The following is a 57,671-nucleotide window of genomic DNA, read 5'->3' on the forward strand; positions in this document are numbered from 1 at the left end:
CCCAGACAATGTTGGTCGCCTTCCGCCGCCTGGTGGCCAAGCTGGTGGGGTCCCGCGGCGGCCGGACCCCCGACCCCTGGCGTGGGCGGTCGTCCGGCGCCCGGTCACACCGGGGGAGCCGTGAAGAGCCCGCGGTCCACGTCGTTGTGCAGCTCCTTCAGGATCGGCTCGGTCAGGGCGTTGGCGGTTCCCCACTGGTCGGTCGCCTCCTCGTCCTCGACCGAGTAGTGGTGCGGGTGCCAGGTGTCCTCGTCCAGCTGCTCCATCTCCGTGGTGTATTCGACGCTGTTGCCGTGCGGGTCGAAGAAGTAGGAGAACGCGTTGTCGCCCGCCAGATGGCGGCCCGGGCCCCACGCCAGCCGGGTCCCGTGGCGGAGCAGCCGGCCGGTGCCGCGCATGAACTCGTCGACTCCGCGCAGTTCGAAGGAGACGTGGTGGACCGAGGCGTGCGGTCCGGCGGCGATGCCCAGGCTGTGGTGCTGCGGGCTGATTCGCATGAAGTTCAGGAGATCCCCGGCGTGCGGGTGGACGATGGCGTCCGACAGTGCGAAGCCGAGGTGCTGTTCGTACCACTTCCGGGTCCTGGCGACGTCGGGCGAGTTCACCACGACATGGGAGAGCCGGACCGGCACGGACTCCCTCGCCTCGATCCGGCGGTGGGCGCGCACCGCGACGTCGGCCGACACCTCGACGGTGCGCCCGTCGACGTCGAAGAACCGGAAGCCGTAGCCGCCGCCCGGTGTGTCCAGCGTGTCCGGGCGGCTGATCAGCCGGACACCGCCCGCGAGGAGTCGTTCGGCCAGGGTGTCCACGTCGGCGGCCGTGGCGGAGCCGAAGGCGATGAGGTCGAGGCGCTTCTCCTCGGCCCGCCGCAGCCGGACCACGTACTGCTCGGGGGACCCTTCGGCGGCCAGGAACGAGATGCCGGTGTCCGAGCCGGTCTCGGTCAGGCCCCACACTCCGGCGTAGAAGTCGCGCTGCTTGGTGAGGTCGGGGACGGCGAGGTCGACATGGCGCAGGTGTGTCAACAGGCGCTGTGACATGGGGGGTTCGGGTCCCTTTCGGGTGGCGGAGGACGGTTCGACTCCGTGCCGGCCCGGCCCGGGGCGGTCAGCGGGCCGCTCGGATTCGTTGGGTGAATGAACCTTCAGTCATCCTTGTTCAGGATGTCAACTCCGGCACTGTCGACTCCGGTTCCGGGGCGGGCGAATGCGGGCCCGGCCGGTGCCCCGGCGATCAGCGGCCGTACCCGCTCTGGAACCATCCCTTCGGAAATCGACGAAAGGCGGCCACCGATGGTCACGACATACGGCGCGGAGCACAGCCGGGGCCCGGCCTTCGCGCAGCTCCTGCTGTCCAGCCACGAGCGGCTGACCGGCACCCCCCTGTGCCCCACCGCGTTCCCGGACGCCGGCGAGGCGGCCCGCTGGCTCTACCGGGCCGCGCCCTTCGGGCTGCTCGCGCACGACGCCGGCCCGGATCCGGTCTTCGTCTACGCGAACGCCACCGCCCAGAAGTGCTTCGAGTACCCCTGGGAGGAGTTCGTCCGGCTCCCCTCCCGGCTGTCCGCCGAACCGGACGCCCAGGGCGACCGGGACGCCTTCGTGCACTCGGTGACCACCCGCGGATACGCCTCCGGCTACCGAGGGTTGCGGATAGCCCGGTCCGGCCGGAGGTTCTGGATAGAGGACGTCACCATGTGGAACCTCCTTGACCTGGAAGGAACTTGTCACGGCCAGGCAGCGATCTTCCAGTCATGGACTGAGGCCTGACGACTCATCAGGGCCAACTGGGCCGGAGACGCGCCGGGTTCCGTGAGGGGTTCGACAGTCCGGGCGCCGGTTCTCTATATTGCTTTTTGAAGCAAATAAGGACGCCCGGACCGCGGTCCGGCCTGCCCAGGAACGAGACCATGGCGAAGATCCTTGTCACAGCGAGCCCGGTGCCCGGCCATGTCCTGCCCCTCGCGGCGATCGCGGCCGATCTGACCGAGCGCGGGCACGAGGTGCTCTTCTATACGGGCACCCGGTTCGAGGACCGGGTCCGCAGGACCGGCGCGCGCTTCGTCCCCTACCCGGCCGAGGCGGACGTCGACGGCGCCGACCTCAGCACCGGCTTCCCCGAGCGCGACGAACTCGCCCCCTTCGAGCGCATATCCTTCGACCTCAAGCACTTCGCCGCCGACCCCGCGCCGCTCCACGACCGGCGCCTGCAGGAACTGCTCGCGGAGTTCCCCGCGACCGTGGTGATCAGCGAACTCCTGTCCCTGTGGACGCTCGCGACGGTCCTGCGGTCCCCGCGGGAACAGCGCCCGCTCCTCATGACCATCGGCATCGCGCCGCCCCCCTTCGCCAGCGCCGACACCGCGCCCTTCGGACCAGGGCTGCTGCCGCCCACGAACGACGAGGAGCGCGCTCGCTACGAGGGGATGCGCGCCCAGGTCGGGGCGATGTTCGCCGACGCGCAGCAGTACGTGGAGGACGTCTTCACCTCGATGGGCGTCACGTTCCCCGGGTCGATCTTCGACGCCATGTGCACGGTCCCCGACCTCCTGCTCCAGCTGACCGTCCCCGCCTTCGAGTACCCGCGCAGCGACGCCCCCGAGGGCTTCCGTTTCATCGGCCCGCTCCCGGCCGCCTCCGACAGCGAGTTCGAACGGCCCGAGTGGTGGGCGGAGCTGTCCTCCGGCCGGCCGGTGGTCGTGGTCACCCAGGGCACCGTGGAGAACGGCGACCTGTCCCAGCTCGTCGTCCCCGCACTGCGCGCGCTCGCCGACGCCGACGTCACCGTCGTCGCCGCCACGGCCCGGCCCGACGGTCCCGACCTGGTGCGCAAGGAGATGGACGGCCAGGTCCCCGGCAACGTCCACCTCGCCGGGTTCGTGCCCTTCGAGGAGTTGCTGCCGCTCGCCGACGTCCTCGTCACCAACGCCGGCTACGGCGGTGTCCAGACCGCGCTGCGGCACGGCGTCCCGCTCGTCGTCGGCGGCGAGACGGAGGACAAGCCCGAGGTCGCCGCCCGGGTCGAGTGGTCCGGCACCGGTGTCAACCTGCGCACCGCCCGCCCGGAGGTGTCCGCCGTGCGCGCCGCCGTCGACGAGGTGCTCGGCGACCCCCGGTACCGCAAGCGGGCGGCCGGGATCCAGAGCCAGTACACCGAGTACCGCCCCTTCGACGTCATCGCGGAGCTCGTCGAGCAGGCCTGAGCGCCACGGTCAGGGGCCGGAAGGTTGAGATTCCTTGCTTGAGCACGCTATTCTGCTCAAATGAGCGCAGAAGACCCGCCGCTGACCGCCCAGGAAGAACGCTTCTGGCGCGCCCTGATGCGCGTCATCGTCGCGCTGCCCCGCTCGCTCGACGACGACCTGCTGCGGTCCACAGGGCTCACGCTCACCGAGTACGTCGTCCTGATGAACCTCTCCGAGGCCGAGAACCAGGAACTCCGGATGACGGACCTCGCCTCGGCCACCGCCCTGTCGGCCAGCCGCATCACCCGCGTCGTGGACGCCCTGCAGAGCCGCGGCCAGGTCGTCAAGCGGCGCTACGAGGGAGACGCCCGCGGCAACGTGGCGACCCTCACCCCGGAGGGCATGAAGCGGCTCCAGGCCGCCTACCCCGTGCACCTGGCGAGCGCCCGCAAGCGGGTCATCGACCTGCTCGACGGCCGGTCGGTGCCCGCCATGGTGCGGCAGTTCGAAGCGGTGGTCGAGAAGCTCGACTGAGCTCAGCCGCACCCGCCTCCCCGCTAATATACAAACGTCAAACAGTGGCCCTGTGCGGCTCCGGCCGGACCACGACCCCGGGAGAGGCAATGCGGGAGCGACCTCGGCGGATACGGCCGGCATGACCGCGCGACCGGAGAAGCAGGAGAGCTGGGCCCGGCTGCGCGGCCAGTTGTGGCGGCCGCCGCGCGCACACGGCGCACAGCCCCGGCACCGGGTGGTGGGCCCCCTGGAGCTTTTCTACGACCTCATCGTGGTCGTCCTGGTGGCCCAGGCGGCGCACCACCTGGCAGGGCATCTCACCTGGCACGGCCTCGGTGAATTCGCGGTGGTGTTCGCGCTGGTGTGGATCGCCTGGCTGAACGGCACCCTCCACCACGATCTGCACGGTCACGACGATGCCCGGGGCCGCAGTCTCTTCCTGGCGCAGATCCTCGTCCTCGTCCCGCTGGGGGCGTTCATTCCCGGGGCGGGCGGCGAGAACGGCGGCCGTTTCGCCGTCACCGGGGGCGTCCTGTTCGCCGTGCTGGCCGTGCTCTGGCTGCTGGCCGGACGTGGCAGCCCCGCGGAGTACCGCACACCCAGCCTGCTCTACGTGTCCGGGACGGCGGTCTGCGCGGCCGTCCTCCTCGCGAGCGCCGCGCTGCCGGCCGACACCCGGCTGCTCGTCTGGGGGGCGCTGGACGTCACCTACGTCGTGGGGTTCGCGGCGGTGATCGGCGTGACCCCGCCGGCCCAGGCGTCGTTGCTCGCCCCCACCGACTCGCTCATCGAGCGGTTCGGGCTGCTCATCATCATCGTGCTCGGCGAGACCGTCACGGGCGTCGTGAACGGGCTGGCCGAGAAGCCGACCTCGGCCATGGGCCTCGCGGTCGGGCTCGTCGCGGTGGTGGTCGGATTCGGCGCGTGGTGGACGTACTTCGACTTCGCCGGGCACCGCCGGCCCCGGAGCGCCCGCGCGGTGACCCTGTCGTGGATGCTCACCCATCTGCCGCTGACGGCCGCGGTGACCGCCATGGGCGCCGCGATGGTCGGCCTGGTCGAGCACGCCCACGCCGGCCGGACGCCCGCTGCCACAGCCTGGGTGCTGTGCGCGGGCGTGGCCGTCGTGCTGGTGACGACGATGGTGATCGCGACCGGCCTGGAGGCCTGGCGGGACGAGCGCGCGCTCTACCGGCCGCTCGCCCGCACCTGCGTCGTCGTGGCCCTCGCGGCCCTGGCGCTCGGCGCCGCCCGGCCCGCGCCGCTGTACCTCGGACTCGCGCTCGTCGCCCTCCTCGGCATCCCCTGGGGACTCGCGGTGGCCCGCCGGCTGGGCCGGGACGAGACCGCGGCGCACTGAACGGACGCGCGCGGTCAGGACCGGACCCGAGGAGCACCGGCGGCCTCAACTCCCGTACACGCGCCGGGCGATGAGCTCCGCGATCATGATGGTGGTGGCGTTGGTCACCGTCGAAGGCGTCTCGGGCATGATCGAGGCGTCCACCACCCGCAGCCCGGCCAGCCCCTTGACCGCGCCGGACTCGTCCACGACGGCCCACCGGTTCTCGGGCCCGCCCATCGGCACGGTCGACGTCGGATGCCCGTAGGTGGCGATGCCGCTCTCGATCGCCGCCGCCAGGTCGTCGTCGCCCACGGCCGCGCCCGGCACCAGTTCCGCCGCCAGCGCACCGGCGAGCGGTGCGCTGCCCGCGAGGCGGCGCACCAGCCGCACGGCCTCCAGCATGCGCCGGCGGTCCCGGTCCGTCGCCAGGTAGTTGTCGTCGATGACCGGGGCGTCGTAGGGGTCGCGGCTGGCCAGTCGCACCGAGCCGCGCGACTCCGGCCGGGTGACGGCCGCCGAGACGACCAGCGCGCCACCGGTCGGACTGAAGGAGCCGTCCAGCAGATGCACGCCGACGACGGCGAGGTCCAGTTCACCGGGGAGCGCCTCGCGCGAGGCCAGCCACAGATGGGCGGCGAAGGCGGACGTCATGGTCTGGTGCTCCGGCGCGAGCGCGAACAGCGAGTGGAAGAACGGGTGGTCCTGGAGCCGGCGGCCCACCGGCAGGTCGGCGACCACCTCGATGCCGAGGCCCCGCAGGTCCGCGGCCGGGCCGACGCCGGAGCGCAGCAGGATGGCCGGGCTGCCGTAACTGCCCGCGCTGAGCACCACCTCACCGGCCCGGAAGACGGTGCCCGACGCGCTGACGACCCCCTGCGCGACGCCGTCCTCGACCAGCACCCGGTCGACGGTGATGTCGCTGAGCACCGTCAGATTGGGGCGCTCGCGCACCTGCGGGGTCAGATACACGAGGGCGGTGTTCTGGCGCACTCCGTCGACGATGTTCATCGGGTAGGCGCCGGTGCCGTCCTGCGCGGCGCCGTTGAAGTCGTCGTTGCGCCGGTACCCGAGGCCTGCCGCGCTGTCGACGAACGCCCGCAGCGGGGAGGTGAGTTCCCCGTAGGCCCACTGGCGGATCGGGAACGGCCCGCGGCGGCCGTGGTGGCTGTCGACCCCGGACGGCGTGTTCTCCATGTCCCGGAAGGCGGGCAGCACCTCGTCGTACGACCAGCCCTTGACGCCGTACCGCTCCTGCCAGGCCGCGAAGTCCGTTTCCCGGGCCCGGATCGCCACCCCGGCGTTCACCGCGGAACTGCCGCCCATCGTCCGGCCGCGCGGCGCCGGGATGCTGGGAGCGCGGTCGGTGGCCCGTGCCTGGTAGCCCCAGTCGTGGTCGGGGTCGGCCAGCTGGTGGGGGGTCAGCAGGCCCTCCGGGACGCGGTCGGCGGGGTAGTCGGGGCCCGCCTCGATCAGCAGGACCGTGCGCCCTGGGTTCTCGCTGAGCCGGGCGGCGAGTACGGCGCCCGCGGAACCGCCGCCGACGATGACGACATCGGCCCGGTGCGGTGCGGGGTGTTCGCTCGGGGTGCTCATCTGCTTCTCCCTTGGAAATAGTGCTTCAGCAAGCAATTAAAATGGTCGCGGTCGACGCCATGTTGTGCCCGGTCAGATCTGCATCGCTTCCGGTACGACGCGCTCGCCCAGCAGTCGCAGCGCGGCGTGCTGGTCGGCGCCGCGGACCGGGCCGATGACGTGGTCGATGCCGATGCGGTCCAGCCGTCGCAACTCCGCCAGCAGGGTGGGTACATGCTCGCCGTGCGTGCCGGGGTCGAGGGGGAGCAGGACCGTCTTCTCGATCTCGTCGTAGTCCCGCCCGGCCCGCTCGCAGTGCCGGCGGAGCACGTCGAGCTTGTGCGGCAGGTCCGGGCCGTGGAAGAGGTTGCAGGCGTTCGCGTACTCCGCGACGAGCCGCAGCGTCTTGCGCTCGCCGGAGCCGCCGATCAGGATCGGCGGGTGCGGACGCCGTACCGTGCCGGGGGAGTTGAGGGTGCGTTCGAGGCGGTAGTGGCGGCCCTCGAAGGGCTTCTCGTCGTCGCTCCACATCTGCAGGCAGATCTGCAGCGTCTCCTCCAGCCGCTCGAACCGCTCGGCGACCGGCGGGAACGGCAGCCCGAGCCCGCGTGCCTCGGCGAGGTTGAAGCCGGCGCCGATCCCGATGCCCAGGGCGGCGCGGCCCTCGGAGAGCACGTCGAGCGTGGTGACCATCTTGGCCAGCAGCCCGGGTTCGCGGTATCCGACCGAGGTCACCAGTGCGAGCAGTTCCGCCCGCTCGGTGGCCGCGGCCAGATATCCCAGGGTCGTGTACGCCTCCAGCATCTCCTGCTCGGTGGCGCCCACGATCCCGATCTGGAACAGGTGGTCCATGACGGCGATCCGGCGGAAGCCGAACTCCTCCGCGCTGCGGGCGAGTCGGGCCACATGGCGGGCGATGCCCGCCGCGCCGCCGGGTTGGGTGAAATCCGCGATGGCGATGCCTAGGTCCATGCCGGCCTTCCGAGGTGCGGGCCTGTCGCCATCGAGTATGGCGGGACCAGTATATGCTTTGTCAAGCAAGGAAAATGTGCGATCGCTCAGCCTCCGACGGCCACGAAGGCCGGCGGCGCGACGGCCGCGTGGGACCGGTCGTTCGACTCGGTCGCCTACTGCTCGTCCGGTCACGGGTTCGTTCGGCTACTGCTCCCCGAGCGGCCGGCTCGTCCCGTCGTTGCTCGGTCGGCTGTCGTGCGTCCGGCGGTGGCCCGTCCGTGTCGTCGGCTGTCCCTGGGCTCCCTCGGCGGCGGGCATCGCCTCCAGCGCGCCGCGCAGAGCGGCCCGCGAGGTGATCCCCAACTTGGGGTACACGCGGTACAGATGCGAGCCGACCGTGCGGTGGGACAGGAACAGCCGCTCGCCGATCTGCTTGTTGCTCAGGCCCGTTGCCGCGAGTTCGGCGATCTGCCGTTCCTGCGCGGTCAGCGGCTCGGGTGCCGCGTCGGACCGGGGGGTGACGGAGACACCGGTCGCACGCAGTTCGGCCGCGGCCCGCTGCGCCATCATCACGGCACCGATCCCGTCGAACGTCTCCAGAGCCGCGCCCAGTTGCACCCGGGCCCCGGCCATGTCGTGGGTGCGGCGCAGCCACTGGCCGTACGCGAACCGGATGCGCGCGTAGTCCCAGGGCCAGCGGGAGGCGTCCGGAAGGGCCAGGGCGGCCTCGAACAGCCCGGCGGCCTCGGCGTCGTCGGCGGCCACGGCGGCGGCCCCCGCGGTGATCAGCTCGATCCGGGGCCCGATCCGGGGCAGACCGGCCTCCTGGGCGGCGCGGACATGCGCCCGGGCGTCCTCCAGACGGCCGGTGCGGACCGCCGCCTCCACATAGTCCAGCACCATCCACCGGCCCGGCACGCCGGGGGTGGGGGCGCCGGCCGGGCCGATCCGCGCCGCCTGGGCGAGCGCTTCCTCGTAGTCGCCCTGCCCGATGGCCGCCAGGTTGCGCGCCGACCGTGCGTACCCCTCCGTCACCTCCATGCCGCGAGGAGCCGCCCATGTGCTGGTCTCCTCGCTGCGGCTGCGGGCGAGGTCGGCATTGCCGCGCAGCGCCGCGCCCGAGGCCAGCACGGCCCGCAGCTGCCGCTCCCAGAACTGGTAGCCGTAGGCCGTCGCCAGCTCCAGCCCCTCCTGCGCGAGCCGCTCCGCCTCGTCCCACTGCCCGTGGACGTAGGAGTCCTGGCAGAGCAGCATGAGCGCGGGGACCACCATGCCGATCGCGCCGCCGTCGCGTTCCCGCTCGATCATGCGCGCCAGCAGGCAGCGGTAGTCGGCGAGGGCGTCCATGGCGACGGCGGCGACCCCCAGCGGCACGATCTGCCAGGGCGCCGCGTCGGTGGGCAGCTCGGCGAACGCGTCCGCGAGCCCCTCCCGGATCGCCTCGGACTTGCGGGCGGGGTCGACGTACGCGTCGTAGCAGAGCCGGAAGGGCGTGACCGCCTCCGCCTCCTGCGGGAACCGGGCCATCGCGGTGTCGAGCAGCTTCCACGGCTCGGGTCTGAGGGTGTAGAGGCTGACCAGCAGCAGGGTGTACAGGATCCCGAGACGGTCCCAGTCGTCTTTCGTGGCCTTGCAGGTGACGTCGTCCAGGGCCCGCGCCAGCAGCCGGTAGGCGGCGTCGACGTCGCCGTCGTCATGGGTGAGGAGATGGGCGGTGGCGGCGAAGACCAGCCCGGTCGGGGTGTCCGGGGTCTGGCCCGCGTCGGCCAGCAGCCGGTTCACCTGGTCGAGCTGGCCGGTCATGGTGGCGAGGAAGGCGGCCTCGACCAGGCGGCGGGAGCGGTCGACCGGGTGCGGGCTGAGTTCACCGGCGCGCACCAGCGCCGTGACCGCCGCGGACGCGGCGACCCGCCGCCGCTCGGCGACCAGCGCGCCGACCGGCGGCGGCAGTTCGGCGGGGGCGGCGCCGCCGCGCCGCCAGGCGGTCAGCGCCGCCTCGTCCAGTGCCCGCGCCACCGACTCGTCGGGTCCGGTGGCGGCCTCCGCGAGATGCCAGGCGCGGCGCTCGGGATCCTCGGCCAGGGCGGCGGCCAGCGCCTCGTGCGCGGACCGGCGGTCGCTCGGCGCGGCCAGGTCCACCAGGGCCGTGCCGATCAGCGGGTGGCAGAAGGTGAGACCGCGGCCGGCCGTCGGTGCGTGCACCAGACCGGCCCGCTCGGCCGGGACCAGGTCGTCGAGGTCGGCCGACCCCCGCGCCGCGGCGCGCAGGGTGGTGAGCCCGGCGTCGGCGTCCAGGGCCGCCAGCAGCATGAGGGCGCGGGTCGGTGCGGGCAGCTCCGCGAGCAGTCCGGCGCAGGTGGCCGCCAGCCGCCTGGACAGCGGCAGCCGGTCGGGCAGCGGGTCCTGGCCGCACAGCTGCCGGTCGGTCAGCGCCGCGGGCAACTCCCGGAGCGCGAGCGGGTTGCCGTCCGCCTCGGCCAGCAGCCGCCGGCGCACCGAGGGTGCCAGGCCGGGCGCGTGCGCGTCCAGGACGGCGCCCGATCCTCCCGTGTCCAGCGACTCGACCTTGCGCTCGGGCAGCCCGGACCGCCGGAGGAGATCCTCGGTGCCGGTCCGGGAGGCGGCCAGGAAGACGATGGGGGCGTCCGCGATGCGCCGTACGACGAATCCCACGACGGCCGCGCTGGCCTCGTCGAACCACGCCACGTCGTCGGTGATCATCAGCAGGCCGTGTTCGGCGGTGGTCAGCTCCAGGAGGGCGAGCACCGCCGTCGACACCAGCGGCTCCGGGGCCGGGGTCCGGGTGAGGTCGAAGACCTGGTGCAGGGCGTCCCGGTGGTGCCCGTCGAGCCGGTCCACGTCGTGCCGGACCGGGTACAGCAGCTGGTGCAGCGCCGAGTACGGGATGCGGGTCTCGGACTGCACACCGGCCGCGCGCAGCACCCGCATCCCGAGAGCCGTGGCGCGGGCCGCGGCGGCGTCCAGGAGTGCGGTCTTGCCCACGCCCGGCTCGCCGTGCAGCAGCAGACCGGAGCTGCCCCGGCCGGGACCGGCGAGCAGGGAGTCGATCAGCTCCAGCTCGGCCTTGCGCCCCAGTAGCTGCGCCTCGCCCGATGGTGATCGGGGCGGCTCCTCGGTCCGACGACGCCTCTCGGAGGTGCTCACAGATCTGAATATAGCCTCCCCAAAATGCTTGACGGCGCAAACAGTTGCACAAAGGGCGAGGTGAGCGCTGGGTATGGTGGGCGGATGACCAGTGACCCAAGGCCCGAGGCCGAGGTCGCCGCCGAGTTGATGAAGGCGATGACCCGGCTGCGCGCCCGGCTGCGCACCGAGTCGGCACCCAGCGACCGGCGGTGGAACTGGTCGCAGTTGACCACGCTGGCCCGCATCGCCGAGGAGGGCCCGGTCACGGCCACCGAACTGGCGCAGGCCGAGCACGTACGCCGCCAGTCGATGGCCGAGACGCTCGCCGCCCTGCGCGCCGAGAACCTGATCAGCACCAGCAAGGATCCCGGCGACGCCCGAAAGACCCTCGTCCACGCGACGCCCGAGGGGCACGCGCTGATCGGGACGATCCCGGTGGCCCGCGCTACCTGGCTCGGCGCGGCGATCGAGGCGCACCTGCGGGCGGACGAGCGCGAGACCCTGCTGAAGGCCGCCGCGATCATGAACAGGATCGCGGACAGCGGCAGGTGACGGGCCGGGCCGGGGGCCCGGGGGCGCGGCCGGACGGGACGGCCGCGCCGGGGTGACCACGCGGGGGTGGCCGGGGCTCAGGCCGACTTGGTCAGGCCGGGCAGTTCGTCCGTGTCGATGACGTGGGCCTGGTGCGGGAAGACCTTCTCCGTCAGGACGCGGTGGACCTCGGGGTCGGGGTCGGCGGTCGCGTCCTTGAGGAGGTAGAGCGCGAAGTCGTCGTCGGCCGCCTGCCGAAGGGTCGTCAGGACCACGCCGCCGGTGGACAGTCCGGCCAGGACGAGCGTGTCGATGCCCCGCTCGCGCAGCAGCCCGCGCACGTCGGTGGCGGAGGCGAAGGCGCTGAAGCGGATCTTGCGCACGGTGATGTCCCGCTCCGACACCTCGAACGACTCGTGCAGGTCGGCCTCCGGGCTGCCGTCGGGAAGGTACTTGTGCTCGGCGACGGCGGCGAACGCCTTGTTCAGCGCGGGTACGGCGGCGAAGTCCTCCGGGGCGAAGGCGACGCGGACGTGGACGACCTGGACGTCGTGCGACCGGGCCCAGGACAGGGCCGCGTGCGCCCGGGAGAGCGCCTGGTCCGGGTCGGCCACGGCGGCGAGGACGGCCGGCTGGAAGTCCATCAGGAGCAGGGCGGTGCGGGCGGGGTCGAGATACGGGACGGTGCTGGTCATGACCTGAACTTTCTTGTCTTGCCGGATGGTTCCGGATGGTTGATGCGGTGCCGGATGGCGGGGGAGAGGGGTCAGGGGGCGGGCCGCCGGTCGGCTTGCGCCAGGTGCCGGTCGAGGACCGTCATGACGAGGACGACGACGGCGATGGCGACCAGCGCCCAGGAGATGTGCCGGAGGCCGGTGTCGTCGACGTGGGTGTGGAAGGCGGTGCCGGTGATGGCCGCCGAGGCGATGGAGCCGATGTAGCCGAAGGTGCGCAGCAGCCCCGAGGCGGTGCCGACGCTGTCCGCGGGCGCCTCCTGGTAGAGCACCGTCTGGTTCGCCACGGTGCCGGCCCCCGAGGTGAGGCCGAACACCGCGGTGATCACGACCACCACGGCGACCGGTGTGCCGCCGTCCAGGAACAGCGTGGCGACGGCGCCCACCAGCAGGAGCAGCGCCGAGACGACCAGCGGCGCGCGGACCCGGCTGCGCCGGGAGACGACCCGGGCGGAGACCGCCGACAGGACACCCATCGGGATGAGCGCCAGGCCGGACTGGTAGGCGGTGAGCCCCCGGGACGCCTCCAGCCACTGGGTGAGCCCGTAGAGGATCACGTAAGTGCCCAGCAGTGTGAGGCCGTTGCGCAGATAGGTGCGGGTCAGTGCGAGGTTCGAGGCGAGCAGCCGGACGTTCAGGAAGGGGTTGGCGGCGCGCAGTTCCCAGGCCACCAGAACGGCGGCGATCACGACGGAGACGCCGAGGGCCGGCCACTCGGGGTCGGGCAGCGAGGACAGGAACACCAGGAGTGCGGTGAGCGCCCCGCCGAAGCCGGCGATGCCGGCCAGGTCGATGCGGGAGACGAGCTCGCGCGCCGAGCGCCCGCGCACCCGGTCGGTGTCCTTGGGTATCCAGACCGCGGCCATGACGAAGGCGACGACCGCGACCGGGATGTTGATCCAGAAGGCGGTCTGCCAGCCGAGCCGGCCGATGAGCAGGCCGCCGATGGCGGGGCCGACGGCGACGGTGGCGGCGCCCGCGATCGCGAGGCCCCCGAGGACGTTGCCTGGCGGTTCCCGCCGGCCCGCGTCCCGGGCCCGGCGGCGGATCAGCAGCATCGCGGTCGGGTAGCCGGTGGAGGTGCCGGCGCCGATGAGCACGCGGGCCGCGACCAGCAGTGCCATGTCACGTGCCACCGCACCGAGGATCCCGCCGGCCAGGACCAGGAGGATGCCGGCGAAGAACACCCGCCGGGGACCGAACTCCTCGGCGAGCCGTCCGGCCGCCGGCTGGGCTATCGCACTGGTCAGATAGAGGCTCGATATCAGGATCGCGGTGCCGCCGACGGACGTGTGCATCGCGGCCGCGATCGCCACCAGGGCTGGGGCGATCACCGAGCTGTTGATCGGGTTGAGGACGGCACCCATGTACAGCGGGGTCACGAAGGCCGCCCCGAACGGATTGCCCGGCGGAGCCTTCTCGTGCTGTACGGGGGTGGTGTCGGCGGTGGTTTCCAAGGTGCTGCTCCTCCCTTCCCGCGCTGCTGGGCCTGCGTGGAGCCGGTCGGGCAAATTACGCAGGCTGCCTGACAAACAATAGCAGGCAGCCTGCCTATTCCTGTGCGGGTGATCCCGGGGGGAGAGGGGTCAGCGGTCGCGCCGGGCCCGCCGGGCCTCCACCAGCAGCGGCAGCAGGGACAGTACGACGATCACGCCGACCAGCGGCAGCAGGTAGCGGTCGATGTGGGAGACCGAGGAGCCGAGGGCGTACCCGGCGAGCACGAAGCTCTGCGACCAGAGGACTCCGCCGACGGACTGCCAGAGGGTGAACGGCCGTACCGGCACCCCGAGTGCCCCGGCCGCCGGATGCAGCACCGACCGGAGCATCGGCACGAATCGGCCGATCACCAGCGCCTTGCCGTATCCGTACCGGGCCAGCAGCCGCTCCGCCCTGGCCGTTCCCTCCCGCACCCGGGGCCGCGAGGTACGGGCCAGCAGCGGCCGGCCGCCGTGCCGGCCGATCAGATAGCCGACCTGCCCGCCCGCCACCGCACCGACGGCCGCGCACACCAGCACCTGCCAGAGCTCCAGCCGGGCCGGCCGGTCCGCGGTCGCCGCGCACAGCACACCGGCCGGGAAGAGCAGCGTGTCACCCGGCAGGAAGAAGCCGACGACCAGCAGCCCCGACTCGGCGAAGATCACCGCCAGGACGCCCAGCGCGCCGAAGGCGGCGAGCAGCGAGCCGCTGTCCGTCGGATTGACGGCGATCACCACCCTCGCCTCCCCGCCCTCTCGCCGGCCGTCTCACCCAAGTGTCGCGTGACGGCGGCCGGGGATCCGCCTTCAACACCGCGCGTCCGGGACGACCCGCCACCCGCCGAGGAGGCGGGAGGGGAGGGGCGGCACAGGCCCGGGTCGGCCGCCGCGGCCGGTGACCTGTGGTACGGACCGGTTCGGCGGGGCGCGCCCAACCACGGCCCACGGGACACCGGCACGGCCGGGCCCGGGCCGTCGGCGGCTCATCTGCCCCAGATTCTCCGGTACGCCTCCCGGTAGCCCGGTGGGTCCCAGGCCGTGGCCCCGGCGCTGTTGGCGGCCGTCGAGACATGGGTGGGGGCGACGTAGCCGCTGGCAGGGCGGTCGGAGAAGGCGCGGTTGAACTCGTCGACGATCTGCCAGCCCTGCTGCGTCAGCGGCTCGGGAACGGTGGCGGACTGGTACTGCCGGCTGTTGATGCGCTGGAAGGCGGAGGGGTCGCCGTCCCCGGCACCGATGTTGAAAGGCGGTCCCGCCCCCTTCCGGCCGGCCGCGCGGAAGGCGGGGGCGGCGTCGGCGAAGTACAGGTCGTTGATGGCGGCGGAGTGCGTCCAGGTGTCCGGGAAACGGGAGAGCAGGGAGGCGATCTCGCGCGGGACGCGGCTGCTCGCGTCCGGGATCGGGATGTTCTCGTACGGCAGCGTCCCCACCCCCGGGCAGGTGGCGGGGGAAGCCCCGCTCACCACGGACCTACCCGTAGCGAACGGGACCGAGGCATCGGTGAACAGGACGACCCCGGCCCGGCCGCCGGAGTGCGCGATGATCCACTGCGCGCTGATGCCGGACACGTCCTCGACCCGGGTGGTGACGTTGGTGAAGAGCGGAGGCCGCCTGCTCGGGCCGGGGGCGGCGACCGCGTGCCAGCCGACGAGCGGGATGCCGGCCGCGCCGGCCGCGGCGACCTGCTGCGAGGTCGAGCCGGGGTCGAAGCCGCCGATGACGATGCCCGCGGGCCGCAGCGCCACGGCCTCGCTCATGGCCGCCTGGATGCCGGCGGGGCTGCCGCCGCCGTCGATCACCCGGACCTGCCAGCCGATGACGCGCGCGGCCTCCCGCAGGCCGTCCGCGACGCCCGCGACCCCGGGGTTGGTCATGGTCTGCGCGACGAAGACGACCGTCCTGCCGGACACCGCCGCCGGGCCGGTGGTCGGTCCGTTCCAGGCGGTGTCGGTCCGCTCCGCCCGTGCGACGGAGGCCAGGGCTGCGGCCTGGACCGCGGGGCAACCGCCCGGACCGGTGGTGGAGATCGTGGGGGTGTTCGGCGAACCGCGCTCGCAGCCGGTCAGGGCGCCCGTCACAGCCAGCAGCGCGAGGCAGACGAGCCCGGCCCGGCCGGCCCGGCGGACGGTGGCCTTGCGGGTGCGGCGCACGGGAGCTCCGCGCGGCGGGCCGAGCGTCGGGGCACGGCCGGAGTCGGGGTCCCTGGCACAGGTCATGGTGCGGTGCCCGCGGGGCCGTTCCCGCCCTCGCTCTTCTCGGACGCGGCCGGCGGGGGCGGCGGCACGGGCGGTGCGCCGCGGGTCCCGTCGGCCCCGGTGCGCAGCCGGCGGGCGGAGTAGCCGGCCAGGCCGACGGCGAGCAGCAGCGTGCCGCCGTAGAACAGGGGGACGGTCCAGAACGCGCCGCCGAGCTGTCCGATGCCGGTGAGGCCGACGGCGAGCACGGCGACGGCGACGAGCGTGCCCAGGGCGTTGGGCCGGCCGGGTCTGATCGCGGTGGAGCCGAGGAGGGCGCCGACGAACGCGGGCAGCAGGTAGTCGAGACCGACGCTGGGATTGCCGATCTGCTGCTGAGCCGCCAGCAGCACCCCGGCGAAGCCGACGATCAGCCCCGATGCGGTGAACGCGTGGACGGTGTACCGGCGGACCGGAATGCCGACCAGTTCGGCGGCGCGCGGATTGGCCCCGATGACGTACAGGAACCGGCCGAGCGGCAGCCGCTCCAGCACCACCCAGAGGACGACGGCGAGGCCGAGCACGTAGAAGGCGGGCAGCGGCAGGCCGAGGAGCGTGGCGTCGTAGAGGTCGGTGAACGCGGCCGGCAGTCCGTCCGGGCCCGGGACGATCCTGCCGCCCCCGGTGACCCAGCCGGTCACGGCGTACAGCATGCTGCCGGTCCCGAGGGTGGCGATGAAGGAGTCGATCCGGCCGAACTCCACGACCACACCGTTGAGGACCCCCGCCGCCCCGCCGCCCGCGATCACCGCCAGGCAGGCCCAGGGCCACGGCCATCCGGCGTCGACGACCAGGTACAGCACCATGACGTGGGCCAGACCGAGGCCGTAGCCGAGGGAGAGATCGAAGGAGCCGGTCACGATGGGGACCATGGCGGCGAGCGCGAGGACGGCCGGGATCGACTGGTTGGACAGGATCGAGTCGACGGTGTCCCGGGTGGGGAACGTGCGCGGCAGCAGGAGGGAGAAGACCAGGACGAGCAGCGCGGTGAGGACCAGCAGGCCGTAGGCGCCCGCGAGATGCCAGGCCGGACCCCGCCGCAGCGGCCGGGAACGGGGGGCGGAGGGCGGGGGCGCGGCGGTCATGAGTCCGTGCTGGTTCCGGGCGCCGGCAGCGCCGAGGCCGCCCGGGCGAGCCCGGTGACCGTGAGGTCCGCACCGCCCAGCTCGCAGGCCACCCGGCCGCGGACGAACACCAGGGCGCGCCGGCACACGCCCGCCACCTCCTCGAAGTCGGTCGAGACGAGCAGGACCGCGAGACCGCCGGCCAGCGCCTCGTCCAGCAGCCGGTGGACCGCGGCCTTGGCTCCGACGTCCACGCTGGCGGTCGGCTCCTCCAGGATCAGCAGCCGCAGGTCCGACCGGAACCACCGGCCGATCAGGACCTTCTGCTGGTTGCCGCCGGACAGGGAGGCGAGCGGCGCCTCGCTGTCGCGGGGACGCACCGCGAACCGTTCGATCAGCTCAGCCGCGCGGGCACGTTCGCGGCGGGGACCGGTCCAGCGCAGCGCGGGCAGACCCCCTGCCCGGGGATTGGCCAGCAGGTTCTCGCGCACGGTCAGTCCCATGGCACAGCCCTCCCGCTGTCTGTCCCCGGGCACGAAGCCGACCCCGGCGGCGACGGCGTCGGCGACCGTGCGGGGCCGGTAGGGCCGGCCGTCCAGGAGCACCCGGCCGCCGAGGAAGGGCCGGGCACCGGCCAGCGCGCGGCCCAGCTCCAGGTGCCCGGCGCCCGAGAGGCCGACCAGGCCCAGCGCCTCCCCGGCCCGCAGCTCCAGGGTGACCGGCGCCGTGCCGGCGGTCCGTGCGCCGTCGAGGGCGAGCACGGCCGGGCCGCCCAGGGGCAAGGTCGAGGGGAGAGGACGGGCCGGTTGTTCCGCGCCGACGATGTCGCGGACCAGCCGGGCGGGGCTGTGGCCCGCCAGGGGGCCGTGGCTGACGAGCCGGCCGTCGCGCAGGACGGCGAAGGCGTCGGCCACCTCGTACACCTCGTCCATGCGGTGGGTGACGTAGAGGATGCCGTGCCCCCGGTCCCGCAGGGCGTGCAAGACCCGGAAGAGCCGGGCGCAGTCCGCGGCGGGCAGCCGCGCGGTCGGCTCGTCGAGCACCACCAGTCGCGTCCGGGCCGCCAGGGCGCGGCCGACGGCGACCAGTGAACGCTCGGCGGGGCCGAGCCGGGCGACCGGCGTGTCCGGATCGAGGTGCCCGGCGACCGTCTCCAGGGCCTCGGCGCAGCGCTCCCGGGTCCGCCGCCAGGAGATCAGTCCGGCGCGGCGCGGGTATCCGGTGGTCAGGGCGATGTTCTCGGCGACGGTCATCCAGTCCACGAGCCCGAGGTCCTGGTGGATGAAGGACATGCTGCGGGCGGCGGCATGGCTGCCGAGCGGGTGCCCGGCCACCGTGACCGAGCCCGCGTCGGCATGATGGACCCCCGCGAGCACCTTGATGAGCGTGGACTTTCCGGCACCGTTGGGGCCGAGGAGGGCGAGGACGCTGCCGGCCCGGACGTCGAGGTCGACCCCGTCCAGCGCACGGGTCCCGCCGAACCGCTTGGCGAGCCCGCGGATCCGTACCAGAGGATCGGCTCCGAAGGTTCCGGCCGCGTTCGCGGGGGTGTCGGGAAGGTCGTGCACGGACATCTCCGGGGGTCGGCCTGGCGATTTCGTCCCGACTCTCACCGGCGATACTAGTGGGGCGAATTATCGCATTCCGGATTTGACGCCCGCGATGACACCAACGGGTCAGCCGCGCCCGCGCCTTCAGGCGGCGTCGAGCCCGCACTCGGCCCAGATGACCTTGCCCTGCCGGATGTAGCGGGTGCCCCAGCTCTGCGCCAGCTGGGCCACCAGGAACAGGCCGCGGCCGCCCTCGTCGGTGCTGGCCGCCCGGCGCAGGTGCGGGGCGGTGTTGCTGCGGTCGGAGACCTCGCAGATCAGGGTGCGGCCGTGCAGCAGCCGTACCCGGACCGGACCGGAGCCGTGCCGGATGGCGTTGGTGACCAGCTCGCTCAGCATCAGCTCGGCGGCGAAGGCGGCCTCCTCGATTCCCCAGTCGGCCAGCTGGCGGAGCGCCGCGGAGCGGACCTCGCTGACGAGGGAGGGGTCGGCGGGCAGGTCCCAGGTGGCGATCCGGTCGGGGGCCAGGGCGTGGGTACGGGCGACGAGCAGGGCGATGTCGTCATGGGGGTGGACCGGCGCCACGGTGTCCAGGACCGTCTCGCAGATCTCCTCGGGGGTGCGCCCCGGGTGGGCGAGGGCGCCCCGCAGCCGGTCGAGCACCACGTCGACATCGCGGTTGCGGCCCTCGATCAGCCCGTCGGTGTAGAGGACCAGCCGGCTGTCCTCGGGGAGGTCGACGTCTACGGCTTCGAAGGGCAGGCCGCCCAGGCCCAGCGGGGGCCCGGCGGGCAGGTCGGGGAAGGAGACCGTGCCGTCGGGGTGGACGAGCGCGGGGGGCGGGTGCCCGGCGCGGGCCATGGTGCACTGCTGTGTGGTCGGGTCGTAGACGGCGTACAGGCAGGTCGCGCCGAAGACGTCCGCCTCGCCCGCGGCGGGAGCCTCCCGGTCCAGGCGGCCCACCAGGTTGTCGAGGTGGGTGAGGACCTCGTCCGGGGAGAAGTCGAGTTCGGCGAAGCTGCGGGCGGCGGTGCGAAGCCGCCCCATGGTGGCGGCGGAGAGCATGCCGTGGCCCACGACGTCACCGACCAGGAGGCCGACCCGGGTACCCGAGAGGGGGATGACGTCGTACCAGTCCCCGCCCACGTCGGACTCCGCCGGCAGGTAGCGGTGGGCCACTTCGACGGCGTCCTGGTCGGGCAGGCCCTGTGGGAGCAGGCTGCGCTGGAGGGTCAGGACCATGGTGCGCTCGCGCGTGTAGCGCCGGGCGTTGTCGATGGACAGGGCGGCGCGGCCGGCGAGTTCCTGGACGAGCGAGCAGTCGTCGTCGTCGAAGGGCGCGGGGTGCTGCCCCCGGTAGAACGCGGCCACGCCGAGGACGACGCCGCGGGCCACGAGGGGGACGGCGATCAGCGAGCGGACGTGGGCGAGCATCGCCTCGGCGCGCTGCGGGTCGTGGGCGATCCAGCCCATGGCGATCCGCAGGTCCGGTTCCAGCACCGCCTGCCCGCTGGTCAGGCAGCGCAGGTGCGGAGTGGCCTGGCCGTAGTCGGTACGTTTGCCGACCGGGTCGAACGGACAGCCCTCGCGGATGCCGTGGACCACCGTGCGGTACAGGTCGGAGAAGGGGTCGGCGGCCTCCTCGCCCCGCAGGACGGCCTCGGGCAGGTCGATCGTGACGTAGTCGGCCAGCCGCGGCACCGCGGTCTCGGCGAGTTCCTCGGCGGTACGGCGCACGTCCAGGGTGGTCCCGATGCGGGTGCTGGCGTCGGTCAGCAGCTCCAGGCGGCGGCGCGCGGCGAGGGCGTACCGCCCCACGTGCGGCTCTCCCACCAGCACAAGTCCACGCGTCTGGGGACCCGTGCGGGACGGCGAGTCCAGGCGGCCGCCTGCCCCGGGGCCGACGCCCGTTGTGAGGCCGGCTCCGGCTTCGTGCGCCGTGCCGTTGCCCCCGTCCGGCGCGCCGGACGGACCGCCCGCCGACGCGCCGGCGCCTCGCGTCTCGGCTCGGAGGGGTACCAGGCCGGGCGGCGCGGTGACGGGCACGACCACGGCCGGCGGGGCGGCGGGGACGAGGGCGAGGGGCTGGGGCTCCTCGGCAGGCCACCGGATGAGAAGGGGCTCGTGCGGTGCCGGGCCGGGCAGGAGGGCCTCGGTGACGAAGCCCTCCACTCCGGTGGCGGTCGTCATCGGGCGGCTGACCAGCGTGACCCGCCGGCCGTCGGACAGGGCCACGCGGACCGCGGCCCGCTGGGCGCAGGAGATCAGCTCGACGGCCCTCTCCATGAGGACCGCCCGGTCGCAGGGGCGCATCCCGAGGGCCAGTTCACCGACCCCGACGCTGTGGTGCGGTCCGGCCGCGGTCTCGGCGCCGGTGTCCAGGTACGTCCGCAGCAGGGCCCGCTCACGCTCGGAACTCTGTCCGAGCAGCCGCCGCTCGATGGCGCGGGCCGCCCGGCGTATCACGGTGGCCAGCGCCGGGTCCTCGGCGCCGCGCGGGTAACCGAGGCACAGGACGCCCTCGATACGGCCGCTGATCGGGTCGCGGACCGGAAGCGCCCGGCAGGCGTTGCCCTGCGCGCGCTCGGCGAAGTGCTCGGCGCCGTAGACCTGGACGAGCTGCCGCTCCGCCAGCGCGAGCCCGATTCCGTTGGTGCCCGCGTACTGCTCGGCGAACACGAACCCGGGGACGCGCTGGAACGCCGGGAGGCTCCTGGCCAGGGAGGTCTCTCCGAAGCGGCGCAGCAGGACGGTCCCGTCCCCGTCCGCCAGGGAGATGTTCATCTTGCTGCCGGCGAACCAGGTCTGGAGCCGGTCGAGCACCGGCACGGCTGCCCGGATGATCCGGGCATCGTGCTCGAAGTCGTCCCGGAAGGGAAGTCCGGGCTGGTCGGGGGAGAGCCCCAGGGCGCGGCAGCGCTGCCACGAGTTGGAGATGGGGACGCGTACGCCGACTTCGATCGCCTCGCCCTGGAGGAAACGCTCACGCGAGCGGGCGGGCCCGCCGCCGTCGATCGCACGGCCCGTCGCTGTCGCTTTCCCGCCGCCCCGAACCACGCTTCGCCTCATTCGCGCCTGCAGAGTCCGTTTTTTAAAACGATACGATATACGGGAGATTACGGACATTTCATACCCAGGGTTGCGGGCCCTTAAGTCATAGAATCGCGACCGGGTTGACCGGCGAGCCCGTTCCGCCCGGGATGTTCAGCGGTGCCACGACGAGCAGGAACTCGCGCCGCCCCGCCCGGGCCGTCGCGGCCGACAGGGCCTCCAGGTCGAGGTTGTCGAGGAGCGGTACCCCCATCGCGGCCACGACCAGGGCATGGACGGGCGAGTGCACGCCGTCCACGGGGGAGGGCCGTACGTCACTGTCGCCGTCACCGCCGAGCAGCGCGATGCCGCGCTCGGCCAGCAGCGGTACGGCGTCCACGTGGAAGCCCGCGCAGGCCGTGTCGGGGTCCCAGGCGCCGAGGTCCGCGCGGCGGCGGGTCTGCCCGGAGCGCAGGAGCACCGCGTCGCCCTCGCCGATCCGCACGCCGAGTGCCTGCTCAGCGGCGATGACGTCCGTCGCGTGCACCGCCCGCCCCGGCTCCAGCCAGTCGACCCCGAGCACGGCCGGGAGGTCGAGGAGAACTCCCCGGGTGACGAGGGGGCCGAGCGCCGACACCGCTCCGAAGCGGGCCCCCGCCGCGCCGACGACGTCCTTCGCCGTCCGGCCGTCGTAGAGCTGCCCCCGGTAGGAGACATGGCACAGGGCGTCGAGGTGGGTGACGGACTTGCCGTGGTAGTCGGCGCCGATGAAGTCCTTGTGGGTGGCGGGCTCCGGGCGCTCCACGTCACCGAGATCGGTCATGTGGTGCAGGGCGGGCCTGGGGTTGCCGGGGCCGGGTGCGGTGTTCCAGGGCAGCCCCAGCGGCACGACCCGACCGGACCGCACGGCCTCCGTGGCCCGTCGCACATGGTCCGCGGTCACCCGGTTCCAGGCGCCGCGGTCGGCCGGGGTCCAGCGGTCCCAGGTGCGGACCGCCGCGAAGAGCGCGTCGAACTCGCGTCGGGAGACGGCGGGTCCGTTCCCGGCACCGGCCGGCCCGGGATCCGGGCTGCCCGCGGGCCTCGTACTCATCCGCACTCACCGTTCCCAGCGTCGGCACCCGGCCCCGGCGGCACCTCGCGGACCCGCCGGCCGGATTCCCAGCCTGGCACGACCCGCGCCGGCCCGCCGGGTGCGCGCCGCCCGCCGTGCGCACCGCCCGGGCGCACGGCGGGCAGGGCCGCAGGGCGGACCGTAGATTGAGGATGAAGCCGTTGAGGCGGGAAGGAGCGTCAGCGGTGGCATCGCGGGTTGATCACACGGCGCTGTTCGCCGCGACGCCGAGCCCGTATCTGGTCCTCGGTCCGGACCTGGTCATCGTCGATGTGAACCGGGCCTATCTGGCGGCCACCGGACGCACCCGGGAGGATCTGCTCGGGCGGCACATCTTCGTCGCGTTCCCGGACAACCCCGCCGACCCGGACGCCGACGGGGTCAAGAATCTCGGTGCCTCCCTGCACCGGGTCCTCGCCACCGGCCGGTCCGACACGATGGCGCTGCAGAAGTACGACATCCCCGTCATGGGGCGGCCCGGAATCTTCGAGGAGCGCTGGTGGTCCCCGGTGAACACGCCCGTGCTCGGCGCGGCCGGGCAGGTGGACTACATCATCCACCGGGTGGAGGACGTCACCGCGTTCGTGAAGGAGTACCGGGCCACCCACCCCGACGGCGTCCGCGCGACGGAGCGCCCGGAGCAGATGCAGGCCCTGGAGGCGGAGCTGTACGCACGGGCGCGGGAGCTGCAGCGGCTGAACGAGGAGCTGCGGCAGGCCCACACCCGCGAACGCGAGGTCGCCGTCATCCTCCAGGAGGCCATGCTGCACGTCCCCGACCTGGCCCGCCACCGCGACATCGCGGTGCGCTACCTGCCCGCCACCGGCTCCCTCAACGTCTGCGGCGACTGGTACGACGTCGTCGACATCGCGCCCGACCGGTTCGCCGTCGCGGTCGGCGACGTCATCGGCCACGGCCTCGAGGCGGCGGCCGTCATGGGCATGCTCCGCAGTGCCCTGTCCGCCGCCATCCGGGCCCTGGAGCGCCCGGCCCAGGCCCTGGAGGTCCTCGGCCTGTACGCCAGGTCCGTCGAGGGGGCGCTCGGCACCACCGCCGTCAAGGCGGTCGTCGACATGCGCAGCCGTCTGATCACCTACAGCAGCGCGGGCCACCCGCCGCCGATGCTCATCCACCCCGACGGCAGCTGCGAGCTGCTGGACCAGGCCACCGACCCGCCGCTGGGCGCCCGCCCGCAGCACGTCCCCCGCCCGCAGGCGAGCCTGCCGTACAAGCCCGGTGACACCCTCGTCCTGTACACCGACGGGCTCATCGAGCGGCGGGACCAGGACATCGACGTGGGCCTCGGCCAACTGGCCGATGTCCTCGGCGAGTTCAGACACCTGGGCACCGAGGAGCTGGCCGACACCGTACTGGCCCGACTGGGCGTCGCCAGCGGCGGCCGGGACGACATCGCGCTCATCGTCGTACGACTCTGAACCTGCGTAGGGGCGGCGCGGACTCCGAACCCCTAGCGGGCGGCGCGTACCCCGTCCAGGGCGATGCCGAGGACGCGGTTGCGCTGGGCGTCGTCGTCGAAGGCCGTGGCCGTGATGCCGGAGACCATGCGGAGCAGGTCGCCGATCTCCATGTCGGTGCGGACCACGCCCGCCTTCTGGGCCCGCTCCAGCAGCGGGCCGCCGGCCGCGTACATCGAGTCACGGCAGGCCTGGAAGATCTCCGACTCGTCGTTCAGGGCCTCGCGCACCGCGCGCTTGGTGACCATGTAGCCGGTGAAGCGGTCCAGCCAGGACGTCAGCGCCTCCCACGGCTCCAGCACGGCCAGGTCCACGGCGGCCCGGCACAGGGCGTTGACCTCGTCCGCGTAGACGCTCTCGAAGAGGTCGCGGCGGGTGGGGAAGTTCCGGTACAGGGTGCCGATCCCGACCCCCGCGCGGCGGGCGACGTCCTCCAGGGAGACGTCCGCGCCCCGCTCCGCGAACGCCTCGCGGGCGGCCGTGATCAGCGCGTCGTAGTTGCGGGCCGCGTCCTTACGGTGCGGTCTCCGGGACGCGACGATCTCACTGACGGGGAACGGGCTGTCCGTCACTGCTGCCTCCCGCGTGACAAGGGTGAACCGGAGGGATTCCTCGACTTCGATTGAAGCGGAGGGTTGCCTCCAGTAGAGTGGAGGGGTACCTCCACTTTAGCAGTGCGGAGCGGTACCGCCATGGCCGGACGCGGCCCGGTGTCCCCTTCCCGCACGCTCACCGACTTTTCCCTCGCCGTTCCGTCCCTTTCCCTCCGTTCCGATTTCGGAGAGGCCCTTCATGCCCCGGAAGTCCACCCGCCTCACCTTCGCGGTCCTCGCGACCGGCGCCGGCGTGTTCTCCATGCTCCAGTCGCTGGTCGCACCGGCCCTGCCGACCGTCCAGCACGCCCTGCACACCTCCCAGTCCACCGCGACCTGGGTGATGACGGCCTATCTGCTGTCCGCCTCGGTCTTCACTCCCATACTCGGCCGGGTCGGCGACCTGATCGGCAAGAAGCGCACCCTCGTCGCCGTCCTGCTGGCGGTCCTGGCCGGCTGCCTCGTCGCCGCGCTCGCGCCGAACATCGGCGTCCTGATCATCGCCCGGGTCGTCCAGGGCATCGGCGGCGCCCTGTTCCCGCTCTCCTTCGGCATCATCCGCGACGAGTTCACCCCGGCCGAGGTCAGCGGCAGCATCAGCAACCTGTCCGCGGTGATCGCGGCCGGCGGCGGCGTCGGCATCGTGGCTGCCGGACCGATCGTCTCGGCGCTGGACTACCGCTGGCTGTTCTGGATCCCGGTCGCAGTGGTCGCGGCGACCGTCCTGATCGCCGCCCGCTACGTTCCCGAGTCGCCCAAGCGGGCCGAGGGCAGCGTCAGTTGGCTCGGTGCCGGGCTGCTCTCCGCCTGGCTGGTGGCGCTGCTGCTGCCGCTGAGCCAGGCCGGGCAGTGGGGCTGGGGCTCGGCCAAGGTGCTCGGCCTGTTCGGCACGGCCGTCGTCCTGTTCGCCGTCTGGCTGCTCACCGAGTCCCGCTCCGCCACCCCGCTCATCGACCTGCGCGTGATGCGGCTGCCCGCCGTCTGGACCACCAACACGGCCGCCCTCCTGTTCGGCGCCGGCATGTACGCGATCTGGTCCTTCCTGCCCGGCTTCGTCCAGACCCCCGCCTCGGCCGGCTACGGCTTCGGCGCCACCGTCACCGAGTCCGGCCTGCTCATGCTGCCGATGCTCATCGCCATGTTCCTCTCGGGCGTCGTCGGCGGCCGCCTCGAGCCCCGCGTGGGGGCCAAGGCGCAGCTCACCGCGGGAGCCGCGCTCGGCGCGCTGGCCTGCGGCTTCCTCACCCTCTGGCACGACAAGGAGTGGCAGATCGGCGTCGTCGCGGGTCTGTTCGGCCTCGGTATCGGCCTGGCCTTCGCCTCGATGGCGAACCTCATCGTCGGCAGCGTGCCGCCCGAGCAGACCGGCGCCGCGACCGGCATGAACGCCAACATCCGCACCATCGGCGGCTCCATCGGCGCCGCGCTCACCAGCGTCCTGGTCACCGGGCGCCTCCAGCCCTCCGGGCTGCCGTACGCCTCCGGCTACACCCACGCCTGGGCCCTGCTCGCGCTGTTCTGCCTGACCGCGGCCGGGGCCGCCCTCCTCGTCCCGGTCCGCCGCGCCGGCCGCGTCACCGGCCCGGTAGTGGAGCAGCCGACGGCAGCACCCGTACGCGTGCGGTAGTGTTGACCTGCGTGATCACGCGGAATCTACCGCGTGACTCCGCAGCGGGACGTGGCGCAGCTTGGTAGCGCACTTGACTGGGGGTCAAGGGGTCGCAGGTTCAAATCCTGTCGTCCCGACCATGCTTTCGGCAGGTCGGAGGCCGTTCTCTCATTTTTGGGAGAACGGCCTTTCGCGCGTCTGGAGCCGTGGTGGTCGCAGCCACGCCGCACGCCCCGACGGGTGGTCGGCCTCCTCGGCTCCGGTGATGGTGAGAGCGGCGGCCGGATGGCGCAGGTCGTGCACCGTGATCCTGGGGACGCCGGCTTCGGCGGAGAGCCGGCGAAACCGGTCGAGAACCTGGTGTGGTCCGAGCGGCCGGCCGTCGGGTCGACAGAAGACGAGTCCGGCGAACGGGTCGTCAGGATCGACGCGGGCGCAGGACGTTGTCCGTGCACGGTGCCGGAGGGCGGTGGCGACGCGGGGCGAGACGGCGACCCGACCGCGGCTGGATCTGGGCCGCGCTGACCGTCCGTCTCGCCGAGGCACTCGGCCACCCGCTCGGCATGCTTCAGCCCGATCTGTACGACAGCGCGGCACCGGGAGTGACCCCGGCCGGTCTCCGTGACATCACCCTGGGAGGCATGGGCGGCTTCCGGACGGACAGGCGCCGCCGGCCCGCCTCATCTCGGCCTGACAGACGGACGAGCCGTGCGAGCACCGGGGAAGGCCCACGTCCGGGGGCACCCGATGCCAGTCCGGTGGATCATCGGGGACGATGATGATCGAACCTCCGGCACGGCAGCGGCTCCCCTGCGGCCGCGCCGCACAAGCAAACGGCACGCAACCGGACCGTCGTTGCCCATGTGCGTTCCGCGAGCGTCATCAACTCGGCCGCGCTGCGGATGCGGTGCGGCCGTAGACGGCGCACGATGGACGAGGACGTCTGACCACGAGCGTGGAACGAGCTCGACAGGGACAGCCCGGCACAGGCTCGGGCAGGGGGGCCGGTTGTCCGAGCGGTGCGTACGGGCCTCTGCCCCCAAAGGGGACAACTGTGAGGAGACCCCTGGTGGCCGCACTTGCCACTGATCGGACAGCCTGTTCTTCGGGCTGCACCCTCATCGAAGGCGGCGGAGGCGGGTGACCACGACCTCAGCGCTCACCCGCACCCGTACGCTTCCGCACTCTCAGGAGCGATCATGGCCACGGCATCTGCCTCCAGTCGCCCGGTCCCGGTATACCTCCTTGCCGGAATCAGACTCCTCAACGGAGCCGCCGGTCTGCTGGTACCGGAACTGCTCATCCGGCGGTTCGACCCCGACCGCGATCCGCCCAGCCCGGCAGCCGTCTACGCTTTTCGTCTCTTCGGTATCCGCACGGTCCTGCTCGGCCTCGATCTGCTGACCGACAGCGGCGAACAGCTGAGGGAGGACCTGCGCGAGGGGATCCTGATCCACGGCAGTGACACCGTGACAGCGGCCACGCTCGGCATCCACGGGCAGGTTTCGCCGCGCACCGGCGTCATGACCACCCTCATCTCGGCCGTCAACACCGCCCTGGCCATCCGCGCCACGGCCGCGCTCGCCAACTCCTCGAAGGACAAGCAGACGTGAAGGCCGGCACCGAGGCGGCCTCCACCGCAGAGACGGGCTTCGACTACGTCGTCGTCGGAGCCGGCGCGGGCGGCGGACCGCTGGCGGCCAACCTCGCGGCCGCGGGCATGCGCACCCTGCTCCTGGACGCCGGCGGTGCCGAGGACAACGACAGCTACCTGGTGCCCGCGTTCCACGCCGACGCCTCCGAAGACCCCGTGCAGTGCTGGAACTACTTCGTACGGCACTACGCCGACGAGCAGCAGCAACGGCGCGACACCAAGTTCGTACCGGGCAAGGGCGTCCTCTACCCGCGCGCCGGGACGATCGGCGGGTGCACCGCGCACCATGCCCTGATCACCGTCTATCCGTACGACCGCGACTGGGACGCCATCGCGGCGGAGACCGGCGACGCCACCTGGCACAGCACGGCCATGCGCCGGTACTTCGAGCGGCTGGAGCGCTGTACCTACCGGCCGAGGCCCAAGAGGCCGCCAGGCAATCCGCTGCTGGCCGCGGTGCTGCGGAACCTGCCCGTCGTGTCGGCCCGGTACCGCAACGACGCCCGGCACGGGTTCGACGGCTGGCTGCCCACCGCGCTGGCCGACCCCCGACTCGCCGTGCAGGACCCGGAGTTGCTGAAGGTCATCCTCTCCGCCGCGGAGGACACGCTGGCCGGCTTCCTCGACCGGCCGCTGTCCCCCCTCGAGGGGTTCGGCTCCTTCGTCGACCCCAACGACCGGCGGGTGCAGACCCAGGCGCTGCAAGGGCTGTGGCAGATCCCCATCTCCACGGCCGACGGCCGCCGCAGCGCCGTTCGCGAACGCGTCCGGGCCGTGCAGCGCGACCGGCCGGATCACCTGGTGGTCCGTACCCACGCGCTGGCCGCCCGGATCGTACTGGACGAGGGAAACGCGGCGGCCGGCGTCGACTACCTGGACGAGGCGCACGCCTACCGGGCCGATCCCGGGACCCGGCCGGACTCCGGGTCGGCGGTGCTGCACCGGGTCCTCGCCTCCCGCGAGGTGATCCTGGCCGCAGGGGCTTTCAACACGCCCCAGCTGCTGATGCTTTCGGGCATCGGGCCACCTGAGGAACTGGCGCGGCACGGCATCCCGGTGCGCGTCGGCCTGCACGGGGTGGGCGGGAATCTCCAGGACCGGTACGAAGTCGGCGTGGTCAGCCAGATGCGCCGTGAGTTCCCGGTCATCAAGGAGTGCGACTTCCATGCTCCGAAGCCCGGGACCGAACCGGACCGCTGTTATCGGGCCTGGCAGCAGGGCATGGGCCTCTACACCACCAACGGCGCCGTGCTCGGCATCACCCGCAAGTCCCGCCCGGACCTGGATGCCCCGGACCTGTTCATCTTCGGCGGCCCGTTCGACTTCCGGGGCTACCGCCCTGGCTACTCCCTCGACCTGACACACCACAAGGACCGCTTCACCTGGGCCATTCTCAAGAGCCGTACCCACAACACGGGAGGCCGGGTCCGGCTGCGGTCCGCGGACCCGCGCGACACCCCGCTGGTCGACTTCCACTACTTCACCGAGGGCACGGACAAGGAGGGCCTGGATCTCGAAGCGATGGCCGACGCCGTGGAGTTCGTACGCGGGATGAACCGCAAGGCCGACTCCGTGGTGCGCCAGGAGCTGTGGCCCGGCGAAGAGGTCGGTGACCGCGACGCCGTCCGCCGTTTCGTCCAGGACGAGGCCTGGGGCCACCATGCGTCGTGCACCTGCCGGATGGGACGCGCCGATGATCCCTCGGCCGTGGTCGACAGCGCGTTCCGGGTCCGCGGGGTGGACCGGCTGCGGATCGTCGACGCCTCGGTCTTCCCCCGTATCCCCGGCTTCTTCGTCGCCGCCCCCATCTACATGATCAGCGAGAAGGCGAGCGAGGTGATCCTCCGCGACGCCGCCCACGCCTGACTCCCGCCACCAGGCCGTCCCCGAACGAAACGATCAGGAGCCACCCAAGGAGTATCGTGATGAGCACGCACCGAAGCGCCTCCCGGCGGTCCCCGGCCGGATACCGTACGACCTTCCTCTGGCGGATCATCACCGGCGCCGCCCAGTACATCGACCGCCGCATCGGCTGGGACAGACTGCCCGTGGCGGCAGGCCTGCTGACGCTCTTCGGGCTGCGCGTCAGGCTCCGGCAGAAGAACCTGTACGACACCGGCGGGCTGCCCGCGATCAACGAGCCCGCGCCCGCGCCCCCGTCCGCGAGCCACCAGGTCAACCGGACCGCCGACGGCAGCCACAACGACCTCGGCGAGCCGCGCATGGGCATGGCCGGCACCCGCTTCGGCCGGAACATTCCGCTGGCGGCCATCGCCCCGACCACACCCGAGGACGTCCTGGCCGCGCCCAGCCCGCGTGAGGTCAGCCGTACGCTGCTCACCCGCGACGAGCTCATCCCGGCCGAATCCGTCAACTCCCTGGTCGCCGCCTGGCTCCAGTTCATGATCCGCGACTGGTTCAGCCACGGCACCAGCCCCGCGGACCGGCCTTGGGAGGTCTCCCTGATGGACGACGACCCCTGGCCCGAACACCCCATGACCATCATGCGGACCCCGGACGACCCCACGCGTGACCCTCAGGCGCCCCCCGGTACGCCCGACACCCGCGTCAACGTGTCCTCCCACTGGTGGGACGCGTCCCAGATCTACGGGAAGAACCAGGCCGAACAGAACCAGTTGCGCACCGGAGAACTGGGCGGGCTGCACCTGTGGGACGACGAGCGGGCTCCCGTTCCGGCCGACCCCTCCCAGGACCCCACGCACGTGCCCGGCTTCTGGCTTGGCCTCGCCATGATGCAGGATCTGTTCACCCGGGAGCACAACGCGATCTGCCACCACCTGCACGCCGCCTACCCGTCCTGGAGCGACGAGGAGCTGTTCCAGCGTGCCCGGCTCGTCAACTCCGCGCTTCTCGCGAAGATCCACACCGTGGAGTGGACGCCGGCCGTGATCAGCCATCCCACCACCGTCAAGGCACTGCGCGCCAACTGGTGGGGCATCGCGGGCGAGCGCGTCCACAACCTGTTCGGGCGCGTCGGCGACAGCGAGGTCATCAGCGGCATCCCCGGCGGCGAGACGGATCACTACGGCGTCCCGTACGCCCTCACCGAGGAGTTCGTGGCGGTGTACCGCATGCACCCGCTGGTCCGCGACGACTGGCACCTGCGTGCCGTCACCGACGACGCGACCCTGCGCCACTGCACCCTGCGTGACATCTCCGGCCCGGGAGCGCTGAAGTTCCTGGAGACCACGGAGATGGCCGACCTGCTGTACAGCTTCGGCACGCTGCATCCCGGACTGGTCACCCTGCACAACTTCCCGAGGTTCCTTCAGGAGTTCCAGCGGCCGGACGGGCATCTGCAGGATCTCGCCGCCACCGACATCCTGCGCTCCCGGGAAATGGGGGTGCCCCGCTACAACGAGTTCCGGCGGCTGCTGCGGCTCAAGCCCGCGGCGAGCTTCACGGAGCTGGCGCACGATCCGGCCTGGGGTGAGCGGATCGAGCGGCTCTACGACGGCGACATCGAGAAGGTCGACCTGATGGTCGGGTTGTACGCGGAGAAGCTGCCGGCCGGATTCGCCTTCAGCGACACGGCGTTCCGCATTTTCATCCTCATGGCCTCGCGCCGGCTGAACAGCGACCGGTTCTTCACCACCCACTACACCCCCGAGGTCTACTCCAAGGCCGGCATGGCCTGGATCGACGACAACAGCATGGTCACCGTTCTGCTGCGCCACCACCCCGGGTTGCGTACGGCGCTTTCCGGGCGGACCAACGCCTTCGTGCCGTGGCACAGCGCCGCACAGAGGGAGACCTGAGATGCGAGCGACGGAGCGGACGGGGCAGGAGCGCGCACGCCAGGTCGCCGCGGCGGCCGGACGGTACCGCGCGACCAGCGACGAGCGCAGCGCCGTACAGCAGCAAATGGATGCGGGCGTGCCCTTCCCCGACTCACGGCAGGCGCTCGCCGCGCGCGCCACGCGTCTGCTGGACCGGCACGCGGTACCCGCCGCCATGGCCGTGGAGGCCGTGCGCGCGGAACCGCTGACCGCGCCCGACGCCTTCGAACGCATCCTCGGGGTGTCCAAGGAACTTCAGGCGTGGAGCTTCCTGCCGCGTGGTGCCCGGGCGGCGCGAACCGTGGCCCGGATCTCGGTACGGGAGAACGGCCGGGAACTCCCGTTGGGCACCGGCTTCCTGGTGTCGCCGAGTCTGCTGATGACCAACCACCATGTGCTCACCGACGCGCAGGCGGCCCGGCAGTGCTTCGTCGAGTTCGACGCCCAGGTCACCGTGGACAACACCCCGCAGCCGCCGACGCGGCTGGAGCTGGACCCGGACGCGTTCTTCGTGGCCGACGGACGCCTGGACTTCGCCCTGGTCCTGGTCGCCCCGGACCCGGGCGGGCGGCCGCCGGGTGAGACGTTCGGCTGGAACCGCCTCAGCGCCCAACCGGGCAAGCTGGTCATCGGCGAGCCGGTCAACGTGATCGGCCACCCGATGGGGCGTCTGAAGGAGATCGCCGTCCGCGACAACATGCTCCGGGTGCGGCTCGACGACTTCCTCCACTACACGACGGACACAGAGCCCGGCAATTCCGGCTCCCCGGTCTTCAACGACCAGTGGGAGGTCGTCGCGCTCCACCACAGCGGGGTGCCGAAGACCGACGACCAGGGGCGCGTCCTGCGCAGCGACGGGCAGGTGTGGCAGCCGGGTGACGGCGACGACGCGGTCGACTGGGTCGCCAACGAAGGCGTCCGCGTCAGCTCCATCCTGCGGCACCTCGCGCAACTGCCGCCCGGCGTCCCGCCGGACCCGCTGGCGGAGATGGGCACCGAGTCGGGTCTGGGCCTGGCGGAGTCCACGGCGCCCGCTCCGGCGCCCGCACTCGCCGCACCGGGACCGGCCGCCACGACGGCGGTCACGCACACGGGCCTGCGCGCCCGGGACGGCGCGTTCGGCGGCGAGCGCCATCTGGTCTTCCTGCACGGGCGCTCCCAGGAGCACAAGGTCCCGGAAGACCTGCGCCGCGAATGGGTCGCCGGCCTCAACCAGGGACTCGTCCGCGCCGGGCTCCCACCGGTCGATCCGGCTGACGCCTGGTTCCCCTACTACGGCGACCGACTGGTGCAGGCGCTCCCGGCGCACGAGGCCGTGCCACGTCTCACCGAGGCCATGAGTCTCTCCCCGGCAGAGGCGGTCGCTCCCGCGTCGCCCACCTCCCGAGCGGTGTACGAGGAGATGATCGGCGAGGCCGCGGGCAGGTGGAACCTGCCGTCGGAGAGGCCGTCGGAGGCCGAGCGGATCGGTCTGGGCGACGTCGTCGGACACCTTCAGCGCCAGCTGAGCTGGCTGGCCGCGAGGAGCGACATCGACGCCTGGACCATCGCCCTGGTCCTCCATGACGTGGCCGCGTATCTCGACGACAGGAGCGTCCGGGACGCGGTCCTGGACTGTGTGCTGGAGACGCTCCCGGAGGAGGGGGAGGTGATACTCGTCAGCCACAGCCTCGGCACGGTGGTCGGCATGGACCTCACCACACGGCTGTCGCCCGCACTGCACACGATCCACCTCACCACGGTGGGCAGCCCGCTGGGGCTGGACAGCGTGTACAAGAGGCTGCTGATCGGCGGACCGAAGCGCCCCGACGCGGTGACGGACTGGCTCAACGCGTGGTCCCCGTCCGACGCGGTGGCCATCGGGTGCCCGCTGGCCGACGACTGGGCGGGCACCGTGACCGACGTCGCCGTCATCAACGCCCGCGACCGGGCCCACAACATCGTGGAGTACCTCTCCCACCCCGAGGTCGCCGGGGAGATCGGCGGCCACCTCAAGCTCGGCTGATCGCGTGCGCGGCGGGCCGCGCACGCTTTCGGCGACGTGTCGGGTGGTCAGGGGCGGGATCCGGTTCCGTGGACGCCGTGCCGGTCGATCAGCGCGAGTTCCTCTACCGTCAGTGGCGGGAAGTCCAGCGCCCTGAGGTTGTGGTCCAGTTGCCACGTGGAGCTCGCGCCGATGAGCGCGCTGGTCACCTGGGGCTGTCGCAAAACCCACTGCAAGGCGAGTTGCGCCAGCGACTGGCCGCGCCGCCGGGCGATCTCGTCGAGCGCCGTCGCGCGTTCGCGGTAGGTGTCATCGATGGCGTCGGGCGACAGGAAGGCGCTGTCACGGGCGCGGGCGTCCGGCGGGATCGTACCGTCGAGGTATTTGTCGGTCAGCAGACCCTGGGCGAGCGGACTGTAGACCACAAGGCCGAAGCCGTCCTCGGCGGCGAGTTCGAGCAGGCCGTCGAGTTCCGGGCGACGATCGAAGATCGAGTAACGAGGCTGATGGACCACTAGCGGGACCCCAGCCCGGCGGAGCAACTCCGCCGCCTCGTGGGCCCGTTCGGTGGTGTAGTTGGAGATGCCTGCGTAGCGCGCCTTTCCGGACCGGACCGCGGTCGCCAGGGCGCCGACGGTCTCCTCCAGCGGGGTGGAGAGGTCGGGGCTGTGACTGTAGAAGATGTCGACGTAGTCGGTGCCGAGATCGCGCAGGCTGTGGTCGAGCGAGGCCAGGAGCGACTTGCGGGAGCCGCCCTTGAGGTAGGGGCTCGGACCGAGCGGGTTGCCGGCCTTGGTCGACAGGACGAGCTCGTCCCGGTAGGGCGCGAGGTCCTTTCGGAGCACCGTGCCGAAGAACTTCTCGGCGGCGCGCGGTGGCGGGCCATAGCGGTTGGCGTTGTCGAAGTGGGTGATGCCGAGGTCGAAGGCGTGCAGCACTATCTCGCGCTGGGTCGCGTACGGGCGGTCGGTCCCGAACTTCTGCCAGAGGCCGAACGAGAAGGCGGGGAGTTCGAGGCCGGAGTCGCCGGCCCTGCGGTAGGTGCCGAGCCTTTCGTAGCGGTCGTCGGCCGCTCGATGGGAGGGGGCGCCAAATGCCATGCGCGGAAGGTCCGTCCAGGTGAGGGGTCGGGGCAGGACGCATCCAATCAGGTCGGAAGAGGCCGGCGGCGGTCGGCTCCGTACTGGCCGGCCAGTGGCGAATCGGGCGCATTGACATTCCGATCGATCACTCGGAGACTCGATCGCATGCCCGAGGTCCTGATGCTCACCAGCGAACGATGCGTCGACCTCGTACGGGTGTCCAGCGCCCAGTGTTGATCCTCTGCGCTCCTTCGCCAGTCCACTGTCGCGTGCTGCCGCGTCTGCTCTGACCCGCAGGGACGTGAGTCCGGCTGCCCCGGGCGCTCGACACCGATCCGCGCACAGTGCCTGAGGCGGCATCCCTCCGCCCGCCTTCTGACAGCCGCCACCCCGCACAGCGATCGGAAGCACGATGAGCGCGGAATTCCTCTGGTACATCCCCAACACCGTCGAGCCGGGACATCGCGGTGACGACACGACGACCGGCTGGGGCTCCGTCGAGTACTCCACCGACCTGGCCCGCGCGGCCGAGGAACACGGCTGGGGCGGAGCACTCCTGGGAACGGGATGGGGACGTCCGGACACCTTCACCGTCGCCACCGCGCTGGCCGCCCGGACCACCACCTTCAAGCCCCTGATCGCGATCCGCCCCGGCTACTGGCAGCCGGCTCACTTCGCCAGTGCGGCGGCGACACTCGACCAGCTCAGCCGCGGCCGGGTCCTGGTCAACATCGTCAGCGGACTGGACAACCTCGCCGCGTACGGGGACACCCGAAGCGATCCCGCGCAACGCTACGCCCGCACCGGGGAGTTCCTCCATCTCGTACGACGCCTGTGGACCGAGGAGGACGTGACGTTCGACGGCGAGCACTTCCAGGTCGGCCGGTCCACGGTGGCCCCACGCCCGTACGTGACCGGCACGAGGGCGCATCCGACGCTCTACTTCGGCGGTGCGTCCGAGGCCGCCGAGCGGGTATCGGCGGCGGAGGCGGACGTGCAGCTCTTCTGGGGCGAACCACTCGACGGACTCGCCGAACGGATCGACCGGCTCAAGGCGTTGAGCGAGCAGGTGGACCGCAGGCACAAGCCGCTCGAGTTCGGGCTGCGCATCACCGCGCTGGTGCGCGACACCACGGCGGAGGCGTGGCGCGCGGCCGAGGAGAGGGTCGCGCGGATGGCGGCGGACGGAGGGAAGGAGCTGACCTGGGCGGGGGACCGCAGGACCGCGGTCGGACAGCGGCGGCTCTTCGACCTCGCCGCGCGAGGCGAGGTGCTCGACACCTGCCTGTACACCACGCCCGGTAGGTTCGGCGGCGGGGGAGCGGGGACCACCTGGCTGGTCGGCTCCGCCGCCGATGTCGCCACGGCGCTGGACAACTACCGCAAGCTCGGCATCACCCACTTCGTCCTCTCGGACACCCCCTACAAGCAGGAGATCAGCCGCATCGGCGACCAACTGCTGCCCCGGCTGCGCTGACCGCGGAGCACGGCGCCCGAGGCGGCCGACGCGCCGGGGAAGGGGAGCGGGGCGATCCGGGCGTCGAGCCGGAGAGTGCAGAAGAACGGTGCGGAAAGGCGCTCGCGCGATCCCGGAGGCGAGACCACACGGTGGTTCGTCGCCTTCAGACGACCGTTCGCCGCGACCTCCAGCAGCTCGCCCGGGTTCACCACGAACGCTCCCGGCAGATACGGCACGTCGACGAAGCCCTGTCCGCGCGGCGCCTCCACCTGCAGTCCGGGCACCTCATCCGTCACCACTGGTGTCGAGCACCTTCCACCACCCGTTCAACTTCGGCGCCGGCGAACTGCCCAGCCCGCAGGAGCGCTACGCGCGCGCCGTGGTGCGGGAGTCGGCGCTCGCGTCGGTGTAGCCCGTGCCGCTGCGCCGTTCCTCGCCGACGGCGAGGAACGGGGTGGCGAGGACGTGCTCACCCCGCCGAAGAGGACTGCGTCTTGGGGGGGGGGCGATGCGGCGCGCGGCAGCGGCTGGTCGAGTCTGCTGTATCCGGAAAATTCCTTCGGCGCTCACTCCTGGCGGTCAAGGGGTCGCGGGTTCAAATCCTGTCGTCCCGACTGGAGACAGTGGCAGGTTGGGGCCGGTTCGGTGGTATCCGAACCGGCCCTTGATCATTTTCTGATCATTTTCGGGGACCGGTGGGTGACCGGCGTACCTGACCGAGGCCGACGCCATACGGTGAGCGGCCCGGCGCGCACACGCCCCGGTCGTGATTCTTCGGGGCGCGAGGGTACTCGGCGCAGGGAGTACGAGCGGCTTGGGATCCGAAAAAGGGAAAGTTGCTTTAATCTTTTACCTCCACCCCCTCCGTGAGGGCGCCGCCCAGTCTTTCCCTCGGCTTCGAGAAGTAAACAATCGATTTCGGCCATTCTGTAAGTCATATGGAGTGTGATCGCCTTCGTCGCCCTGCGTGAAGGATTCGCAAAAATAAGGACAGTCAAAGGGCGCGTATCAGCGGCTCATGCGCGGTCCGGAGGTGCGCGGAGTTAACCTGACGATCGCTCGGCCGAAGCGGCGTGTCTCAGCTGGACCCAGGCCACGCCGACTTGCTTGTCCTGACGGGGGAAACGGGAGGCGTCATGATCGCATCTGGTCGGACAGCTGCGAAGGCTGTGGGAACCGGTACCGGTGCGACGAGAAGACACGTCTCGTATCTCGGCCCGGAGGTTTCGGCCGAGGGGACCAGGCTTCGGATCCCGCAGGATCTCTCCCTGGAGGCATGGTGCTGTCTCGGCGGAAGGATCCTCGCGGTATCTGATTCGTCGGCCTGGTGGATCGGTGATTGGCTGGTGTTCGGGCAGAACCAGTACGGTGACCGATACCGCCGGGCGATGAAAGAGACCAGGCTCGACTATCAAACGCTGCGAAATTATGCTTGGGTGGCGAGGAAATTCGAACCGTCTCGCCGGCGAGACGGCCTCACATTCCAACATCACATGGAAGTGGCAGCTCTCTCGGAAGCCGAACAGGACCACTGGCTCGACTTCGCAGTGCGACTCGACTGGTCCAGGAACGAGCTGCGCAAACAGATCCGGGCCAGCATGTCGGGCGAAGGAGATCTGCGACGCCAGGTTCAGCTCAGCCTCCAATTGGACGAGTTACGTCTTGAACGATGGCGGGAGGCGGCGCGGCGGAGCAACCTGACTCTGGCGGACTGGATCTCATCCGTCGTCGACGAGGCTATTTGATCGGGTGTGCGCTCCTACGGCATCGCTGCCTGGTGGCATCGACGCTGCACGGCACCGCTGTGTGACGGCCTCGAAAGGATTATGAGAGATCAATGCGCACGGCCGTGATAATCGGGACCGGAATGATCGGCACGTCGATCGGTCTGTCGCTGCGGAAGCAAGGCATCGACACCTACCTCATGGATGTCAGTCCCGTCGCACTGCGCATTTCCGAGGCGGTCGGCGCCGGGACGGCCGAGGAACCGCCGGAAGCGGTGGACCTGGCGGTGGTCGCCGTGCCGCCGGCCCACGTGGCACCGGTGGTCGCGTCCCACCAGTCGAGGGGAACCGCTCGCTGCTACGTCGACGTGGCGGGAGTGAAGGTCTCGCTCCGGCGTGAACTCGAAGAACTGGGTTGTGACCTCGCCACTGTGGTGGGGGGCCATCCACTGGTGGGACGACCGGGATCCGGTCCCTTGGCGGCGCAGGACGACCTGTTCGACGGACGGCCGTGGGCGCTCGTGCCCGCAGTGGAAACGGATGCTTCCGCACTGAACTGCGCTCTCGAACTGGTCGCCGCGTGCGGGGCGATACCGGTTGTCCTGGATGCCGAGGCGCACGACCGGGCGATCGCGCTCGGCACACTCGTCCCCCAGGTCGTTCTCAGTCTCGCCGCCGCTCGCCTGACGGAGGCGGACCGCATCGCGTTACGGCTGCTGGGAGACGTCTGGTCGAAGATTCCCCAGCTCATCGGGGTCGACTCCGCCACCTCGTGGACACAGGCCCTCGCCGCGAACGCGGCGCCGGTCGTGAGTGAGCTGGAGAAGCTGAGTCGGGACCTGACACGCCTGTTGGAGACACTCCGAGCCGTCGCGGACCGAAGCGGCCCGTCCGCGGAGCCTGACGGTCATCTGCTGGAGTTCATCCAGCGTGGCATCGACGGCTGCAACCGCGTCCCCGGCCGATACGGGATTCCCACGGAGACCGAACTCGCGGACATCGATGTCTCCGTCGAGGACCGGCCGACCGAACTGGCCCGCCTCTTCAGCGACGTTGCCAGCACCGGGGTGGTGATGCACGGCGTCAACATCTCGCAGCGGCCGGACCGCCTCGACCGCACGGTCACCATCTCGGTCACTTCGCGCAAGGTCGACGACCTCCGGTACGAACTGCGCCGCAGGAAGTGGCCGGCGGACGCCTGACAGCGGCGGACGCCCAGGACGAACCGCCCGCCGGCTGTGCCGGCCGGGGCGATCGCGTACTTCGCCGTGGTGACGGCATGGCGGTGAGGGAAGGGCGAGGGCCGACTTCACGCTGCTCGCGCTGGCCGAATGCACCAACGCGAGGAACTCGACATGCGCGGCGCAGATGGCCTTCAGGGCGCCGATGTCGGTAACTTGGAACCGAACGGGGAAGACCGGTGATGGGCTCACCGTCAACCACTCACAGGCCGCGCCGGGTGGAGCCGACGATTCTGCACATCGTGCGGATGTGTAAACGTCAGGCATGGCGGTGATCGATCCGGACGTGGATCGAATCGAGTCGTTCCGGTAATAGCCTGGGCTGGGTAACCGCCGATGCATGCGCAAGGTCTGCGCCGCCCGGCGGCGAATGAGCGATGCACGTGCGCGGATACTGCTGAAGCTGACCGAGACCGGCCTCTGGTCACCCATGTCCTACACGCGCTGATCAGGGGCCAGATCATCATGTCCTACGGGGGTCATATGATTAACGGTGGTGATGAGGAGATCACGCCGATTTCGCCTGGGGTAACCGGCAAGGGGGAACAGGTTCCGATCGGTTCTCTGTTGCCGCCGTCCGATCTGCTGCGGTCCGGTGAATGTACCGAACACATTCGTACACTGGCCGAGACGGAGGAGATCCTGCCGCCGATTGTCGTGCACCGTGCGACACGGCGAGTCATCGACGGAATGCACAGGTTATGGGCGGCTCGTTTTCGTGGCGACGAACTGATCGAGGTCGTCTTCGTCGACGGGTCCTCAGCCGATGTGTTCGTCCTCGCGGTCGAGTTGAATCGTGCGCACGGTCTGCCCTTGACGATGGCTGAGCGGAAATCCGCCGCCGCTCGGATCATGGATTCGCACCCGCACTGGTCCGACCGCAGGATCGCACGGACCACCGGGTTGGCGGCCGGCACCGTCGCGTCCTTGAGGTCGCCGTCCATCGCCGGCACGGTCGAGCGCCGAACCGGGCAGGACGGCCGGAGCCGGCCCAACGACGGCACGGCGGGACGGCAGCGCGCCAGCGCCCTGCTGGCCCAGAATCCGAACGCGTCGGTTCGCGAAATAGCCGAAGCGGCGCGGATTTCGGTGGGCACCGCCAGCAATGTGCGCGCCAGACTGCGACGAGGCGAGCCGGCCGTCACCGCCCGGCAGCAGGCGGCCGGGGCAGCACACCAGGCCGCGGTGGCGCAGCGGACCAGCCCGGACTACAGCCGAGTGCTGCAGAGCCTGCGCAAGGACCCGTCGCTGCGGTTCACCGATGCCGGCCGACGCCTGCTCCGCCTGCTTGACGGTGCCGGCCCGGGCGGCGTCGAGCAGATCGCCCAGATCTCGGACAACGTGCCGGAGCACTGCCGGAACATGGTGATCGACATGGCCCGCGAGTGCGCCGCCGCATGGCAGCATCTGGCCGACCAGCTCGCGGGCCGAGACACCGCCTGACGGAGACGTACGGTCCGGCCCGGAGGCTGCGGGACGTTCAACCGCTCGAACCGTGCGGTTGAACACCACCGCGCAGCCGGACGCCGGCCGTCGGCATCCGATGGCCTGTTCGGAGGCAGAAACCTCCGGGCGGTCACTGTGGTAACGAGTACTCTGCGTGCAAGAAAATCCGGGGAGGCATTCGTAATGGCGGCGAACCCGTTCGAGGAAGAGAACGGCGTCTATCTGGTTCTGGTCAATGAAGAGGGGCAGTATTCTCTGTGGCCTTCGTTCGCTGATGTCCCCGATGGGTGGACTGTCATTGTGGACGGGGCGTCGCGGCAAGAGTGCCTCGACTACGTCAATGAGCATTGGACGGACATGCGACCGTTGAGCCGGCTGCGGGCGATGGGCGACCAGTAGAGCCTGCTCACCCAAATGTTGACTTGACAGCACGGGATGAATTGTCGAAGGTCTTTTGACCGGGGCCGCCGGTCGTGCTCGGCGTCAGGCGCTTTACGGCAGAACCAGGGCGTGATTCAATCGCGCGAAGCGTTCGATGCATGACTTCCCGGCGCTTGGAGAGTCGTCGGGTGTCGTCGGGATATCGGGCGAGCCGTCTCGGAAGTCACCGGTTCGTGCAGCATTCCACTTCGGCCATCTGGGGAGTATGTTCCAATGGCATGGAGACTTAATGGTGGTACAACCACGGTGATATTCAACTGGGGGGCGGTTTGTTCAACAAAGGTCTGAACAAGGCTTCTCATCAGCCGGCGACGACAAGGACGGCATCGGCGACGCTGGCCGAATTATGGGAGCGGACGGTACACAGCCGGCCCAGTAGCCCGGCGATTGTCTCGGGCCGCGAGATCCTGTCCTACGACGAGGTGAACGCCAGGGCGAACCAGCTCGCCCGGCTGCTGCTCGACGAAGGGGCGGGCCCGGGCCGTCTGGTGGCACTGGCACTGCCCCGATCCAGCCGAATGGTGATCAGCGTGCTTGCCGCGGCCAAGGCCGGGGCGGCGTTCCTGCCGGTGGACGTCAACTACCCGCAGGAGCGGATCTCCTACCTGCTCGGAGACGCCGGGCCCGCACTGCTGTGCACCGTCCGGGGCGCTGCCGCGAAGCTGCCTGCCGACATAGGGGCGCCACAGCTGGTGCTGGACTCGGCCAAGCAGACTGCCAGGCTCAACGCACTGCCCGACACCGACGTGACCGAGGACGAACGCGGTGGCTCACTCGCCGCGACGGACCTGGCCTACGTGATCTACACCTCGGGCTCGACAGGCCGACCGAAAGGCGTCGCGCTGACCAGCGCCGGGTTGCCCGCCTTGGCCGCGGCCAAGGTCGCCGCGATGCAGATCACCGAGGACAGCAGGGTGCTCCAGTTCGCCTCGCCGAGCTTCGACGCCTACGTGACCGAGCTGCTGGCGACTTTTACCGCCGGTGCCACTCTGGTGGTGCCGGGAGCGGACACCCTGGCCGGTGACCCGCTGGCAAAGGCCCTGCGGGACGGCCGGGTCAGCCATGCGGTGCTGCCGCCGGCCGCGGTCGCGACCGTGTCCCCGGACGCGGTGCCGGACCTGCGTGTACTGGTGGTGGCCGGCGAGGCGTGCCCGGCCGGCCTGGTGGAACAGTGGGCACCGGCACGCCGTTTGGTCAACGCCTACGGTCCGACCGAATCCACCGTGTGCGCGACCATGACCGGCCCGCTCGCCCCGACGGACGAGGTCACCATCGGCCGGCCGATTCCGGGGGTGTCCGTGCACATCCTCGATGACCGACTGCTTCCGGTGGCGGTCGGAGAGATCGGCGAGTTGTACCTCAGCGGTGCCGGGCTGGCGCGCGGCTACCTCAACCGCCCCGACCTGACCGCGCAGCTGTTCGTGGCCAACCCGTTCGGCGCCGACGGCGAACGGATGTACCGCACGGGCGATCTGGCCTCCGTGCGGGCCGACGGCGACATCCTGTTCCACGGCCGGACCGACGACCAGGTCGAACTGCGCGGATTCCGGATCGAGCTGGGCGAGGTGGAGTCCGTGCTCAGCCAACACCCGGACGTGGCGCAGGCGGTGGCCGTGCTGCGGGCCGGCGCCCCCGACGGGCCGCAACTGCTGGCCTATGTGGTGCCGACGCACGGCACCACGCCGGAAGCGGGCGAACTGCGTGAACACGCCGGCCGCTTCCTGCCCGACTACATGGTGCCGTCGATCTACGCGACCATCGACGCCGTTCCGCTGACTCCCAGCGGAAAGACAGACCGAGCCGCGCTGCCGGAGCCGACCAGGACCATCCGGCCCACCGTCCAGGAAGCGCGCACTCCTGCCGAAAAGATCCTTTCCAATATCTTCCGAGACCTGTTTGACCTTGTCGAGATCGACGTTCGCAGTAATTTCTTCGAACTGGGTGGGAACAGCATCCTGGCTGTCGACCTCATTCAGCGAGCGCAGGAAGCCGGCTTGGCGCTCTTGCCCAGGACCGTGCTCGACCACCCGACAATCGAGAAGCTGGCCGCGATAGCGACCCTCGGGGAGTAAGAGATGACCGCCCGTCCCACGGTGTCCCCCAACGAACTCGAGCAGATCGATCTGGCCTCGCCAATTCTGCACGCCGAGTACGAACTCGATGAGATATTCCGCCACCTGCGGGCCGATCGGCCGATGTACTGGCAGCAGCCACGCGGTGAGCAGCCCGGCTTCTGGGTGATCAGCCGGTATGCCGACGTGAACGAGGTGTACAAGGACAAGGCGCACTTCACCACGGAGAACGGCAACGCACTGGCCACCTTGCTGACCGGTGGTGACTCGGCCTCGGGCGCCATGCTCGCGGTCACCGACGGCGTGCGCCACCACCAGGTGCGCAACCTGCTGTCCAAGGGCTTTTCGCCGCAGATGCTCGACCTGATCGCCAACTCGCTGCGGGAAACCGTTGACGGGCTGTTGCGGGCAGCGCTGGAAGGAGGCGAATGCGATGCCGCGCAGGACATCTCGGCGAACGTGCCGCTGGGCGCCATCTGCGACCTGCTGGAAATTCCCCAGTCCGACCGGAAATACCTGCTCGGCCTGACCTCGCACGCGTGGAGCACGGACTACGCGGACGAATCTCCTGAGGAGAGCTGGGTCGCCAAGAACGAGATCCTCCTGTATTTCAGCAAGCTGCTCAACGAGCGCCGCGGCAGCGACCGGGACGACATGGTCAGCCTCCTGGCGAATTGCCGGATCGACGGCGATCCGCTCAACGCGGCCGAGCAGATGTCCAACTGCTACGGGCTGATGATCGGCGGCGACGAGACCGGCAGGCACGCCATCACCGGCACGATCCTCGCGTTGATCGAGAATCCCGACCAATGGCGGGCCCTGAAGAACGGCGATGTCGATCTGAAGACGGCCACCGAGGAGGCACTGCGCTGGACCGTGCCGTCGCTGCACGGTGGCCGGAAGGCGACCGGAGACGTCGTGATCAACGGCCGGCAGATCAAGGCCGGCGAGGTGGTCAGCGTATGGATCTCCTCGGCCAACCGGGACGAGACCGTCTTCGACGCACCGGACGAGTTCAACCTCGCCCGCACCCCGAACAAGCACTTCACGTTCGCCTACGGCTCGCACTACTGCCTCGGCCACTACCTCGGCCGGATGGAGGTCTACGCGGTGTTGGACGGGCTGCGCCGGATGGTGGGCGACCTGGAGCAGATCGGCGAGGAACGGTGGATCTACTCCAGCATCCTGCACGGGATGAGCTCACTGCCGATCAGGGTCACGGCCTGAAGGCCCGGGGGGACGTCCGCATGACGAGCACGGCATGCGCGGCCGGTGCATTCGAGGACCGGCAGGGCACCGCGTTCCGCTCAGGCCGCCGGGCAGTCTGCCGTGCGCACATCGAGCGGAACCGGTGGGCGCGCCGGCCGCGGAGCGCAACCCGATGACCGGGTCCGCCGCGGCCGCGGTCGCCGACGGGCCGGTCGCCATGGTCACCGGGGCCGGCCGGGGCATCGGCGCGGCCACGGCCGAACGCCTTGCCTCGGAGGGCATGACGGTGATCGTCGTGGACCGCACCGAACAGGACACCACAGCCACGGTCTCGGCCATCCGCGCGGTCGGCGGACGGGCCGGCGGGTTCGGCTGCGACGTCGCCGTGGCCCACGCGGTGACGGCAACGGTCGCCTCGGCCGTCGAGGAGTTCGGTCACGTCGACGTGCTGGTGAACTGCGCCGGGGTCAACCAGGACCGGCTGCTGCTCACCATGAGCGACCAGGAGTGGGACACGGTCCTGGACGTCAACCTCGGCGGGACCATGCGATGTTCGTACGCGGTCGGCAGGCACATGTGCCGGCAGGGGCACGGCCGGATCATCAACTTCAGCTCCGTGGCCGCGCGCGGGAACGCCGGTCAGACCAACTACGCGACCGCGAAGGGCGCGATCGCCGGGTTCACCCGCACGCTCGCGGCCGAACTGGGCCCGCACGGCGTGACGGTCAACGCGATCGCGCCGGGCTTCGTGGCCACGCCGATGGTGGACGAGCTCGCCGCACGACTCGGTGTGGACCGGGACACGGTCCTGCGGGAGGCGGCGCTGTCCTCGGCCGTGGGCCGGATCGGGACGCCCGAGGAGATCGCCGCGGCGGTGGCCTTCGTCACCCGGCCGGAATCGGGCTACCTCAGCGGGGAGACCATCCACATGGAAGGTGGTCGGCGATGACAGGGGTCGCGGTCGTGGCCGGCGGCACCGAGCACACGGGGCTCGCGGTCGCGCTCAGGCTGGCGGCCGGGGGATGCGACATCGCCCTGCTGGAGAGCGCATTCACGGCGGCCGACAAGACCGTCGGGCGGATCGAGGAGTCCGGCAGGCGGTGCCTCACGATCGAGGCCGAGCTGACCGACGCGAGGTCGGTCGGTGCCGCCCTCGGCCAGGTGCGTACCGCACTGGGCAGCCCGACCGTGCTGGTCACCTGCGTCGGACTGGGGCCGGTGCCGGACGGGTTGCCCGAGGACGAAGGCGCGGACGAACAGCGCTATGCCGTGGTACGACGGGCGCTGCGCCCGGCGTTCGTCTGCTGCCAGGCCGGCGCCGGCCAGTTGCTGCGCCACCGGCGGGGACGGATCGTCATCGTCGCCGAGCCGGTCGACGCCGGCGAACACGCCTGGCTCACCTCCCAGCCCGTGCTGGCCGGACTGAGCGGCTTCACCCGGTCCGCGGCATTGGAGCTGGCGAGGTCCGGCATCACCGTGAACCTCATCGCGCCGGCCGACTGCGCGGTCGACACCCGGGCCCCGGCACACCGACCCCCGGTCGACGACAGCGCGGGCTCCTACGCGGCCGGGGTCGCGCACGTGACGGAGTTTCTGGCCAATGGGCAGGCCGCCGGAGTCACCGGACAGGAGATCTACGTCGCCGCTCCCCGAGCGGGAGTGCCTCTGCTTCACGAAAGGTAGCCACTGGTGGCGAACAAGGACCACGGATCGGAGCACTACGTCAGCCGCATCCTCGGCGAGGCGACCAGGGACGGGGCGCGACCGGTCATCCGGTGGCGGGACACCGTGATCACCGGCGCGGAGTTCCACCGGTCGGTGCTGCGGGTCGCGACGGCACTGCGCGAGGCAGGGGTGGCCCGCGACCACGCGGTGGCCATTCTGACCCGGGTGAACAGCCCATGGATGCTGATCGTCCGCCATGCCGCACACCTGCTGGGCGCATCGGTCGTGTACATCACCGGCGCCAACCACGGCACCGTGACCCACCACCTGCCGGTGACCACCCGGGTCCGGATGCTGCGTGAAGCAGGCGCGTCAGTGCTGGTGTTCGACGAGCCCAACGCCCAACTCGCCGAGAACGTCCACGAGATGGTCCCGGACAAGCTGGTGCTGTGCGGCCTCGGCCGTCCGGTGTCCGGCACGGTGACCGTCGACGGCCGGCCGGTCGAGGACGTGTCGGTGGAATTCGCGCCCCAGGCACCCGAGTTGGCCATGGTGCTCTACACCAGCGGTACCACCGGCCAACCCAAGGGCGTGTGCCGACTGTTCGAGTCGTGGAACGCGGCGGTGCTCCGCGGGGGCACGCATCCCCGGCCGGCCTACCTGGCGATGACCGCGGTGAGCCAGACAGTCGGAGTGCTCGTCGACACCGTGCTGGCCGCCGGCGGGAGCGTGCTGCTGCGTGAGGGGTTCGATCCCGCCGACTTCCTGCGAGATGTCGCGACGTACCGGATCACCCAGACGGTCATGGGGGTGGCGCAGCTCTACGCGATACTCAGCCACCCCGATGTCCGCACCGCGGACCTGTCCTCGTTGCGCGACCTGCTGTACCTCGGTTCCCCGGCATCCCCGGAGCGCCTGCGGGAGGCGGCCGGAGTGCTGCCCGGCGTGCTGGCCCAGTCCTACGGCTCCACCGAGGCCGGCCGGATCACGGTGCTCCGCGCGGCCGACCACGACCGTCCTGAACTGCTGGCCACCGTGGGCCGGGCGATGCCCGGGGTGACCATCGCCATCCGCGACCCGGAAACGGGACGGGACCTGCCGGTCGGCCGGATCGGCGAGGTGGTGGTGCGCGGTCCGGAGGCCATGGGCGGCTATGTCGCCGATCCCGAGCACACCGCGCGGGTGGTCCGGGACGGCTGGCTGCACACCGGCGACTTCGGCTCCGTCGACGAACACGGGTACCTGCGGCTGTTCGGCCGGATGCACGACGTGGTCAAAGTGCAGGACACCCGGGTCAGCCCGACCGAGGTGGAGAAGGTGCTCGTCGGCTGTCCCGGCGTGGTGGACGCGTGCGTGTACGGCCACCGCCGGTCGGACCTGATCGAGGAACTGCACGCCGCCGTCGTGCTGAGCACCGACGGCGCCCCGAGTTTCGCCGCTCTGCGCGAGCACGTCGCACAGGCCATGACCCCGACGCACGCTCCGACCCGGTTCGTGCGCTGGCGGCAGTTCCCGATCAACAGCACCGGGAAGGTGGACCGGCTGCGGATCCGTGAGGTCGGCGCCGAGGCTCGCGGTGAGAACCCGGACGTGCTGGTGGACAGGTGAGGTGGATCCTTCGATGAGAGTGCTGTTCACGTCCCTGCCCGGGATCGGCCACCTGTTTCCCATGGTGCCGCTCGCCTGGGCGCTGCAGGCGGCCGGGCACACCGTGCTGGTCGCCACCGACCGTGACTTCCTCCCGGTGGTGACCGGAGCCGGCCTGCCCGGCGCGCCGGTGCTGGATCCGGTCGACCCGGTCCGGCTGTTCAGGCCGATCGGTCCGCCCGGCGGTCCGGTGAGCCCGGCCGAGAGCACCGGCCGCCGGTGCGCCGAGAACGGCATCCGATCGCTGTCCGCCATCCGTGCACTCGTCGACGTGTGGCACCCGGACCTGGTGATCTCCGAGCCCATGGAGCTGGCGGGGCCCGCCGCGGCGACGATCACCGGCGTGCCCTGGGTGCGGCACTCCTACGGCCTGATGCCGCCGGAGGAACTGCTGGGCGCCGCGGTCGCGGCCATGGACACCGAACTCGCGGTACTCGGGCTGTCCCCGCTGGGGAGACCGGCCCGGACGATCGACGTGTGCCCCGACAGCCTCCAGCCCGTGGACGCGGTGGCGGCCACACCCATGCGGTACGTGGCCTACAACGGCCCGGCCGGCGTGCCCGATTGGCTACTGGCCGGGCCGCCGGTCCGGCCCCGGGTGTGCCTGACCCTGGGCACATCCCTGCCTCGGCGCAATCCGCAGGTCGCACCGCTGTGGCGGCTGCTGCTGGACGAACTGGTGGCTCTGGACCAGGAAGTGGTCATCGCCATCGACGAGTCCAACCGGCCGCTGCTGGGTGACCTGCCCGGCGGAGTGCGTGCCGCGCGGATCCCGCTGTCCGAGCTGCTGCCGACCTGCACCGCGATCGTGCACCACGGCGGCTCCGGGAGCACGATGGCGGCGGCGGCGTTCGGCGTGCCGCAACTGGTCGTCCCGCACTTCGCCGACCATTTCTCCAACGCGGAGCGGATCACGGCGGTCGGCGCGGGCCTGAGCCTGCCGCAGGACACCGAGGACCTGGCACGGATCAAAACGGCCTGCGTCCTGATCACCGGAGACGGTGAACACCGCGCGGTTTCACGCCGACTCGCCGGCGAGAACGCGAGCCGACCGAGCCCGGCCGAGGTGGCCGAGGACCTGTTCGATCGTGCCGGTACGGCCAGACATACCGATCAATGATCATCGCGTGAAAGTTCGTTCTTCTGACGGTTACCGGTGAGCACCGTGCTCGCAGATTGGATCGACATGCTGGTTCTTGGCCTGAACGGGAATGTGTCCCCAGCGGACTCCGATGTGGTGCCGAACCTCAACGAGCTCTACATGCACGACGCTGCCGCCACACTGGTCCGCGACGGAGTCCTCGTTGCGGCGGTGGAGGAGGAGCGGCTCAACCGGATCAAGAAGACGACGAAGTTTCCCGGAAACGCGATTCGGGAATGCCTCGCCATCGCCGGTGCGACTCCGGCGGATGTCGACGCGATCGGCTACTACTTCCCCGAGGAATTCTTCGACGACATATTCCAGCAGCTCTACACCGACCATCCGAAGGTCCCGACGCGGTATTCACGCGAAATGATCCTGGAGCGTCTTCGCATCGACCTCGACTGGGCGGCTCCGCCGGAGATCCTCCACTACGTGCCGCACCACCTGGCGCACGCGACGTCGACGTACTACCGGTCGGGCATGACCGAGGCGCTGGTCGTCGTCATGGACGGGGCGGGTGAGAGCAGCTGCTGCACGATCTACCGGTCGAACGGGGCCGAGCTGCTCGAACTCGCCTCGTACCCGGTGCCGAAGTCGCTCGGCCAGTTCTACCTGTACGGGACCCGGCACCTCGGCTACGGCTTCGGCGACGAGTACAAGGTGATGGGCCTCGCCCCCTACGGCGACCCGTCCACCTACCGTGAGGTCTTCTCGACGCTGCACTCGCTCGGTCCGAACGGCACCTACGAGCTGGTCCCGCGCGGGGGAGTGGTCTTCAGGATGACCTCGATCCTCCGGCAGCACGGTCTCCAGCCCCGTCGCCGCGGCGAGCCGTTCACCCAGGCGCACATGGACTTCGCGGCGAGCATCCAGGAGACCACCGAGAAGATCGCGATGCACGTGATCGGCTACTGGGCACGCTGCACGGGCCTGCGGAACCTGGCGTTCGGCGGCGGTGTCGCCCACAACTCGACACTCAACGGCCGCATCCTCGCCTCCGGTCTGTTCGACGAGGTGTTCATTCATCCGGCGTCGCACGACTCCGGATCCAGCGAGGGTGCCGCACTCATCGTCGAGTCGGAACGCGGCGGACGCGTGTGGCCGCTGCCGCGGCTGACGAGCGCGAGCCTCGGCCCGGACCTGGGTGACCTCGACTCGCTGGAACAGACGCTCAAGGCGTGGAGCCCGCTGGTCGACGTCGAGCGTCCCGACGACGTCGTCGAGGCCACCGCGCACCTGCTCGCCGCCGGCGAGGTGATCGGCTGGGCGCATGGCCGCTCGGAGTTCGGGCCGCGTGCGCTGGGCAACCGCAGCATCCTCGCCGACGCGCGCCCCAAGGAGAACCAGACGCGCATCAACGCCATGGTGAAGAAGCGCGAAAGCTTCCGCCCGTTCGCCCCGGTCGTGACCGCGGAGTCGGTCGCGGACTACTTCGACCTGCCGGAGACCTTGGGACACCACGACTTCATGTCGTTCGTCGTGCAGGTGCGAGCGGACCGCCGCGAGCTGCTCGGCGCGGTGACGCACGTCGACGGCAGCGCGCGCCTCCAGGTCGTCGCCGAGGAGTCGAATCCGCGGTTCCACCGGCTCGTCACGCGCTTCGGCGAGCTGACCGGCACCCCGGTGCTGCTCAACACGTCGTTCAACAACAACGCGGAGCCGATCGTGCAGTCCGTCGAGGACGTACTCGCGAGCTACCTCACGACGAGCCTCGACGTGCTCGTGATCGAGGACTTCGTGGTTCGCAGGCGAACCGAACTGCCTTTGGAGCTGGAGGACTTCACCGTCGGATTCCGCCCGGTGACGAGGCTCGTCCGCCGGCTCGCCCGCGCGTCGGCGCACGAGCCGGGCGATCCCGGGGTCTCGCACGAGATCTACCTGGAATACACCGGCGGTCCCCATACGGCGATCTCGGCCGCGATGTACGACCTGCTGACGCACGCCGACGGTGTCACCCCGCTGGCCCGACTCGGCGTCGACCTGACGGAAGAACTCCTGACCGAGCTTTATGGCCTGTGGCAGGAGCGGTTCGTCATTGTCGGTCCCGTGCAGCCGGAATAGGAGAGCCAGTGCGGGAGTACGAGGAGCTGCATGTATTTCCGTTGGTAGAGGGATCGCAAGTGGTCGCAGATCGCCGAAGCGGCATGTAGGCTCCTTTAAAGATTCATCGTCAGCGGTCTGAGGAAGTCGGGACTACCGCATCGGCGAGAGTCCAATTCCAGCCACCGTTGACCCCAATTCTCGCAGAGCGACCTACGCCGGTCTTTTCCGGGATCGGCTCACCGACGCACACGAGGGGCATCGAGATGAAGACTGAACCGATTACCGGATCCGCGGCCGAGGCCTATCACCGGATGGGCTCCCAGGCGTTTCACAAGTACGACGAGTTCGTGGACCTGCTGGTCGGTGCCGGCATCGCAGACGGCCAGACCGTGGTCGATCTGTGTTGCGGCTCGGGGGAGTTGGAGATCATCCTCAGCTCCCGGTTCCCGTCGCTGAACCTGGTCGGTGTCGACCTCTCGGAGGACATGGTCCGTATCGCCCGGGAGTACGTCGGCGAGCAGGGCAAGGCGGTCGAGTTCCGGCACGGGGATGCGCAGCTCCTGGCCGGCATGGAGGATCTGGTGGGGAAGGCGGATCTGGTGGTGTCGCGGCATGCGTTCCACCGGATCACCCGGCTCTCGGCGGGGTTCGCCACCATGTTGCGCCTGGTCAAGCCGGGAGGGGCCATCCTCAACTGCTCCTTCCTGCAGATCAGCGACTTCGACGAGCCCGGGTTCCGGACGTGGCTCCAGTTCCTGAACCAGAGGCCCTGGGACTCGGAGATGCAGGCCGTCTGGGCGTTGGCTCACCACCACGCGCCCCGGCTCGAGGAGTACCGCGAGGCCCTGGCCCAGGCGGCCGGTGAGACGCCGGTGTCCGAGCAGCGGATCTGGGTCGACGACGGGGGCTACGGCGTTCCCACGGTCAAGTGCTTCGCCCGTCGGGCCGCCGCCTGAGCGGCGGGCCGGTCCTGCTGCTGAGCACGTTTTCTGAGCTGAGGCACGTAGACGCGGCTGGGGGAGAACCCATGGAATCCACGAGCAGCGACTCGTCGCTGTACCTGAACCTCATGAAGAAGGTGCTGGCCGGGACGGTGTACGAGGATCCCGCACACCACAAGAACTTCTCCCACCGCGATTCGACGTACCGGGAAGAGGTTCGCAATGAGGGACGCGACTGGCCGGCGAACGCGCACACGATGATCGGAATCAAACGTCTCGACAACATTCAGCAATGTGTCGAGGACGTTATTGCCAACAACATCCCCGGTGACCTGGCGGAAACCGGGGTCTGGCGTGGCGGAGCGTGCATCCTCATGCGGGGAATTCTGCGCGCCCACGACGTGCGCGACCGCACCGTGTGGGTCGCCGACTCCTTCCAGGGCATTCCTGACGTCGGTGCGGACGGCTATCCCGGCGACCAGCGGATGGCACTGCATCGGCACAATTCCGTGCTCGCGGTGTCCGAGGACGAGGTCCGGCGCAACTTCCGCAACTACGACCTGCTCGACGAGCAGGTCCGGTTCCTCCCGGGCTGGTTCAAGGACACCCTGCCCACCGCACCGATCGACGCGCTCGCCGTGCTGCGGATGGACGGGGACCTGTATGAATCCACCTGGGACACCCTGACCAATCTCTACCCGAAGGTGTCCGTCGGCGGCTATGTCATCGTGGACGACTACATGATGTGCCCGCCGTGCAAAGACGCGGTGGACGAATACCGCGCGAAGTTCGACATCGCCGACGAACTGATCGAGATCGACCGCGACGGTGTCTACTGGCAGCGCACCAAGTAGTCCACAGTGAGCTGATCATTGTGGGCTGCTGAAATCGATGTCGAGCGTCACTGCCGCAGCGGACTGCTGCGGCAGAGCCGCCCACTCTGCGGTGGTCGAGGCCGGGGCCCCTTTTGGGGCTGCGCGGTGATTTGATAAGGATAGAGACCGACGGCCTGTGTGCGCTCGCGTGAGAGCGCCACCCATCGCTACTCATGGTGTCTTGCGCCGTAAATCTCAAGTAATGCCCTGGCCTGTGCGATGTGCCGCCATGCCCAGAGGTGGCCAGGACTGACGGAGGAAGTCATGCCCGCTCTCCCAATAGATCAGGAATTCGACCGCGACCGTTTCCGTGCCGATGTACGCGATACCGCCGTGGCGATCGGCGCGCCAATTGCGCACCGCCTGACCGACACCGTCCTCGAGACCTTCCGTGACAACTTCGCCCAGGGCGCCACGTTATGGAAGACCACCAGTCGGCCTGGCGACCAGCTGTCGTACCGCTTCTTCTCCCGCCTCAAGATGGACACCGTCAGGCGGGCCATCGACGCGGGGCTGCTGGACGGCGCACATCCGACCGTGCCTGTCGTGGACGCCTGGAGCAGCCTCTACGGCGGCGCGCCGGTGCAGTCGGGCGACTTCGACGCCGGGCGGGGCCTGGCCAAGACATGGCTGTACTTCGGCGGCCTGAGGCCGGCCGAGGACATTCTCAGCGTTCCCGCCCTGCCGCAGCCGGTGCAGGGTCGGTTGAAGGACTTCCTCACGCTGGGTCTGGCGCACATCCGGTTCGCCGCGGTGGACTGGCGCCACCACAGCGCGAACGTCTACTTCCGCGGCAAAGGCCCCCTGGACGCCGCTCAGTTCGCCCGCATCCATGCCCTGGCCGGCAGCACACCACCGGCCGCGGATGTCGTGGACGAGGTCCTGGCGTACCTGCCCGAGGACTACTGCGTCGCCATCACCCTCGACCTGGAGAGCGGCGTCATCGAGCGGGTCTGCTTCTACGCCCTGAAAGTGCCCAAGAACGCGCTGCCTCGCATCCCCGCTCGCATCGCCACGTTCCTCGAGGTGGCGCCCAGTCATGACCCGGAGGAGTGCAACGTCATCGGCTGGTCGTTCGGCCGCAGCGGCGACTACATCAAGGCCGAACGCAGCTACACCGGCAACATGGCCGAGATCCTGTCCGGCTGGAACTGCCTCTTCCACGGTGAGGAAGGCCGCGACCACGACCTTCGCGCACTTCACCAGCACACGGGATCGACCACAGGAGGCGCCCGATGAGCAAGGCTCTGGCGAACATGCCCGGAGACGACTACTTCCGTCACCCGCCGGTGTTCGACACCCACGACGAACACCGCGCCTACCTCAAGTTCCGGCACGCCGTCGCGCTGCGGCACTTCGCCCGCCTCGGTTTCGACCAGGACGGCCTCGCCGGCCTGATCACCGTCGCCGACCCGGAACACGCCGACACCTACTGGGCCAATCCGCTGGCCCACCCCTTCTCCACCATCACACCGGCGGACCTGATCCGTGTCGACGGCGAAAGCACCGAGACCGTCGAGGGGCAACGCCGCGTGAACATCGCCGCGTTCAACATCCACGCCGAGATCCATCGGGCGCGTCCCGACGTCCAGGCCGTCATCCACCTGCACACCGTCTACGGCCGTGCCTTCTCCGCCTTCGCCCGCAAGCTGCCCCCGCTGACCCAGGACGCGTGCCCGTTCTTCGAGGACCACGAGGTGTTCGACGACTACACGGGTCTGGTCCTCGCCAAGGACGACGGGCGCAGGATCGCCAAACAGCTACGCGGGCACAAGGCGATCCTGATGAAGAACCACGGTCTGGTCACCGTCGGAGAGACGCTCGACGCCGCCGCCTGGTGGTTCACGCTCCTGGACACCTGCTGCCATGTCCAGCTGCTGGCAGACGCGGCCGGGACCCCGGAGCTGATCCCCGATGAGGTGGCGCGCCTGACAGGCCGGCAGCTCGGCTCGCACTTGCTGGGCTGGAACAGCTACCAGCCGCTGCACGAGGCCACCTTGGCCCGCAACCCCGACCTCGTGGCCATGGCGCCCGCACTCCCGTCCCAGACCCCCGCCCTGACGAGCTAGGACAGCCGAGGGCGTGCCGGAGAGCCCACGCTCCAGTACTTCTCCGCCATGCCGATCAACGTCCCCCGTAAACCTCAGCCATAACTACTCAATAACCACCCACTGTCTCATTCGCCTTGACAACTACCAACGTGGGACTGGAAGCTCATATGGTGAATCGGTGGTTAGTTACTGGTGCGGAAGGAATGCTCGGCAGGGATTTGGTGGGGGTTTTGCGAGGGTTGAACGAACCAGTGATTGCTGCCACCCGGCAGGAACTCGACATCACCGACCGCTTGTCGATCCGATCCGTTGTCTCCAGGTATCAGCCGACGACGATCATCAATTGCGCGGCATGGACGCGATTTCATGAAGCGGAGACCAGCGAAGCGGAGGCCCTTCTTGTAAACGGAAGGGGCGTGAGAGAGCTGGCTTCGATATGCGGCGATCGTTCGATACGGTTGGTCCACCTTTCCAGCGACTATGTCTTCGACGGCGCGAGCCGCCGGCCCTACGCCGAAAGTGCGGCCACCAGCCCGATCAATGCGTACGGCCGGACGAAGCGGGCCGGCGAACAGGCTGTGCTCGAAGTGCTGCCGGAGGGCGGGACGGTCGTGCGAACCGCCTGGCTGTACGGGCGACATGGCACGAACTTCATTCGCAAGATGGTCCGGCTGGAGCAGACGCGCAAGACGGTGGACGTGGTGGACGACCAGTGGGGCCAGCCGACGTGGACCGTGGATCTGGCACAACAGATCGTGGCACTCGTCCGGCGCGGCGCATCCGGAGTGTTCCACGGAACCAGCTCGGGCGAGACCACATGGTACGACGTCGCCCGGATGGTCTTCCGGCTGCTCGGCGCGGATCCCGGACGAATCCGCCCGGTGCGCAGCGACCAAGTGGTCGGCGGCGAACTGCGCCCCCGGTACACGGTGTTGGGGCACGCCGCCTGGACCGAGGTCGGGCTGACGCCGATTCGGCACTGGACTGCCGCCCTGGAGCAGTCGTTCTCCCTTCTGGTCGACGACGAACCGTAGTTTTCCTCGAGTAGGAGAAAGGAGGTGCCGCGAATGCGACTTCTGGTGACGGGCGGTGCCGGCTTCATCGGCTCGGAGTTCGTCCGGGCCACCCTGCGTGGCGCTCTGCCGGGCTCATCGGGAACCCATATCACCGTTCTGGACAAACTGACGTACTCCGGCAACGAGCTCAACCTGGCACCGATTGCGGACCTGCAGAATTACCGGTTCGTGCAAGGCGACATCTGTGACCGGGGCCTGGTCGACGATGTGGTGGCCGGACACGACGCGATCGTGCATTTCGCTGCCGAGACGCATGTGGACCGCTCGATCGACAGTGCCGCTTCGTTTGTCCGTACGAACGCACTGGGCACGCAGGTGCTGCTGGAAGCGGCTTCCCGCCACGGACTGGGACGGTTCGTCCACGTCTCGACCGACGAGGTGTACGGATCGATTTCCGAGGGTGCCTGGACCGAGGTGTCCCCGGTGGCCCCGAACGCGCCGTACGCGGCGGCCAAGGCGGCGGGAGACCTGCTGGCGCTGGCCTGGCACCGGACCCGGCAGCTCGACGTCGTGGTCACCCGATGCACCAACAACTATGGTCCGTACCAGTATCCGGAGAAGCTGATCCCGCTGTTCACGACCAACCTCCTGGACGGGCAGCAGGTTCCCGTGTACGGCGACGGCCACAACCGCCGGCAGTGGCTGCACGTGTCGGACCACTGCCGCGCCATCCAGTTGGTGCTCCTGGGCGGCCGGCCCGGCGAGGTGTACCACATCGGCGGTGGCACCGAGTTGACCAATCTCGAACTGACCGAGCACATCCTCGCGGTCTGCGGTGTCGGCTGGGACATGGTGCGGCATGTTCCGGACAGGCTCGGGCATGATCTCCGCTATTCGCTGGAAACCACCAAAATCCGTACGGAACTCGGTTTCTCGCCCCGTGTCGCGTTCACGGACGGGCTGGCGGAGACGGTGGAGTGGTACCGCGCGCACCGTGGTTGGTGGGAACCGCTCAAAAGGAACGGGGGCGTACAGCGCGAACGGGATGCCGTACAGGACAGTTCTTGAGGGGGAAGAAGAGATGCAGGACATCGTGCGGGCCATCAAGGAGTGCCGGGTGTGCGGGCACAACGACTGGCTTGACGTGGTCTCGTTCGGATCGACACCTCTGGCCGGAAACCTGCTCGGCAAGGAAGACGACCCAGGGACCGAGCCCCTGTTCCCGCTGGATGTCGTCGTGTGCCGGGAATGCTGGCTGATGACACTGCGACATGTCATCGAACCGGATGTCCTTTTCGGGCACTATCGCTACGTCGCCTCGGACGCGGGCTCGATCATCCAGCACATGCGGCAGCTTGTCGAACTGTGCATCCGGTGGATCGGCCTGACCGATGAGGATCTCGTCGTCGAGTTCGGCAGTAACACCGGTGCCCATCTGGAGCTCTTCCAGAAGGCCGGCATGCGGGTGGTCGGCGTCGATCCCGCACGCAACCTCGCCGACATCGCCAACGACCGCGGTGTGGAGACGATTCCCGCTGGTTTCACTGCCGAAGTCGGCCAGGAGATCGCGGCTGGACACGGTTCGGCGCGGCTGGTGTTCGGGCGCCAATGTTTCGCCCATATCCACGATATTCACGAAGTCCTCAACGGAGTCTCCGCCCTGCTGGCGCCCGACGGCCTGTTCTTCGTGGAAGTTCCCTATCTGATGGAACTGCTGGCGAACAATCAGTTCGACACCATCTTCCACGAACACCTTTCGTACTTTTCGCTTGGCGCGCTGTGCAGGCTGTTCGAGTCGCACGGTCTTCGCGTCGTGGATGTACGTACGGCCGATGTGCACGGCGGCTCGATCGTCGTCTTCGCCGCCCCGGTCACCGCCGACTACGAGGTGCGACCCGCTGTCGCCGAGATGCTCGCGGAGGAGCGAAACCAGGGCGTCGCGGAGGAGAGCACGTACCGGGAGTTCGCCGAGCGTACGGAACGGGTGCGCACGCAGATCCGGGAACTGGTCCGCGGCGTGGTGGCCGAGGGCAGGACGGTGGCTGGATAC

At 70.5% G+C, this 57,671-nt stretch carries 44 protein-coding genes, 1 tRNA gene and 1 pseudogene (1 of these 46 only partly in view); 31 read left to right on the forward strand and 15 right to left on the reverse strand.

The window, feature by feature from the left end:
- Nucleotides 1-104: 104 nt before the first annotated feature.
- Nucleotides 105-1,043: a VOC family protein gene (locus ACWGKQ_RS18410; RefSeq protein ID WP_453292951.1), complete on the reverse strand. Its 939-nt coding sequence runs from the start codon at nucleotides 1,041-1,043 to the stop codon at nucleotides 105-107.
- Between the two features lie 252 nt (nucleotides 1,044-1,295).
- Between ACWGKQ_RS18410 and ACWGKQ_RS18415 the strand changes: the two genes are divergently transcribed.
- The 4 genes from ACWGKQ_RS18415 to ACWGKQ_RS18430 all read left to right on the forward strand — a co-directional run bounded on the left by ACWGKQ_RS18415 (nucleotide 1,296) and on the right by ACWGKQ_RS18430 (nucleotide 5,063).
- Nucleotides 1,296-1,772: an MEKHLA domain-containing protein gene (locus ACWGKQ_RS18415; protein WP_453292952.1), complete on the forward strand. Its 477-nt coding sequence runs from the start codon at nucleotides 1,296-1,298 to the stop codon at nucleotides 1,770-1,772.
- Nucleotides 1,773-1,912: 140 nt separating this feature from the next.
- Nucleotides 1,913-3,205, forward strand: a complete 1,293-nt coding sequence (locus tag ACWGKQ_RS18420) for a glycosyltransferase (protein WP_453292953.1) — start codon at nucleotides 1,913-1,915, stop codon at nucleotides 3,203-3,205.
- A 60-nt stretch (nucleotides 3,206-3,265) separates the two neighbouring features.
- On the forward strand, nucleotides 3,266-3,721 hold the full coding sequence (locus ACWGKQ_RS18425; protein ID WP_453292954.1) for a MarR family winged helix-turn-helix transcriptional regulator: 456 nt from the start codon (nucleotides 3,266-3,268) through the stop codon (nucleotides 3,719-3,721).
- Between the two features lie 121 nt (nucleotides 3,722-3,842).
- Nucleotides 3,843-5,063, forward strand: a complete 1,221-nt coding sequence (locus ACWGKQ_RS18430; protein ID WP_453292955.1) for a low temperature requirement protein A — start codon at nucleotides 3,843-3,845, stop codon at nucleotides 5,061-5,063.
- A gap of 45 nt (nucleotides 5,064-5,108) precedes the next feature.
- On the opposite strand, the gene ACWGKQ_RS18435 is transcribed toward ACWGKQ_RS18430, so the two are convergent.
- The 3 genes from ACWGKQ_RS18435 to ACWGKQ_RS18445 all read right to left on the reverse strand — a co-directional run bounded on the left by ACWGKQ_RS18435 (nucleotide 5,109) and on the right by ACWGKQ_RS18445 (nucleotide 10,736).
- Nucleotides 5,109-6,638, reverse strand: coding sequence for a GMC family oxidoreductase (locus ACWGKQ_RS18435; protein WP_453292956.1), 1,530 nt, complete (start codon nucleotides 6,636-6,638; stop codon nucleotides 5,109-5,111).
- A gap of 72 nt (nucleotides 6,639-6,710) precedes the next feature.
- Complete coding sequence (locus ACWGKQ_RS18440; protein WP_453292957.1) at nucleotides 6,711-7,589, reverse strand: LLM class F420-dependent oxidoreductase; 879 nt, start codon at nucleotides 7,587-7,589, stop codon at nucleotides 6,711-6,713.
- A 186-nt stretch (nucleotides 7,590-7,775) separates the two neighbouring features.
- Nucleotides 7,776-10,736 (reverse strand): AAA family ATPase, encoded by a 2,961-nt coding sequence (locus ACWGKQ_RS18445; RefSeq protein WP_453292958.1) that lies wholly within the window; start codon nucleotides 10,734-10,736, stop codon nucleotides 7,776-7,778.
- A gap of 84 nt (nucleotides 10,737-10,820) precedes the next feature.
- Here ACWGKQ_RS18445 and ACWGKQ_RS18450 point away from each other — a divergent pair, with 84 nt between their 5' ends.
- Nucleotides 10,821-11,270 carry a MarR family winged helix-turn-helix transcriptional regulator gene (locus tag ACWGKQ_RS18450; RefSeq protein ID WP_453292959.1) on the forward strand — a complete coding sequence of 150 codons (450 nt, stop codon included), beginning with the start codon at nucleotides 10,821-10,823 and terminating at the stop codon, nucleotides 11,268-11,270.
- 77 nt (nucleotides 11,271-11,347) lie between these two features.
- Here ACWGKQ_RS18450 and ACWGKQ_RS18455 read toward each other — a convergent pair whose 3' ends face one another.
- The 8 genes from ACWGKQ_RS18455 to ACWGKQ_RS18490 all read right to left on the reverse strand — a co-directional run bounded on the left by ACWGKQ_RS18455 (nucleotide 11,348) and on the right by ACWGKQ_RS18490 (nucleotide 22,429).
- On the reverse strand, nucleotides 11,348-11,944 hold the full coding sequence (locus ACWGKQ_RS18455; protein ID WP_453292960.1) for a cysteine hydrolase family protein: 597 nt from the start codon (nucleotides 11,942-11,944) through the stop codon (nucleotides 11,348-11,350).
- 71 nt (nucleotides 11,945-12,015) lie between these two features.
- A complete protein-coding gene (locus tag ACWGKQ_RS18460) occupies nucleotides 12,016-13,440 on the reverse strand; it encodes an MFS transporter (protein WP_453292961.1) in 1,425 nt (474 codons plus the stop codon).
- A gap of 129 nt (nucleotides 13,441-13,569) precedes the next feature.
- Entirely contained in the window at nucleotides 13,570-14,193 is a 624-nt protein-coding gene (locus ACWGKQ_RS18465; RefSeq protein ID WP_453293004.1) for a DedA family protein, read from the reverse strand.
- A gap of 248 nt (nucleotides 14,194-14,441) precedes the next feature.
- Nucleotides 14,442-15,608: a substrate-binding domain-containing protein gene (locus ACWGKQ_RS18470; RefSeq protein WP_453292962.1), complete on the reverse strand. Its 1,167-nt coding sequence runs from the start codon at nucleotides 15,606-15,608 to the stop codon at nucleotides 14,442-14,444.
- 62 nt (nucleotides 15,609-15,670) lie between these two features.
- On the reverse strand, nucleotides 15,671-16,777 hold the full coding sequence (locus ACWGKQ_RS18475; protein ID WP_453292963.1) for an ABC transporter permease: 1,107 nt from the start codon (nucleotides 16,775-16,777) through the stop codon (nucleotides 15,671-15,673).
- Nucleotides 16,774-18,324: a sugar ABC transporter ATP-binding protein gene (locus ACWGKQ_RS18480; protein ID WP_453292964.1), complete on the reverse strand. Its 1,551-nt coding sequence runs from the start codon at nucleotides 18,322-18,324 to the stop codon at nucleotides 16,774-16,776. Before ACWGKQ_RS18480 ends, ACWGKQ_RS18475 begins: the two co-directional genes overlap by 4 nt.
- Before the next feature lie 126 nt (nucleotides 18,325-18,450).
- Nucleotides 18,451-21,363, reverse strand: a complete 2,913-nt coding sequence (locus tag ACWGKQ_RS18485) for a SpoIIE family protein phosphatase (protein ID WP_453292965.1) — start codon at nucleotides 21,361-21,363, stop codon at nucleotides 18,451-18,453.
- A 97-nt stretch (nucleotides 21,364-21,460) separates the two neighbouring features.
- On the reverse strand, nucleotides 21,461-22,429 hold the full coding sequence (locus ACWGKQ_RS18490; RefSeq protein WP_453292966.1) for a cyclase family protein: 969 nt from the start codon (nucleotides 22,427-22,429) through the stop codon (nucleotides 21,461-21,463).
- Between the two features lie 173 nt (nucleotides 22,430-22,602).
- Here ACWGKQ_RS18490 and ACWGKQ_RS18495 point away from each other — a divergent pair, with 173 nt between their 5' ends.
- Nucleotides 22,603-23,886, forward strand: coding sequence for a PP2C family protein-serine/threonine phosphatase (locus ACWGKQ_RS18495; RefSeq protein ID WP_453292967.1), 1,284 nt, complete (start codon nucleotides 22,603-22,605; stop codon nucleotides 23,884-23,886).
- 32 nt (nucleotides 23,887-23,918) lie between these two features.
- Here ACWGKQ_RS18495 and ACWGKQ_RS18500 read toward each other — a convergent pair whose 3' ends face one another.
- On the reverse strand, nucleotides 23,919-24,497 hold the full coding sequence (locus tag ACWGKQ_RS18500) for a TetR/AcrR family transcriptional regulator (protein WP_453292968.1): 579 nt from the start codon (nucleotides 24,495-24,497) through the stop codon (nucleotides 23,919-23,921).
- A gap of 220 nt (nucleotides 24,498-24,717) precedes the next feature.
- Between ACWGKQ_RS18500 and ACWGKQ_RS18505 the strand changes: the two genes are divergently transcribed.
- The 6 genes from ACWGKQ_RS18505 to ACWGKQ_RS18530 all read left to right on the forward strand — a co-directional run bounded on the left by ACWGKQ_RS18505 (nucleotide 24,718) and on the right by ACWGKQ_RS18530 (nucleotide 33,586).
- Nucleotides 24,718-26,145, forward strand: coding sequence for an MFS transporter (locus tag ACWGKQ_RS18505; RefSeq protein WP_453292969.1), 1,428 nt, complete (start codon nucleotides 24,718-24,720; stop codon nucleotides 26,143-26,145).
- Nucleotides 26,146-26,190: 45 nt separating this feature from the next.
- Nucleotides 26,191-26,267: transfer RNA gene (locus ACWGKQ_RS18510), tRNA-Pro, on the forward strand.
- A 1,059-nt stretch (nucleotides 26,268-27,326) separates the two neighbouring features.
- Nucleotides 27,327-27,740: a hypothetical protein gene (locus ACWGKQ_RS18515; RefSeq protein ID WP_453292970.1), complete on the forward strand. Its 414-nt coding sequence runs from the start codon at nucleotides 27,327-27,329 to the stop codon at nucleotides 27,738-27,740.
- Complete coding sequence (locus ACWGKQ_RS18520; protein ID WP_453292971.1) at nucleotides 27,737-29,647, forward strand: GMC family oxidoreductase; 1,911 nt, start codon at nucleotides 27,737-27,739, stop codon at nucleotides 29,645-29,647. The genes ACWGKQ_RS18515 and ACWGKQ_RS18520 overlap by 4 nt, the downstream gene beginning before the upstream one ends.
- Nucleotides 29,648-29,706: 59 nt before the next feature.
- Nucleotides 29,707-31,560, forward strand: a complete 1,854-nt coding sequence (locus tag ACWGKQ_RS18525; protein WP_453292972.1) for a peroxidase family protein — start codon at nucleotides 29,707-29,709, stop codon at nucleotides 31,558-31,560.
- 1 nt (nucleotide 31,561) lies between these two features.
- Complete coding sequence (locus ACWGKQ_RS18530) at nucleotides 31,562-33,586, forward strand: trypsin-like serine peptidase (RefSeq protein ID WP_453292973.1); 2,025 nt, start codon at nucleotides 31,562-31,564, stop codon at nucleotides 33,584-33,586.
- Nucleotides 33,587-33,633: 47 nt separating this feature from the next.
- Here the strand turns inward: ACWGKQ_RS18530 and ACWGKQ_RS18535 are convergent, their stop codons facing one another.
- Nucleotides 33,634-34,665, reverse strand: coding sequence for an aldo/keto reductase (locus tag ACWGKQ_RS18535; RefSeq protein WP_453292974.1), 1,032 nt, complete (start codon nucleotides 34,663-34,665; stop codon nucleotides 33,634-33,636).
- Between the two features lie 394 nt (nucleotides 34,666-35,059).
- On the opposite strand from ACWGKQ_RS18535, the gene ACWGKQ_RS18540 reads away from it, so the two are divergent.
- Nucleotides 35,060-36,124, forward strand: coding sequence for an LLM class flavin-dependent oxidoreductase (locus ACWGKQ_RS18540; protein ID WP_453292975.1), 1,065 nt, complete (start codon nucleotides 35,060-35,062; stop codon nucleotides 36,122-36,124).
- 14 nt (nucleotides 36,125-36,138) lie between these two features.
- On the opposite strand, the pseudogene ACWGKQ_RS18545 reads toward ACWGKQ_RS18540, so the two are convergent.
- Nucleotides 36,139-36,396: pseudogene (locus ACWGKQ_RS18545) on the reverse strand (2OG-Fe(II) oxygenase family protein); the annotation flags it as partial.
- Between the two features lie 846 nt (nucleotides 36,397-37,242).
- On the opposite strand from ACWGKQ_RS18545, the gene ACWGKQ_RS18550 reads away from it, so the two are divergent.
- The 18 genes from ACWGKQ_RS18550 to ACWGKQ_RS18635 all read left to right on the forward strand — a co-directional run.
- Entirely contained in the window at nucleotides 37,243-37,851 is a 609-nt protein-coding gene (locus ACWGKQ_RS18550; RefSeq protein ID WP_453292976.1) for an LmbU family transcriptional regulator, read from the forward strand.
- A gap of 92 nt (nucleotides 37,852-37,943) precedes the next feature.
- Nucleotides 37,944-39,032 (forward strand): prephenate dehydrogenase, encoded by a 1,089-nt coding sequence (locus tag ACWGKQ_RS18555; RefSeq protein ID WP_453292977.1) that lies wholly within the window; start codon nucleotides 37,944-37,946, stop codon nucleotides 39,030-39,032.
- A 522-nt stretch (nucleotides 39,033-39,554) separates the two neighbouring features.
- Nucleotides 39,555-40,514 (forward strand): hypothetical protein, encoded by a 960-nt coding sequence (locus tag ACWGKQ_RS18560; RefSeq protein ID WP_453292978.1) that lies wholly within the window; start codon nucleotides 39,555-39,557, stop codon nucleotides 40,512-40,514.
- A 186-nt stretch (nucleotides 40,515-40,700) separates the two neighbouring features.
- On the forward strand, nucleotides 40,701-40,916 hold the full coding sequence (locus tag ACWGKQ_RS18565; protein WP_453292979.1) for an MbtH family protein: 216 nt from the start codon (nucleotides 40,701-40,703) through the stop codon (nucleotides 40,914-40,916).
- A gap of 311 nt (nucleotides 40,917-41,227) precedes the next feature.
- Nucleotides 41,228-43,030: a non-ribosomal peptide synthetase gene (locus ACWGKQ_RS18570; protein ID WP_453292980.1), complete on the forward strand. Its 1,803-nt coding sequence runs from the start codon at nucleotides 41,228-41,230 to the stop codon at nucleotides 43,028-43,030.
- Between the two features lie 3 nt (nucleotides 43,031-43,033).
- Nucleotides 43,034-44,257: a cytochrome P450 gene (locus ACWGKQ_RS18575; RefSeq protein WP_453292981.1), complete on the forward strand. Its 1,224-nt coding sequence runs from the start codon at nucleotides 43,034-43,036 to the stop codon at nucleotides 44,255-44,257.
- A 154-nt stretch (nucleotides 44,258-44,411) separates the two neighbouring features.
- The gene (fabG, locus tag ACWGKQ_RS18580; protein WP_453292982.1) at nucleotides 44,412-45,188 is read left to right on the forward strand and encodes a 3-oxoacyl-ACP reductase FabG; all 777 of its coding nucleotides are present in this window, start codon (nucleotides 44,412-44,414) and stop codon (nucleotides 45,186-45,188) included.
- Nucleotides 45,185-45,922 (forward strand): SDR family NAD(P)-dependent oxidoreductase, encoded by a 738-nt coding sequence (locus ACWGKQ_RS18585; RefSeq protein ID WP_453292983.1) that lies wholly within the window; start codon nucleotides 45,185-45,187, stop codon nucleotides 45,920-45,922. Before fabG ends, ACWGKQ_RS18585 begins: the two co-directional genes overlap by 4 nt.
- Before the next feature lie 6 nt (nucleotides 45,923-45,928).
- The gene (locus tag ACWGKQ_RS18590; RefSeq protein ID WP_453292984.1) at nucleotides 45,929-47,512 is read left to right on the forward strand and encodes a class I adenylate-forming enzyme family protein; all 1,584 of its coding nucleotides are present in this window, start codon (nucleotides 45,929-45,931) and stop codon (nucleotides 47,510-47,512) included.
- Nucleotides 47,513-47,525: 13 nt separating this feature from the next.
- On the forward strand, nucleotides 47,526-48,671 hold the full coding sequence (locus ACWGKQ_RS18595; RefSeq protein WP_453292985.1) for a nucleotide disphospho-sugar-binding domain-containing protein: 1,146 nt from the start codon (nucleotides 47,526-47,528) through the stop codon (nucleotides 48,669-48,671).
- Nucleotides 48,672-48,737: 66 nt separating this feature from the next.
- Entirely contained in the window at nucleotides 48,738-50,756 is a 2,019-nt protein-coding gene (locus ACWGKQ_RS18600; protein ID WP_453292986.1) for a carbamoyltransferase family protein, read from the forward strand.
- 245 nt (nucleotides 50,757-51,001) lie between these two features.
- A complete protein-coding gene (locus ACWGKQ_RS18605) occupies nucleotides 51,002-51,694 on the forward strand; it encodes a class I SAM-dependent methyltransferase (protein ID WP_453292987.1) in 693 nt (230 codons plus the stop codon).
- Between the two features lie 71 nt (nucleotides 51,695-51,765).
- Nucleotides 51,766-52,533, forward strand: coding sequence for a TylF/MycF family methyltransferase (locus tag ACWGKQ_RS18610; RefSeq protein WP_453292988.1), 768 nt, complete (start codon nucleotides 51,766-51,768; stop codon nucleotides 52,531-52,533).
- A 285-nt stretch (nucleotides 52,534-52,818) separates the two neighbouring features.
- Nucleotides 52,819-53,793, forward strand: coding sequence for an aromatic prenyltransferase (locus ACWGKQ_RS18615; protein ID WP_453292989.1), 975 nt, complete (start codon nucleotides 52,819-52,821; stop codon nucleotides 53,791-53,793).
- Complete coding sequence (gene cloR, locus ACWGKQ_RS18620) at nucleotides 53,790-54,623, forward strand: bifunctional 4-hydroxy-3-prenylphenylpyruvate oxygenase/4-hydroxy-3-prenylbenzoate synthase (protein WP_453292990.1); 834 nt, start codon at nucleotides 53,790-53,792, stop codon at nucleotides 54,621-54,623. The genes ACWGKQ_RS18615 and cloR overlap by 4 nt, the downstream gene beginning before the upstream one ends.
- A 149-nt stretch (nucleotides 54,624-54,772) precedes the next feature.
- On the forward strand, nucleotides 54,773-55,639 hold the full coding sequence (gene rfbD / locus ACWGKQ_RS18625) for a dTDP-4-dehydrorhamnose reductase (RefSeq protein ID WP_453293005.1): 867 nt from the start codon (nucleotides 54,773-54,775) through the stop codon (nucleotides 55,637-55,639).
- 33 nt (nucleotides 55,640-55,672) lie between these two features.
- On the forward strand, nucleotides 55,673-56,689 hold the full coding sequence (rfbB, locus tag ACWGKQ_RS18630; RefSeq protein ID WP_453292991.1) for a dTDP-glucose 4,6-dehydratase: 1,017 nt from the start codon (nucleotides 55,673-55,675) through the stop codon (nucleotides 56,687-56,689).
- A 13-nt stretch (nucleotides 56,690-56,702) separates the two neighbouring features.
- Nucleotides 56,703-57,671, forward strand: the 5' portion of a protein-coding gene (locus tag ACWGKQ_RS18635; protein ID WP_453292992.1) for a class I SAM-dependent methyltransferase. Its footprint extends 294 nt past the window's final position; only the first 969 of its 1,263 coding nucleotides appear in the window; the start codon lies at nucleotides 56,703-56,705; its stop codon lies beyond the right edge, outside the window.

This window comes from Streptomyces sp. NPDC054770 (assembly GCF_053611985.1).

Excerpts from the sequence above, each read along its gene's own strand:
- ACWGKQ_RS18410 (WP_453292951.1), bottom strand. The coding sequence starts at position 1,043 with ATGTCACAGCGCCTGTTGACACACCTGCGCCATGTCGACCTCGCCGTC.
- ACWGKQ_RS18415 (WP_453292952.1), top strand. The coding sequence starts at position 1,296 with ATGGTCACGACATACGGCGCGGAGCACAGCCGGGGCCCGGCCTTCGCG.
- ACWGKQ_RS18420 (WP_453292953.1), top strand. The coding sequence starts at position 1,913 with ATGGCGAAGATCCTTGTCACAGCGAGCCCGGTGCCCGGCCATGTCCTG.
- ACWGKQ_RS18425 (WP_453292954.1), top strand. The coding sequence starts at position 3,266 with ATGAGCGCAGAAGACCCGCCGCTGACCGCCCAGGAAGAACGCTTCTGG.
- ACWGKQ_RS18430 (WP_453292955.1), top strand. The coding sequence starts at position 3,843 with ATGACCGCGCGACCGGAGAAGCAGGAGAGCTGGGCCCGGCTGCGCGGC.
- ACWGKQ_RS18435 (WP_453292956.1), bottom strand. The coding sequence starts at position 6,638 with ATGAGCACCCCGAGCGAACACCCCGCACCGCACCGGGCCGATGTCGTC.
- ACWGKQ_RS18440 (WP_453292957.1), bottom strand. The coding sequence starts at position 7,589 with ATGGACCTAGGCATCGCCATCGCGGATTTCACCCAACCCGGCGGCGCG.
- ACWGKQ_RS18450 (WP_453292959.1), top strand. The coding sequence starts at position 10,821 with ATGACCAGTGACCCAAGGCCCGAGGCCGAGGTCGCCGCCGAGTTGATG.
- ACWGKQ_RS18455 (WP_453292960.1), bottom strand. The coding sequence starts at position 11,944 with ATGACCAGCACCGTCCCGTATCTCGACCCCGCCCGCACCGCCCTGCTC.
- ACWGKQ_RS18475 (WP_453292963.1), bottom strand. The coding sequence starts at position 16,777 with ATGACCGCCGCGCCCCCGCCCTCCGCCCCCCGTTCCCGGCCGCTGCGG.
- ACWGKQ_RS18490 (WP_453292966.1), bottom strand. The coding sequence starts at position 22,429 with ATGAGTACGAGGCCCGCGGGCAGCCCGGATCCCGGGCCGGCCGGTGCC.
- ACWGKQ_RS18495 (WP_453292967.1), top strand. The coding sequence starts at position 22,603 with ATGAAGCCGTTGAGGCGGGAAGGAGCGTCAGCGGTGGCATCGCGGGTT.
- ACWGKQ_RS18505 (WP_453292969.1), top strand. The coding sequence starts at position 24,718 with ATGCCCCGGAAGTCCACCCGCCTCACCTTCGCGGTCCTCGCGACCGGC.
- ACWGKQ_RS18515 (WP_453292970.1), top strand. The coding sequence starts at position 27,327 with ATGGCCACGGCATCTGCCTCCAGTCGCCCGGTCCCGGTATACCTCCTT.
- ACWGKQ_RS18525 (WP_453292972.1), top strand. The coding sequence starts at position 29,707 with ATGAGCACGCACCGAAGCGCCTCCCGGCGGTCCCCGGCCGGATACCGT.
- ACWGKQ_RS18530 (WP_453292973.1), top strand. The coding sequence starts at position 31,562 with ATGCGAGCGACGGAGCGGACGGGGCAGGAGCGCGCACGCCAGGTCGCC.
- ACWGKQ_RS18535 (WP_453292974.1), bottom strand. The coding sequence starts at position 34,665 with ATGGCATTTGGCGCCCCCTCCCATCGAGCGGCCGACGACCGCTACGAA.
- ACWGKQ_RS18540 (WP_453292975.1), top strand. The coding sequence starts at position 35,060 with ATGAGCGCGGAATTCCTCTGGTACATCCCCAACACCGTCGAGCCGGGA.
- ACWGKQ_RS18550 (WP_453292976.1), top strand. The coding sequence starts at position 37,243 with ATGATCGCATCTGGTCGGACAGCTGCGAAGGCTGTGGGAACCGGTACC.
- ACWGKQ_RS18555 (WP_453292977.1), top strand. The coding sequence starts at position 37,944 with ATGCGCACGGCCGTGATAATCGGGACCGGAATGATCGGCACGTCGATC.
- ACWGKQ_RS18560 (WP_453292978.1), top strand. The coding sequence starts at position 39,555 with ATGATTAACGGTGGTGATGAGGAGATCACGCCGATTTCGCCTGGGGTA.
- ACWGKQ_RS18565 (WP_453292979.1), top strand. The coding sequence starts at position 40,701 with ATGGCGGCGAACCCGTTCGAGGAAGAGAACGGCGTCTATCTGGTTCTG.
- ACWGKQ_RS18575 (WP_453292981.1), top strand. The coding sequence starts at position 43,034 with ATGACCGCCCGTCCCACGGTGTCCCCCAACGAACTCGAGCAGATCGAT.
- fabG (WP_453292982.1), top strand. The coding sequence starts at position 44,412 with ATGACCGGGTCCGCCGCGGCCGCGGTCGCCGACGGGCCGGTCGCCATG.
- ACWGKQ_RS18585 (WP_453292983.1), top strand. The coding sequence starts at position 45,185 with ATGACAGGGGTCGCGGTCGTGGCCGGCGGCACCGAGCACACGGGGCTC.
- ACWGKQ_RS18595 (WP_453292985.1), top strand. The coding sequence starts at position 47,526 with ATGAGAGTGCTGTTCACGTCCCTGCCCGGGATCGGCCACCTGTTTCCC.
- ACWGKQ_RS18600 (WP_453292986.1), top strand. The coding sequence starts at position 48,738 with ATGCTGGTTCTTGGCCTGAACGGGAATGTGTCCCCAGCGGACTCCGAT.
- ACWGKQ_RS18605 (WP_453292987.1), top strand. The coding sequence starts at position 51,002 with ATGAAGACTGAACCGATTACCGGATCCGCGGCCGAGGCCTATCACCGG.
- ACWGKQ_RS18610 (WP_453292988.1), top strand. The coding sequence starts at position 51,766 with ATGGAATCCACGAGCAGCGACTCGTCGCTGTACCTGAACCTCATGAAG.
- ACWGKQ_RS18615 (WP_453292989.1), top strand. The coding sequence starts at position 52,819 with ATGCCCGCTCTCCCAATAGATCAGGAATTCGACCGCGACCGTTTCCGT.
- cloR (WP_453292990.1), top strand. The coding sequence starts at position 53,790 with ATGAGCAAGGCTCTGGCGAACATGCCCGGAGACGACTACTTCCGTCAC.
- rfbD (WP_453293005.1), top strand. The coding sequence starts at position 54,773 with ATGGTGAATCGGTGGTTAGTTACTGGTGCGGAAGGAATGCTCGGCAGG.
- rfbB (WP_453292991.1), top strand. The coding sequence starts at position 55,673 with ATGCGACTTCTGGTGACGGGCGGTGCCGGCTTCATCGGCTCGGAGTTC.